The sequence below is a fragment of the Actinomadura fibrosa genome, from assembly GCF_900659615.1.
In the GTDB taxonomy this organism is placed as follows: domain Bacteria; phylum Actinomycetota; class Actinomycetes; order Streptosporangiales; family Streptosporangiaceae; genus Spirillospora; species Spirillospora fibrosa.
In genome coordinates this window covers 54,750-97,991 of the sequence record NZ_CAACUY010000014.1, presented here as the reverse complement: position 1 = coordinate 97,991, position 43,242 = coordinate 54,750, and the positions used below count along the sequence as shown (strand labels likewise).

Below are 43,242 nucleotides of genomic sequence, written 5' to 3'. Positions count from 1 at the left end.
CCGCTCGTCCTGCCCGCCCCCGCGCTGGACGAGCTCGCGCCGCTGCTCGCCGACGGGAAGGTGGACCTCGCGGTCACGGCACCCGGCGGCCCGGCGCAGGTCGCCGACGCCCTCGCCGCCGCGGCCGGGCTGCCCGTCGACGTCCGGGCACTTGAGGTCGCCGTCCCCGCCGAGACGGCGCCCGCCGAGTTCTTCCGCGCGCTCGACCGCGCCCGCGCCGGCCGCGAGGACGTCCCGGTCTACGTCGAGGTCCCCCGCGACGAGCGCCGTCCCGCGGTCATCGCCGCGCTCGCGTCCGCTGGGCACCGCGCGAAGTTCCGCACCGGCGGCGTGACCGCCGACCTCTACCCGTCCCCGGGCGAGCTGGCCGCCGCGGTCAAGGCCGCGGTGGACGCCGGCGTGCCGTTCAAGGCCACCGCCGGGCTCCACCACCCCGTCCGCGCGACCGACCCGGAAACGGGCGTCGACCAGCACGGATTCCTCAACCTGCTGCTCGCCACCGACGCCGCGCTCGACGGCCGTCCGGCCGCGGACCTGGCCGCGCTCCTCGCCGACCGCGACGCCCCGGCCGTCGCCGCCCGCGTCGCCGCCCTCCCCGCCTCCCGCGTCGCCGCCGCCCGCGCCCGCTTCCAGTCGTTCGGGACGTGCAGCATCACCGACCCCCTGACCGAGCTCGCGGACCTCGGGCTGCTCCCGACCGCGATCACCGAGGACATCCGATGACCCGCATCTCCATCCCCGCCGACTCCCCGTACGGGCTCACCAACCTCCCCTACGCCGTCTTCTCCACCCCCGGCACCGCGCCCCGCGTCGGCGTCCGCGTGGCCGACACGGTGGTGGACCTCGCGGTAGCGCTCGACGACGACGTTTTCGCCCAGCCGACCCTCAACGCCTTCATGGCGCAGGGACACGAACGCTGGGTGGAGGTCCGCGAGCAGATCCTGGACCTCGTCTCCGACGACGTCCCCGACACCGCCGTCCACCCCATCGGCGCGGTCACCATGCACCTGCCGATCGAGGTCGCCGACTACGTCGACTTCTACGCCTCCGAGCACCACGCGTCCAACCTCGGCCGCCTTTTCCGCCCCGACGCCGAACCCCTGATGCCGAACTGGAAGCACCTCCCGGTCGGCTACCACGGCCGCGCCGGAACGGTCGTCCCGTCCGGCACGGACATCGTCCGCCCCAGCGGCCAGCGCAAAGCCCCGGACGAAACATCACCGTCCTACGGCCCGTGCCGCCGTCTGGACATCGAGGCAGAGGTCGGCTTCATCGTCGGCTCCGGTTCCCCCTTGGGCACCCCCGTCAGCGTGGACGAGTTCGACCAGCGCGTCTTCGGCGTCGTCCTGCTCAACGACTGGTCGGCACGGGACATCCAAGCCTGGGAGTACGTCCCGCTCGGCCCGTTCCTGGGCAAGAGCTTCGCGACGTCCATCTCCCCTTGGGTCGTGCCCCTCCTCGCCCTGGAAGCCGCCCGCGTCCCGACACCGCCCCAGGACCCCGAGCCGCTCCCCTACCTCCGCGAGAAGAACCCATGGGGACTCGACCTCGACCTCGTCGTCGAGTGGAACGGCCAGGTGGTCTCCCGTCCGCCCTACAGGGAGATGTACTGGTCACCCGCGCAGATGCTCGCGCACATGACGGTGAACGGAGCCTCGTCCCGCACCGGCGACCTCTTCGCCTCCGGAACGGTCTCCGGCCCGCTGAAGCAGGAGCGTGGCGCCTTCATCGAACTGAGCTGGGGCGGCAAGGAGCCCATCGAGGTGAACGGCGAAAAACGCACCTTCCTAGAGGACGGCGACGAGGTCGCCATCTCCGCTACCGCCCCGGGCCCACGAGGCACCCGCATAGCCCTAGGCGAAGTCCGCGGACGCGTCCTCCCCGCCAACCCCTGAGCACGGCCTTACCGGTACCTGCGGAGGTCGGCGTACCAGGCGACGATCGTGGCGGTGACGACCACGGCTCCGGCGCCTGCGAAGACGGGACGTGGATCACCGTCCAGTGCGCCGGTGAGGGCGCCGGCCACCACTACTCCGAGCGGGTCGACCGCGAGGAAGAGCAGTCTCACCGTGCCGGTGATCCGGCCCAGCAGTTCGCGGGGCACCAGGTGCTGCCGCTGGGTTCGGTTGACCACGCTGGCGACGCCTCCGGAGGCCACGGCGATGCTGACGGCGGTCGGGGAGAGGTGGAGGGTGTCGCGGGCGTAGTAGACGATGAGCCGTTCCACGCTCAGGCAGAGGTTGACCACCATTTGCAGCGCCGTCATGACCACGAGCAGACGGACGGACAGCAGGAAGCGAAGCCCGTCCACGAAGTCGTGGAGCATTCCCCGTAGGCGTGGCCCGGAGACAAGCGGGCGCGGTCGCGGCGAGCGTTGCCGGACGGCGACCAGGCTTGCCAGCGAGACGACGAAGGTCAGCGCGTTGATCAGCAGTGCGAGGGGGAGATCGCCGGACGCCGCGAGCACGCCGACGGCGGCGGGGCCGAGGATCAGTGACATCTGCCTGGCGAGTTCGATGGCGGCGTTCGCGCGGATGAGTCCGGGCTCGGGGAACAGGTCCTTGACCACGACCATCAGAGCCGTCTCGAAGAACACCTGGCAGGCGCCGCCCGCGACGCTGAGGACGAGGATCGCTCCGACGCTCGCGGTTCCGGTCGCCGCCAAGGCGAACAGGGCGCCGGACAGGGCGGCTCTCAGCGCGTCCGCCAGCATGAGGACCCGCCACGGGTCGCACCGGTCGACCAGTACTCCGGCGGGGAGGCCCACGCACAGGAGTCCGAGGGTCTTGGAGGCGGCCGAGAGGGCGACGAGCAGCGGGTCGCGGGTGAGTTCGAGGACCAGCAGCGGGACGGCCGGCAGCGCCATCCCGTCACCGAGAAGCGAGGTCGCCTGGCCTCCGAGGAACACCCGGGCGCGCCATGGGCGCGGCTGCTTCATGCGTCGAGTTCAGCTCATCGGGGGCGGGAGGTGAACCGCGGGCGTGAAGGCGGAGACGCCCGGCCGAGGGAGCTTCGGCCGGGCGTCTCCTGGGGGGAGGGGTCAGGTCACTTGATGTTGAGGGGGCGGTACGGCTTGTACTGGCTGCCCGAGGACAGGCCGTAGGTGCGGGTGCGGTGGTCGGTGCCGTAGCCGCCGCGCTGCTCGTAGGCCCAGTACGAGGTGTGCTTGCTGTTGGCCCACTTCTCGAAGATCACCACGTGCCGGGTGGTGTTGCTCCCGATCGCGTCGATGATCAGGTCGCCCTTCTGGAGCTGGGACAGCTTGATGCGCTTGCTGTACTTCGACGAGGCCAGGCCGACCGTGTTGGGGCCGGGCTTCGGGAGCCGCAGCGCCATGGACGCGTAGCCCGAGCAGTCGGTGCGGTAGCCGCCGTGGGTCTTGTTCTGGCTGTAGGGGACCCGCTTGCTCGTGTGCGGGTGCCACGTCTTGGCGTTCGCGATCACCTGGGCGCGGGTCACCTTCGGGACGGCGGCGGCGGTGACGGCCTGGTCGGCGGACTGGAGCTGGGCGCCCTGCGCGGCGGCCGGGTGCGAGGACGGGCTGGAGACGCCGTAGAGGCCGAACGCGGTGCCGCCGGCGAGGGCCAGCGAGCTGACGCCGATGAGAATGGCTCGGGGGGAAGCCATGGGTAATCCTCCATGAATGGTCGTGGAATTGTGCCGCCTCAAACGGCGGTTGGAGTCGCTGTCGATCGACTCGGCAGACTTTAGGCAGCGCCGCGGCGGGTTCGCCTCGGATCCGTCCGAGGTTGGGACATGGGGACCGCGGGACAGCTCTGACCTGCTGGGACGCCACCTGGAGCGGGACGGCGCCGGGACAATGGGACGCAATTTCGGGGCACTATGGGGTTCACGGCTCGTGCGCATGCGCCAACGCAGTGTGATGGTTTCTGGATTCGGCCATGGCGAGAGTGGATCTGGGCATAATGGGCGGCCGACCGGGGCCTTGAGCGACGTCGGCGGACCGGTGCCGAACCGACGGTGTGACCTGCGGGAGTAACCGGAATGAGCCGAAGCCGACCAGCGACTCCACTGCGCGACGACCTGCCCGAGCCCGTGCGCCTGCTGCTCACGGAGCTGCGCGGGTTGAAGGAGGAGTCGGGCTACGACCTCCGTGCTCTGGAGCGCAAGACCCACGCGAGCCGGTCGTCGTGGGGGCGGTGGCTCAGCGGCGAGACGTGGATCCCGATGGACGCGGTGGGGGCGCTGGCGGCGCTGTGCGGTGCGGACCGGCGGCGGCTGGAGGTCCTGTGGGAGGTCGCCGATCAGGCCAGGCGGTCGCCCGCGTCCTCAGAGACGACGGACGCGCCGGTCACCGTGCCCGAACGGCCGGACACGGCAACCGATGACCACGTGCAGGCGGTCCCGGTGGCGGGCGACGGCGGTGATCCCGCGCAGGGGGACGGCAAGGACACGGTCGGCTTCCGGACGGGACGGCGGCAACGGCTGCTGTTCGCCGGTGCGATCGTCGGGTGCGCGCTCACGGCCGGGGCGGCGGGCATGGCGCTCGGGGCGACGTTGAAGTCCGGGCCGGACGGGTCCCCGGCTTCCGGCAAGCCGACCGGCGCGGCGCCCGCGCTCGCCGGTGGGTCGGCTCCCGCGCCGGTGATCCGGCGGGACGTCATCGCGCGTGCCCGGACGTGGCATCCGCACGCGGCGGGACGGGTGCCGTACGACCAGGCGGCCAGCTTCCAGGGGTACCGGACGGACGGGTCGGGCTACGCGTCCATGGCGCTGGGGCTGCCGAAGCCGGGGCCGAACTCGGCGGCGCTCGTGGCGTCCTACTGCCGCCGCGTCCCGGCGTCGTCGCTGGGGCCGGGCGATCTCGTCATCAACGCGACCGGGGACGCGAACCGGCGGGAAGTGATGATCTTCGAGCGGTGGACGGACGCGTCCCACACCGCCTACTGGGCGTACCAGCAGCGGCGGGGCTATGGGACGGACCATCTGATCCGCCGGGACGTCCCGCGCGAGGGCGGTCCCTTCCAGGCCTGCCGGCCGAAGAACCTGCATGAGGATCCGGTCGGCTGAGGCTCCGGTCGGCTGAGGCTCCGCTCAGGTGTGCCTCGGGACGAGCCTGAAGGCGATGAAGGCGGGGAACTCCTCCAGCTTGGCGTGGTCGTCCGGGTAGTGGTCGGCCATCTCCGGGGCGGGGCGGGGTTCGAGGAGGGTCTCGATGAGGAGGCCCGCTTCCCGGAACTCGTCGCAGATGGCGGTGAGGGGCCGGCGCCAGGCGCGGATGGGCCAGTCCGACTTGGGGCTGAGGGACTCCTCGACGGGTTCGGACGTGAAGTAAGAGCCGCCTAGGCGGAGCCACGCGGTGGTGGGGTGTTCCGTGGAGAGCACGAGGGTGCCGTCCGGTGTGAGGATGCGGCGGAACTCGCGGAGGAGGGCCACCCGGTCGTCGATGTAGTGGATGGCGAGCGCGAGGACGACGAGGTCCACGGAGTCGGACGGGACCCAGGTGAGGGGCGTCGAGAGGTCGTGCAGGCGGATGTCGGCCCGGCCTCCGGTGCGGGCGCGGGCCATCTCGACGAAGGTGGGGGACGCGTCGCAGCCGCTGACGTGGGCGCCGCGGTCCAGGAGTTCGCGCGCGTAGAGACCGGGGCCGCAGGCGGCGTCGAACACCGCCTTGCCCGCGACGTCGCCGGCGAGGCCGAGGACGGCGGGGCGGTCGTAGAGGGCGTTGTGGGCGCTGGTCTCGGCGTGGGCGGCGTACTCGTGGGCGAAGCGCTCGTACATGCCACCGATCGTGCCAGACAAGATCATCTCGATGGACGGCCGGACTCGGTCAGGCCGACGCGCGCGGCGGGCCGGGCGGAGACGAAGTCGTCGCGGGCGGCGGTCGCCGGGTTTCCGTTGACGCGTTCCCGGCGTCCCCGGTAGTTCGTGATGTCGTTCGGAGGCGGTCCGTCTGATCTTCTCAGGGGGCGAGGCCGATCCTGGCCATGGAGGCGGTCGGTTCAGCGCCCCTGGCCGGGGCGTGCATGAATCCGCCCTGGTGGAGCTGGGTGTGTCGTTCCACCAGGGCGGTCAAGGGGACGGGCGTATGCCGTGCTTCAGGCGGCCGGGTCGGGGGCCTCGCGTTGCGCGCGGCGCTGGGCGTCGCGGGACTGCTCGGCGACGCGGCTGAGCTCCGCGACGCGCTCCTCGTCGCGGGTCAGGTTCGTCCCGGTGGCCGGGTCGAAGATGTGGATGCGGGAGGTGTCGATCCACAGGTCCGCGTCGTGGCCCGCCGTGATGAGGCTCCCGGCGTCCAGCGCGACGACGGCCTGGGTGCGGAGCTGGTCGCTGTCCAGCTCGCGCGACAGGTCGCGCAGCTGCGCGGCGACGTCGGGCGGGGCCTCGTACGGGACGTAGGCGTACAGCTCGTTGCCGAGCCATTCGGTCACGTCCACCCGGGCCTGGACGATGCTGCCCCGCAGCCGCTTCTCCTCCCCGACGAGCAGGGCGTCCTCGAAGTGCTCGGGACGGATGCCGACGAGCACGACCTCGCGTTCGCCGATCGCGGCGGCCTTGCGGGGGTCGCGCAGCTCGAAGCGGCCGAGCGGGGTGTGGAGGGAGGCGCCGTCCGCGCTCCGGTCCACGGACGCGGGCAGGAAGTTCATCGACGGCGAGCCGATGAACCCGGCGACGAACAGGTTGACGGGCTCCTCGTACAGCTCGCGCGGGCTGCCGACCTGCTGGAGGACGCCCCTGCGCAGCACCGCGACGCGGTCGCCGAGCGTCATCGCCTCCGTCTGGTCGTGCGTGACGTAGACGGTGGTGACGCCGAGCCGCCGCTGGAGCCGGGAGATCTCGGTGCGCATCTGCCCGCGCAGCTTCGCGTCCAGGTTGGACAGCGGCTCGTCGAACAGGAACGCGTCGGCCTGCCGGACGATCGCGCGGCCCATCGCGACGCGCTGCCGCTGCCCGCCGGACAGGTGCGCGGGCTTGCGCTCAAGGTGCTCGGTGAGCTCCAGCAGCTCGGCGGTCTCGGTGACGCGGCGCTGGACCTCGTCGCCGGGCACCTTGGCGAGCCGCAGCGGGAACGCGATGTTCTCGAAGACGGTGAGGTGCGGGTAGAGCGCGTAGTTCTGGAAGACCATCGACAGGTTCCGCGCCCGCGGCGCGATCTTGTTGACGACCCGCTCGCCGATGCGCATCTCGCCGGACGTGATGTCCTCCAGCCCGACGATCATCCGCAGCAGCGTGGACTTCCCGCATCCGGACGGGCCGACCAGGATCATGAACTCGCCGTCCCGCACGTCCAGGGACACCTCGTTCACGGCCGGGAAGCCGTCGCCGTACAGCTTGACGATGTTCTTCATGGAGATGGCGGCCATGGTTGCCTCCGAGCCTCGGCTCAGCCCTTGACGGCGCCGGACGTCAGCCCGGCGACGATGCGGCGCTGGAACAGCAGGACGATGACGACGACGGGGACGGTCACGACGACCGCCGCCGCGCAGATGGCGGTGGTGGGCTGCTCGAACTGCGACTCCCCGGTGAAGAACGCCAGCGCCGCCGGGACGGGGCGGGCGTTGTCGGTGGAGGTCAGCGAGATGCCGAAGACGAAGTCGTTCCAGCAGAAGAAGAAGGTGAGGATCGCGGCGGTGAACACGCCCGGCGCCGCCAGCGGGACGATCACCTTGCGGAACGCCTGCCAGGTGGTGGCGCCGTCGACCTGCGCCGCCTGCTCCATCTCCCACGGGATCTCGCGGAAGAACGCCGACAGCGTCCAGATGGCGAGCGGCAGCGCGAACGAGATGTAGGGGATGATCAGGCCGGGCCAGGTGTCGTAGAGGCCGATGTCCCGCCACAGGTTGAACAGCGGGCCGACCAGCGACACGACGGGGAACATCGCGATCGCGAGCGCGAACGACAGGATCGCCTTCTTGCCGGGGAACTCCAGCCTGGCGATCGCGTACGCGACGAGCGTCGCGAACACGACGCCGACGAACGTCGCGATCAGCGAGATGCCGATCGAGTTGACGAGCGCCGCGGTGAACAGGTCGGTCCTGAAGACCGTCCGGTAGTTCTCGAAGGTCCAGGCGTGGGGCAGGAAGCCCTTCTGGTTGCCGATCTCGCCGGGCCGCTTGAAGGACAGCATCACGATCCACAGGATCGGGAAGACCGTCCAGACGAGGATGAGCGCGGACGCGGCGATCCACAGCCACTTGGAACGGGTCGACTCCATCACCGGTCACCTCGCACCTGGGACAGGTCCACCCGGAAGCCCCGGATGAACACGGCCGCGATCAGCACCACCGACAGGAACAGCAGGACCCCGACGGCGTCCCCGAGCCCGATCGCCGTCCGGGTGATCGTCTGCCGGTAGGTGAGGAACGAGAACGTCTCGGTCTTCTCCTGGCCGGCGGTCATGACGAAGACGTTGTCGAAGATCCGCCAGGCGTCGAGCGTGCGGAACAGCACCGCGACGAGGATCGCGGCCTTCATGTTGGGGATCGTCACCCGGAGCAGCCGCTGCCACGCCGTGGCGCCGTCCACCGTCGCGGCCTCGCCGAGGTCGCGCGGCACCTGCGCCAGCCCGGCGAGCAGCAGCAGCGAGATGAACGGCGTCGTCTTCCAGATCTCCGACAGGCAGATCACGAACAGCGAGGACCAGCGGCCGGAGAACCAGGCGTAGTCGCCGAGCCCGAACCAGCCGTTCACGAACCCCGACTGGAGGTCGAAGGCGTACTTCCACGCGAACGCCGAGATCACGGTGACGATCCCGTACGGCAGCAGGATCGCGGTCCGGACGGTCCGCCGCGCGAACAGCGCGCGGTGCATCACCATCGCCAGCCCGAACCCGATGACCAGCTCGACGGCCACGGTGACGAACGTGACGACGAACGTGGTGAGCACGTCCTGCCAGAACAGCGGGTCCGACAGCGCCGTCCCGTAGTTGGCGAGGCCGACGAACCGGCGGTCGTCCGGGGCGGTGAGCCGGTAGCTGAACAGCGACAGGTACAGCGCGTTGACCAGCGGGTACGCGGTCACGAGCAGCATCACGATCACGGCGGGGGCGGACAGGAGCAGCCCGAGGCGGCGTTCGGCGCGGCTCCGGTCGGAGATCTCGACGCGTCCGGCGCGCGGCCGTCCGGCCGCCGGGGCGGTGTCCACTGCGGTCATCGTCCGTCCCCTCTCAGAGCAGGGCCTGGTCGCGCAGGACCTGGCGGATGAACGAGTCGGACCGGCGCGGCGTCGTCGCCGGGTTCACCGACGCGGGGGGATGCCACCGGCTCTGCACGGCGCCGGAGACGTCGGTGTAGTAGGGCGTGATCGGGCGGGGCGCCGCCGTGGTGATCGAGTCGCGGATCAGCCCGGCCATCGGGAACTCCCGCTTGACCTGCGGGTCGTCGTAGACCGCGGCGCGGGCCGCCGGGTTGCCCGAGTCGAGCATGTACTTCTTCTGGTTCGCGGTGGAGGTGATGCACTTGACCGCGTCCACCGCGAGGGTGTCGCGGTGCTTGCCGTACGCGCCGATGCCGATCTCTATGCCGCCGAACGGCGGCTTGCTCTGCTGCCCCGCGGTGACCTGCGGGTAGCGGGCCCAGCCCAGGTCGGACGGGATGCTCTTCGAGATCACCCCGTCCTTGGCGTCGCCGTTCTCGGCCCGCCAGATGTAGCCCCAGTTGACCATGAAGCCGCCGCGCGGGCCGTTCAGCAGGGACCGCGCCTGCTCCTCGATGTCGGTGGACAGCGTCGGGCTCGCCGCCCGCGACCGGGCCAGCCGCTGGATGATCGTCGCGGCCTGGCGGCCGGCGGGCGAGTCGATGTCGATCGTCGCGTCGTCGCCCTTCTGGGCGTTCGTGATGATCTGCCCGCCGGCGGACGCGATGAGGGCGTTGATCCACACCATGTAGCCCTCGTACTTGTTCCCCTGCACGCCCACGGTCGTGTTGGTGCGCAGGGCCGCGTCGATGAGCTTGTCCCAGGTGAAGCCGGGCGCCTCCGGGTTGACGCCGGCCTTCCGCGCGACGGACTTGCGGTACCAGAGCAGCTGGGTGTTGGCCCAGAACGGCGCCGCGTAGAGCTTCCCGTCCCAGGTGGAGCTCTGGACGGCGGGCGGGAACACGCCGTCGGTGAACTGCGCCGCCTCGCTCGCCGGGAACGGGCGCAGGAACCCGGCGTTCGCGGCCTCCGCGACGAACACCGGGTCCAGGCTCATCAGGTCGAGCCCGGAGTCCTTCGCCGCGAGCCGCCGGACGAGCTGCTCGCGCTGCTGCGTGGCGTCGAGCGGCAGCACCGAGGTGTCGATCTTGTACCGTCCGCCGGCGGCCCGCGTGCAGTCGGCGGCCAGCGTCGCCTGGCCGCCGTTGTCGGGGTTGACATACCAGCGCAGCGACGGCGTCCCGCCGCCGCCTCCGCAGGCGGCGAGCCCGCCCGCCAGGAGCGCCAGCGCGACGGCGCTCCTGAGCGTCCGGGATGGGCCGGTTCGCTGTTTCCGGGGCGATGCCGGCGGATGGTCACCCGTCCGGCGCGTGCTGAATGGATCGGTCCATTCGGTTCGTCTGGAATCCGTCCTGCTCCCAGCCGTTCCGACTCGCTCGACCATCGGGCCTCCCGAAGCCTCCCACCACGCGCGGGCGCTTCGCCGGGCCGCAAGCCATGGCGGGACCGGTTTCCATCTGAACACCGGACATCAGGCCTGTCGAGATCCCATTCCCGCCCGGTGAGGAGAACCCAGCCCACGGGTAACACGAAGCACACCCGGCACATAAAGGCATAAATCCGGAATGGACGTCACCGGGGGACTTCTGCGAAAGGGACGGAGACACGAAGGGAAGGAGGGGAGGAGGGACGAAGGCGCCAAAGAAAGAAGGCGCGGAAGGCTCGCGGACCCCGACCGACCCGCGAGCCCCCCGCGCCTTCGCCTGTGGAAGCGGCCTGGCGCAGTACCGGCTCAGTAACCGCCGGCTCAGTAGCCGCCGCTGCCCGAGCCGTAGCCGCCCGAACCGGACCCGGAGCCGGACCCGGAGCCGCCGCCGCTACCGCCGGTGGCCGCGGCCTTCTTGCCCTCCGGGGTGGTGGCCCACCAGACGCCGCCGACGCCCTGGCCGTTGGTGTCGCCGGGCTTCAGGTCCTTCTCGTAGTAGTACATCGGCCAGCCGTTGATGGTGAGCTGGCACTTGCCGTCGTCCTTGCGCTCGATGAAGTTCACGAGCTTGCGGTCGACGCCCTCCAGCTTCAGCTTCTTCCAGCCGTTGAAGACGGCCGGCGGCCACGCCTTCTTGCACGCCTTGAAGCAGGTGGAGTTCGGCGGCTTGTTCGTGTCCTTGTCGTAGCGGTAGAGCGTGCGGCCCTTGCCGTCCGTGAGGATCAGGCCGAGCTTCGGGTCCTGCTTGGCCTTGACGACCGTCCAGCCCGCCCACCGGTTGTTCGCGGCCGGCGCCTTCTTCGGCGCGGCGGCCAGCGCCTTCTTGCCGGTCGGCGCGGCGGCGTACCAGGTGCCGCCGACACCCTGGCCCTTCACGTCGCCCGGGCTCTGGTCCTTGGCGTACCGGTACAGCGGCCACCCGCCGAGCGTGACCTGCCACTTGCCGTCGGGACGCTTGACCTTGCCGACCAGCGACTGCTCGACGCCCTTGACCTCGGTGTCCTCCGTGCCGGCCCACACCGGCGGCCACGCCTTCGCGCACGCGTTCGTGCAGGTGGACGCGGGCGGGCGCGCGGTGTCGTTGTCGAAGCGGTAGAGCGTCTTGCCCTCGCCGTCCGTGACGACCTTGCCGAGCTTGGTGACGCTCGCGACCTCCAGCGTGGTCGGCTCCGCGGCGGGCTCCGACGGCGACGCCGAGGCGGAGGGCTCCGTCTTCGCTCCGGCCGCCGCGTTCTGCTGCTTGCCCGCGGTCTCCTGCCCGCACGCGGTGAGCACCAGTCCGGTCGCGGTCAGGGCGGCCGCGGCGGGGATCGCCCAACGTGGGAATTCCATGTCGTGTCCTCCATGTCGGTCTGGGCCCCGGCTCCGGTCCAGGTCCCACTCGTCCGATCGAGGTGAAGCGGCCGCACCGCTTGCCCGGATCGAGGAGCAGTACGGTGATGGACGCGGGCCGGGTTCAACCCTCTCCGCGCCCGGAATGGAACCGCCGGGCCGCGAAGCGGGTCAGATCCGCAGGCAGAGCAACCGACCGGTCGCGAGGTAGATGTGGCCACCCCCGAACCCCCCGCCGCCGCGGGCGTCTCCGTCGACCTGCGCAAGGAGCCGCCGGCGCCGGCCGGATCGTTCCCCGGCGCCGGGCCGGCGCCCACCGCGGCCGACCGGCTCCCGGACCGGTCCGCCGGGCCCGCGTGGATCGTGATCCCGGCGCGCGTCATCGCGCTGGTCGTCCTGATCCCGTTCCGGCTCCTCCACGACCTGGTCCTGCTGGTGGGACGGGGCCTCGCCTTCCTCGGACGGCCGGTCGCCGCCGTGATCAGGGCGATCGCCTCCGGTATCGGCCGCCTGCTCGACGTCGTCCTCATCCGGCCGGTGCGGTGGCTGCTGGTCACCGTGGTCCTCGGCGCAGTGCGGTTCCTCGGCCGCGTGACCGGACGGGCGGCCCGCTGGCTCTACCGCACCGTGCTCGCCCCGATCGGACGGCTGGTCGCCGCCCTGGCGCGCGGCGCCGGTGCGGTGCTCGGTGTCGTGATCAGCGTGGTCGTGCTGATCCCGCTCCGCTTCCTCGGGCGCGGTCTGGCGTGGCTCGGGCGCGGTCTGGCCTGGGCCGGGCGCGTCGTCGGCCGTGGGCTCGCGCTCCTGGTCGCGGGCATCGGAGCGGGGCTCGGCTGGCTGCTCGCCACACTCGTCGTGCTGCCCGCCGTGCTGCTGTGGCGGTACGTCCTGCGTCCGCCGCTCCGTGGGCTCGCCTGGCTCGCCCGAGGCATCGGACGCGGGCTGGCCTGGGCCGGACACGTCCTGTTCGTGCTGCCGGGCCGCGCCGTGTGGCGGTACGTCCTCAGGCCGATCGGCCTCGGTGTCGCCGGGACGTGGCGCCTCGCCGCCCGCGTTCTCCGCTGGCTCTGGCGAACCCTCGTCGTCATCCCCGCTCGCTGGGTGTGGCAGGTGTGGCGCGCGCTGGTCGTCGCCCCGGCTCGGTGGGTCAGGGTGCACGTCGTGCGTCCCATCGCGGGGTTCGTCCGGGAGACGTGGCGCGTGACCGTCCGCGACCCCCTCCGGTCGGCGCGGCGGACGATGCGCGAGACGAGCCGGGACGTCCGCCTCACGCTCCGCCGGACCTTCCGGGGCCGCTGATCGGCAGGGCCGCCGGCAGGGCTGGAATACTGGGCGCGCGATGTATCGACTCCTGTTCTCACTGGTCATCACCCGCGCGCCCGCGGAGTCCGTGCACCACCTGACGCTGCGGGCGCTCCGCGCGGTCCAGGCGGTGCCGGGCGCCGTGCCGCTGCTCCGCCGCCTCCTCGCGCCGCGCGATCCCGCGCTGTCCGTCCGCGCGCTCGGGCTGGACTTCCCGAGCCCGCTCGGCCTCGCCGCGGGCTTCGACAAGGACGCCGTGGCCTACGACGCGCTCGGCGCGTTCGGCTTCGGGCACGTCGAGATCGGCACCGTGACGGGACGGCCGCAGCCGGGCAACCCCCGGCCGCGGCTGTTCCGGCTGGTCGCGGACCGCGCGGTCGTCAACCGGATGGGGTTCAACAACCAGGGCTCCGAGGCCGCGGCCGAGCGGCTGCGGAACCGGCGGCGCGGGACGGTCGTCGGCGTCAACATCGGCAAGACCAAGGCCGTCCCGGAGGGCGAGGCCGCCGCCGACTACGTCGCGAGCACCGAGCGGCTCGCCCCGCACGCCGACTACCTCGTCGTGAACGTCAGCAGCCCGAACACGCCGGGACTGCGGAACCTCCAGGCCGTGGAGCACCTGCGCCCGCTGCTCGCGGCGGTCCGCGAGGCCGCCGACCGGTCCGCGCCGCGCCGCGTCCCGCTGCTCGTCAAGATCGCTCCGGATCTCGCCGACACCGACGTCGACGCGGTCGCCGACCTCGCGCTCGACCTCGGCCTGGACGGCATCATCGCCACCAACACCACCATCGGCCGGGACGGCCTGCGCAGCGCGCCCGAGCTCACCGGCGAGACCGGCGGGCTCTCCGGCGCCCCGCTGAAGGAGCGGTCCATCGAGGTGCTGCGCCGCCTGCGCGCCCGCACCGGGGACCGCCTCGTCCTCGTCTCGGTCGGCGGTGTCGAGACGGCCGACGACGTCTGGGAGCGGATCCGCGCCGGCGCCACGCTCGTGCAGGGCTACACGGGGATGATCTACGGTGGCCCGCTGTGGGCGCACCGCGTCCAGCGCGACCTGTCCCGCCGCCTGCGCGGCAGCGCCTTCCCCACCGTCGCCGCCGCCCGCGGCGCGTGATCAGGGCAGCTCGAAGAAGCCGTCGGCCACCAGTTCCGGCAGGACGGCCGCCGCGTGCGCGCGTGCCTGCGCCGGGTCCGTGCCGGTGAGCTGCGCGATGGCGTCGAGGAGGGGTGCCAGCGGCAGCGTGCCGTCGCACACTCCGGCGAGGGCGGCCTCGATCGTCCCGACCCCGGCGGCGCGGCGCAGCCGCTCGGTCTGGCGCAGGACGATCCGCTCGGGGTCCTCGGCGCCCGGCGGGCCGATCTGCTCCTGGACGACCCCGGCCGCGGTGCGCAGCATCGCGGCGCCCAGCGCGCCCGCGTCCGGCTCCGCGCCGGCCCCCTTCATCCCCAGTTCTCCACAGGCTGTGGAAAACTCCCGGGCGGCCGCGAGGCCGTCCAGGACGGCCGCGGCGTAGGCGCCGACGGGTTGCTCGACGGCGTGCCGGATCTCCTCGACCCGGATCGCCGGACGCTCCGCGCCGCCCCGCCTGAGCGTGATCCAGCCGAAGCCGACGCCCGTGACGCCGTGCCGCTCGAAGTGGTCGAGCCACGCCCCGTACCGCGTCCGGTACTCCGGCGTTCCGGCCTCGCACGAGTCCCGCAGCCAGAGCTCGGCGTACTCCGCCGGGTCCTGGACGTCGCGCTGGACGACCCACGCGTCGCATCCCGACTCTTCCGCCCAGGCGCCGACGCGCTCGTCCCACGGGACGCCGTCGACGTGCAGCCAGTTGGCCAGGAGCTGGCAGTATCCGCCGTCGTCGAGCAGTCCCCGCGCCTCGGCGACCAGCCTCCGGCAGAAGTCGTCCCCCGGCATCCCGGACTCGCGGTAGGTGAAGCGGCGGTCGCCGGACGGCGCCACGACGAACGGCGGGTTCGACACGATCAGGTCGAAGCGGCGGTCCCGGACCGGCTCCAGGAACGACCCCTCCAGCAGCTCCGCGCCCTCGACCCCGGACAGCGCGAAGCTCATCGCGGCGAGGTCGAGCGCCCGCGGGTTGACGTCCGTGGCGGTGACGGTCCGCGCCCCGCCGCGGCGCGCGAGGTGCACCGCCTGCACCCCGCATCCCGTCCCGAGATCGAGAGCGTTGTCCACAGCCCTGTGGACAACCAGGCGGGCCAGGTTCCCCGAGGCGCCGCCCGCCCCGACGACATGATCGGGCGCCACGACGTCGCCTGATCCCGGCCGCACCTTGAGGTCGGAGACGACGTACCCGGCGTGCCCGCCACCGTCCGCGGCGCCCGGCGGCTCGGGGACGACGGACTCCAGCGGCTCGACATGCAGCCGGGCCCGTACCTCGCCGCCGGACCTCTCGACCAGGCCGGCGGCGACGAGGTCGTCCACGAAGCCCGGGGCCTCGGACGCCGCTTCGAGGGGCGCCGCGTCCACGGGCACCTGGAGCCAGAACAGCCTGGTCAGGACCTCCAGGGGTGATCCACCGGCGATGGCGCGCAGGCCGGGGACGATCTCGTCCCGCGCCAGCGCACCGCCCGCGACCGGGCCGAGCAGCGCGCGCACGCCTCCGACGGTGTATCCGGCCCCTTCGAGAGCGGCGCGGACGCGGTCCATACGGGCACGGTCAAGGGGGAGACGAAGATCGGGCATCCGCCCATCCTGCCCGTTCCGCGAGCCGCTGACCGCCCACGGCGAACGGCGAGTTCCCGGCCGATTACCCATTGACACTACCGGTTAAGTAGGAAAAGGTCGGAGGGGCAGGCACCCGACCGATCGAACGGAACCCATCATGAGCGTGACGGACGAGCTCCTCGCCAACGCCGAGCGGTACGCCGAGTCCTTCAGCAAGGGCGACCTTCCCCTGCCGCCCGCCAAGGGCGTCGCCGTGGTCGCGTGCATGGACGCCCGCCTCAACCCCTACGGCGTCCTCGGCCTGGAGGAGGGCGACGCGCACGTCATCCGCAACGCCGGCGGAGTGATCACCGCGGACGAGCGCCGCAGCCTCGCCATCAGCCAGCGGCTGCTCGGCACCCGCGAGATCATCCTGATCCACCACACCGACTGCGGCATGCTCACGTTCACCGACGACGCCTTCAAGGCCGACATCCAGCGCGAGACGGGCCTGAAGCCCGACTGGTCCGCCGAGGCGTTCACCGACCTCGACGAGGACGTCCGGCAGTCGATCGGCCGCGTCAAGGCCGACCCGTTCATCCCGCACACCGACCAGGTGCGCGGCTTCGTCTACGACGTCACGACGGGCCGCCTGCGCGAGGTGAAGCCCTGACCCACCCGCCGGCAGCGTCGGCGGGCGCGGCGGGTCAGAAGAAGCGCCGGGGTCAGGAGAAGTATGCCTCGAAACCCTTGGCCAGGGACTCGGCGATGCGCTGGCGGAACGACGCGCTCGACAGGTTGGCGGCCTCGGCGGAGTTGCGCATGTTGCCGCACTCGATGAAGACCTTCGGCACCGTGGACAGGTTCAGGCCGCCGAGGTCGCTGCGCCGGTCGAGCCCGTTCTGGCCGATGTAGGTCGAGTAGGGGACGCCGGTGCCCGAGTGGTAGGCGTCACGGATCGCCTTGCCCAGCCTGAGGGACGCCGGCACCGCCTTGGCGTTGTGGCCCGGCACCGCGATCGGCTCGATGATGTGGAAGCCGTGCCCGGACGCGGCGGCGCCGTCCGCGTGCACGGACAGCGCGGCGTCGGCGTTCAGCCGGTTCCCGATCGCGGCCCGCTCGGTGATGCACGGCCCGACACCGGTGTCGTTCTTCCGGGTGAGCGTGACCTTCGCGCCCTCGGCCCTGAGCAGCCTGCTCAGCCGGTTCGAGACGTCCCAGGTGAAGGCATGCTCGTTGTAGCCGGCGTTCGTGCTCGTGCCGGTCGTGTCGCACTCCTTCGTGCCGTTCCCGATCGGCACCTGCTTGTTGATCTCGGACGGATGCGCGGCGTTCCCCCCGTTGTGCCCGGGGTCGATCACGATGACCTTGCCGCGCAGCGGCGCGCCGGCCGCGGACTCCGGTGCCGCCGGCTCGCCCCGCGTGCCCTCGGTCCCCGCCGTGCCGGCCCCCGTACCGCCCGCGGTGGGCGGGGCGTCGGACCGCCCCGCGCCGTCGGCGGACGAGCCGCCGCAGGCGGAGAGCACGCCGAGGCACAGTGCGAGACCGGCGGCCGCCGGACCGCCTCGATGGATGCGCACAGGCCCGTCCTCCGTGATGGCTTCGTTACCGACCCTGACAGTCTGCACGTCGACCGCGGTACGTCAAACGAAGTCCGGGAAAGTGGACGGGCTCGGCATCGGTCCCCGAAGCGGCCCCTCGCGGCGGGTCAGCGGAGCGGGTCCTCCTTGCCGAGCAGCGCGGCGAGGGCGCGCGCCTCCTCCGCGTCGAGGCCCAGCACCACGCGGGGCCGCCCCCACGGGTGGTCGATCGAGTGGGCCACGTAGCTGGCGACGGACTCCGACACCTGCTCGGCCAGGCCGCGCGCGTGCCGCCACTCCGACCACGCGCGCTCCAATTCGTTCGCCGCGCGCTGCGCGCACGACACCAGTTCCGGATCACGCACGAGCTGAACCCCCCTGGGTGGACATGTCCCTTCCCCGCGTCCGTCCGGCGGCGCCCGGCCCGGACGGCCTCCCCCCGAGACCGCCCAGGCCGGGTTTCCCCCGGCCCGCCGAACAGTGAGTCCATTAACCCCCCGGCGGCGGCCAGGGGCCCGGCGAATGCGGCAGGCTTGGCCAGCCTCTTACCAGGGGCGCACCAGTTCGAGGAACGATCGACCCCGCGCGCACCTCGGGGACGTCTGCGCGCGGCCGGCCGTCGCCCGGAACGTGATTGGGGAGCCGTGGAGGGGCGGGGGGTCGGGGAGCGCCGCAGGTGCGGGGCGTGGCGGCGACCGTCGCGGGACGGCCGCTACAGGACGGGGGCGGGGCCCGTCGTCGACCGCACGACCAGGTGCGGGACCACGAGGTTCTGCCGGGCGACCCGCGCCGGATCGCCGATCCGCGCCGTCAGCAGCTCGGCCGCCACGCGTCCCATGTCCCGGCGGGGCTGGTCCACGCTCGTCAGCGAGATGTGCCGGATCGCGGCGAGGTGCGTGTTGTCGTACCCGACGATCGACAGCTGGGCCGGCACCGGCATCTCCAGCTCGTCCGCGGCCGACAGCGCGCCGGTCGCCACGAGGTCGTTCGGCGCGAAGATCGCGGTGGGCCGGGGGTCGCGGCGCAGCAGCGCCCGGGTGGCCCGGTAGCCGCCCTCCTCGGTGAAGTCGCCGGGCTCGACGACGATCTCGTCGGTCAGGTCGTGCCTCCGCATCGCCTTCTCGTATCCGGCGCGCCGGTAGCGCGCGGTGGTCGAGCGCGCCCCCTCGATGTGCGCGATGCGCCGGTGCCCCAGCTCGACGAGGTGGTCGACGGCGAGGCTCGCGCCGAGCTCGTCGTCGTCGACGACGATGTCCACTCCGACGACGTCCCGCTCCCCGACCACGACCACCGGGACGCTGGCCGCCGCCTCCTTGAGGGACTCCGGGACGACGCTGAGCAGGACGAGGCCGTCCACCCGCATCTCCAGGAACGCCTCGACCGCCTCCGCCTCGAAGAGCGGGTCCCAGCGGCCGCTGCCCACGAGCATCCGGAGCCCGGCACCGTGCAGGCTCTCCTGGAGGCCGTCCAGGAACTCGGCGAAGAACGGGTTGTGCAGGTCGGCGACGATCGCGCCGATGAGCCGGGTGCGTCCCTCCACCAGGCTGCGCGCCACGGCGTTGGGCCGGTAGCCGAGCTCGCGCGCCGCCTGGAGGACGGCCTGCCGCCTGCGTTCGCTCACATGCGGCGAGCCCCGCATGACCAGGGAGACCAGCGACTTGGACACGCCGGCGCGCTCCGCGACGTTGCGGATCGTCGGTTTCGGCGCGGGGACGCTCCTCCCCTCGTCACCGCGCCCGGGGGAAGAGGGGCCGTTGCGCGGCGGGGGCACCGCGCCCTCTCCCGGCACCGGCCTGTTGTGCGGGGGGCTTCCTTCACCAGCTGACATGGCACTCCGTCCAGGGGGGCCTGCGGGACCTGCCGTGACGGCGCTCCGGGGATCCGTTGCGGGGAGTCGTCGCGCCTTCCTCCGCTCGGGAGGAGATGCCATGATGCCTCGCCTTCACCCCATATCGTCGCAACAGTGAGTAACGGGCGTCCGCCAATGGCAGTTCAGGGCAGTGGTGTTCTGGATCACAGGCGCGCCGGGGCATGAACACCGCCGCGCGGAGGCGGAATCCCCACCCCCCGCCCGGCCGGCGGGACGGGGCGCCGTCACCCTGCGGAGCAGGGACGCCGGGCGATCATGGCGGGGACGGCGGCCCGGCGAAACCGCCGGAGGCCCTCCGCGGACGGCGCCTGCGGCCGTCCGGCCTCGGATACGCTGCCCAGGTGGGAGATCGTGCGGTGGCCGGCGGGAAGGCGCGGAGCCGGCAGGGCGGCGGGCGAGGACGCCGCAGGCTCAGCGTCGACGAGCGGCGGGACGAACTGATCGAGGCGGCGCTGCAGCTGTTCAGCACCCGGCCGCCCGAGGACATCTCGATCGACGACGTCGCGGCCGCGGCGGGCGCCTCGCGGGCGCTGGTCTACCACTACTTCGGCGGCAAGTACGAGCTGTACATCGCGGCGCTCGGCAGCGCCGCGAAGCAACTGTCCGTGCTGCTCGAACCGCCCACCGAGGGGTCGCCGCTCGACCGCCTGCGCGTCTCGCTGGAGCGGTACTTCGACTTCGTGGAGAGCCACGCCGCGGGCTTCACGGCGCTGCTCCGCGGGGGCCCGGCGGACCGGTCGGGCGAGGTCGGCGAGATCGTCGACGGGATCCGCCAGCTGCTGCTCGGCCGCATCCTGCACGCCCTGGACGTGGACGCGCCGCCGCCCATCCTCCGCATCACGCTGCGTTCATGGATGGCGTCGGTGGAGACCGCCGGGCTGGACTGGCTGGAGAACCGCGACGTGACCCGCCCGGAGCTGGAGAGCCTGCTGGTCGACCAGCTCGTGGTGCTGCTGCACGTGGCCGGACGCCACGACCCGGGCACGGGCGCCCTCTTCGACCGGCTGGCTCAGGAAGAGCTGGAACCGAAGTCCTGAGGAACGTCCATCTGTCCTCTTGTGGTCGCTTCCGTCGCACGCGTCCCAAACCGGACACACTCCGACATCCCGCGCCTGCGGTCCGCGATCATGCGCTGTACGCGGGCCGAGCGGGCACGGTTCGGTAGGAAACAGTGGCCGGATGGCATGCGAACGTCCCGCCCGTGGTTCGCGGGCGGGACGTCCGTGTTCACGGCATCCGGCCTTGGACCGCGGTTCTCGGAGTACCGCGGCCCTGACCTTGTCGTTCAGGAGGCCTCTGGACCATCCTCGCGTGCAGTCGACGCGCGAGGTCGCCCAGCGGCCTCCTGACCCCCCACTGCTCCGCCGGGCGCGCCCGGCGGTTCCGGCGGGAGCCCCGCCGGCCGGAGACCTACTCCGATCGCTGCTGCGGGATTCCCGCCAGCAGCGCCCGCACTTCCGCCTCGCGGTAGCGCCGGTGCCCGCCGAGCGTGCGGATGGACGTGAGCTTTCCGGCCTTCGCCCACCGCGTGACGGTCTTGGGGTCGACGCGGAACATCGTCGCCACCTCCGCCGGCGTCAGCAGGGGCTCGGCCTCTGGCGTACGTGCTGACATGTTTGCGGCCTCTCCTCCATGGACCGATGACAGCGATCCTGCGATTGATCCTCGCGCGGTTCACTGATGTCCCCTATGGCCCGAAAGAGCCACTATGACATCACAACGTGTAACCTTGCCACCACTCAGCGCAACAAGCAAGTTCCTGGCGGTAGTTGCGTGCAAACATCCCCGCGGGCGCGGGGAGCTGCGCGTCTCGGGTGGCCAACGGGTCACGCTGCGTGATTCTAGCGACACGTATAGTCGTATCGCGCGCGGATTCGGGAAATTTGTTTTAGTTCGCCGATTCCAGCGCCCGTACGGGGCGCCACCGCGCGAGGAGACGCTTGTACATCGCGACGGCCAGCTCGACCTCACCGCGCTCCATCGCGGCGAGCGCCACGGCCGTCTCGGCCACCGACTCGTCGGCGCGGAGGCTGACGTCGTCCAGGAGGTGCACGAGACCGCCGTAGTCGAGCTCGACCAGCGCGCGCGGGTGGAACTCGCCGAGCCAGCGGCCGACCGTCTCCAGCGCCCCGGCCGACAGCGGGACGGTCCCGCCCCGTCCGCCGAGGTCGCCGCGCACCACGGGCAGGGCGGCGGCGATCCTGCGCCGCGCCTCCCCCATCGAGGTGACGTAGATGAGGGTACGCGCCCGAGCGGCCGTCGCAGGGCCATGACCTGCGTGTTCGTTGAGCGCGTCGTCCGTCTTGCGGTAGCCCGTGCCGGGCGCGCCGAGCATCAGGCACCGCTCCGTACGGGCGAACGGCACGAACCAGGCCAGGGGGACGTGCCAGGTGCTGGTCAGGATCGAGGGGCGCAGCGGCCGGCCGAGCAGCTTCCACTGCTCGAACTCGCGTATCGCCCGCTCCGCGACGACCGGGGGGACGAACGCGGCCGCGACGCTCGCCGACTGCTCCGTCCGGAAGCGCTCGAACGCCAGCCAGGAGCGCAGCCGCGTCTCCCACGGGCACACGAAGATCATGTCGCCGGACCGCCGCACGTAGGCGTCCCTGCTCTCCCGGTCGGGCACCACTTCGGGGGGCCGGGCGACGAGCCGGTGCGCGGCGCCGCGGTGCTCCGCCCCGAGCGCCTGGATCCGCCGGGGGCGCCTCCTGGAGTCGGCGTAGGCCGTCCACAGGGTCCGCGCCGGTTCCGGGAAGGCGGTCACCGGTTCATATACCCGTAAGTACGCGGCGTACGGAAACACAACCGCATCGTGGCACGGGACCGTCCGCGCCGACGGCGCGTCCGGGCCACCGAGACGGCCGTGTTACCTCGCCGCGGGAGGCGGTCACCGCACCGGCGAATACGCCCGGGGACAGGCCTCACCGAGCGTGCCGCCCTTAGTCTGATCTCAAGACGGAGAGGAGGGCACTACCGTGCCTAATGTCTTCGGGGCGCCCCACAAGGGCACCGAACCCCGACACGAGCAGGTCGTCTTCTGCCAGGACGAGGCGAGCGGCCTGCGCGCGATCATCGCGATCTACTCCACCGCGCTCGGCCCCGCGCTGGGCGGCACCCGGTTCTACCCGTACGAATCGGAGGAGGAGGCACTCGCGGACGTGCTGAACCTGTCCCGCGGCATGGCGTACAAGAACGCCCTCGCGGGACTGGACCTCGGCGGAGGCAAGGCCGTCATCATCGGCGATCCCGCCATCGACAAGTCGGAGGCGCTGCTCCGGGCCTACGGGCGCTTCGTGCAGACGCTGAACGGCCGCTACTACACCGCGTGCGACGTCGGCACCTACAGCGAGGACATGGACGTCGTCGCGCGCGAGTCCCGCTTCGTCACCGGGCGGACGGTCGAGCACGGCGGGGCGGGCGACTCGTCGATCCTCACCGCCTTCGGCGTGTTCCAGGGGATGCGCGCCGCCGCCAAGAGCGTGTGGGGCGCGCCCACGCTGCGTGGACGGCGCGTCGGTGTGGAGGGTGTCGGCAAGGTGGGGCACCGGCTCGTCGAGCACCTGCGTGAGGACGGCGCCGACGTCGTGGTGTGCGACGTCGCCGAGTCCGCCGTCGAGCGGGTGCGGGCGCTGCACCCGGAGGTCGAGGTCGTCGCGGACAGGGACGCACTGATCCGCGACGAGATCGACGTGTACGCGCCGTGCGCGCTCGGCGGGTCGCTCGACGACGACACCGTGCCCGTCCTGAAGGCCCGGGTCGTGTGCGGCGCCGCCAACAACCAGCTCGCCCACACCGGCATCGAGAAGAGCCTCGCCGACCGGGGCGTCCTCTACGCCCCCGACTACGTGGTCAACTCCGGCGGCGTCATCCAGGTCGCGGACGAGATCGACGGGTTCGACTTCGAGCGGGCCAAGGCCCGCGCGGCGGGCATCTTCGAGACCACCCAGAAGATCTTCGAGCTGGCCGCCGACGAGGGCGTCCCGCCGGCGGTCGCCGCCGACCGGCTCGCCGAGCGGCGCATGTCCGAGATCGGTCGGCTGCGCGGGATCCTGGTCTGAACGGACCGTCCCGGAGATCGCCCCGGGTGCGGAGCGGGCTTCCCCACAGGTGCCCTCCAAGCCTGATTGGACCGTCCTAGAAGCCGCCGTGGAGCGCCTTACATCGTTCCACGGCGGCCTCCGCGCCGCTCTGAACAGGCCGGACGGAGGCGTCCCGCTTCCGTGGCGTTCCACGTCCGCAGGCGGCCGACCAGCGGATACACTGTCTTCTGCGCAACAAGGACGCCGCCACGCACCGTCGATGTACCGAGCCGGGCGCAAAACGGGTACGGTTGTATCCGTGACTGACGCATGGCTCATCAGGCACCGGTTCGTGTGGTACACGCGCGCGTTGATGGGCCCACGAAAGCCCTGACCATCGAGGGGGTCGAGCCAATGGGTCGCGGCCGAGCCAAGGCCAAGCAGGTGAAGGTTGCCCGCCAGCTCAAGTACAACAGCGGCAACACGGATCTCGACCGCCTGAAGAGCGAACTGGGAGTCAACGACTCCGGCGACGACTACGACGAACTCGCCGAGAAGTACGCTGACTACGCCGAGGACTACGGCACGGAGGAGCGCAAGGACGGCACCTCCGGTTGACCGGCTGAAACATCCCGCCACTGCCCGGGCGACCGGGCAGTGGCGTTTGTTTGCGCGCGCCGGTCGTTCAGTGCGCGCCGCCCGGATCCGCGCGCGTCGTTCGGTGTGCGCCGGTCAGGGTGAGGCCAGCGCCTGCTTCACGCCGGGTTCCGCCTTGCCGAGCAGCGCCGGGTCGGGCCGTAGCGCCAGGTTGCCCATGGCCTTCATCATGGCGAGCGGCTCCCTGGCGTAGCCGTTGAGGGTCGCCTGGGTGCGTCCACCGCCCATGCTGTCGTCGCCTACACCCCATGCCTCGATGCCCGCGGCCCGGCAGAGCGCCACGGCCCTGGGCAGGTGGAAGTCCTGCGTGACGACGGTGAGACGCGTCACGCCGAAGATGCGCTTGGCGCGGGCGCAGGAGTCCCAGGTGTCCAGGCCCGCGAAGTCACGCACCACCTTGCGTTCCGGGACTCCCTTGCCCGCCAGGTAGGCCCGCATCACGGTCGGCTCGTCGTAGCCCTTGACCCGGTTGTCGCCGGAGACCAGCAGGACCTTCACCTTGCCGCGGCGGTACAGCTCCGCGGCCAGGTCGAGCCTGCGCGCCAGCAGCGGCGAGGGCTGGTCGCGCCAGATCCCCGCGCCGAGGACCAGCGCGACCGGCGTTTCGGGGACGTTCGCCACGGATGCCCGGCAATGGGCGGTGTCCGCGTACACCCAGGCCGTCGGCGCCAGCACGGCGTAGGCCCCGAGGCCGCCGAGAACGCTCAGGGGCCCCGCCCAGCGTCTCACTCGTCCCAGGAGACTCACGAGGCCCGAAAGGGGCTCAGCGGGCTTCTGGGGCCGTTCGCGGTCCTTTCCGCGCTTCCAGCGAGTGATCACACCTGTCCGACGTCCCGGCAACCGCCGGAGTTCGCGGACCGGCCGCGGGCATCTGTCAGCCGAGGACGGCGCTGCCCGTGCCCGCGGTGATCTCGCCGAGGTGCCAGGCCGGGACGCCGCGGTCGGCGAGCAGCCGGAGCGCCGCGTCGGCGGTGTCGGGAGCGACGATCGCGGCCATGCCGACGCCCAGGTTGAACGTCTTGTCCATCTCGGCCTGCGGGACGTCGCCGTGCCGTTGCAGGACGCGGAAGAGCGCCGGGACCTCCCACGAGGAGCGGTCCAGCACGGCGTCCGCGGTCGGCGGCAGGGAGCGGGCGAGGTTCGCCGCGAGACCGCCTCCGGTGATGTGGGCGAACGCTCGGACACCCCCGGCTCGCGTCAGGGCCAGGCAGTCCTGGGCGTAGATGCGCGTGGGGGTGAGCAGTTCCTCGCCGAGCGGACGGTCGAGCTCTCCCGGCTCGGACTCAAGCTCCAGCTCCGTCGTGGCGAGGATGTGCCGGACGAGGGAGTACCCGTTCGAGTGGATGCCCGACGAGGCCATGGCGATGACGGCGTCGCCCGCGCGGACCCGGTCCGGGCCGAGCAGCTCGTCCGCCTCGACGACACCCGTCCCGGCGCCGGCGATGTCGAACTCGTCCGCCTCCAGGAGCCCCGGATGCTCGGCCGTCTCGCCGCCGACGAGGGCGCAGCCGGCGAGCGCGCACGCGTCGGCGATACCGCCGACGATGTCGGCGATCCGCTCGGGGACGACCTTGCCGCAGGCGATGTAGTCCGTCATGAACAGCGGTTCGGCCCCGCACACGGCGAGGTCGTCGATGACCATGCCCACCAGGTCGTGCCCGACGGTGTCGTAGATCCCGAGACGGCGCGCCAGGTCGACCTTGGTGCCGACCCCGTCCGTGGACGTGGCGAGCAGGGGACGCTTGTAGCGCAGGAAGGCCGAGGCGTCGAAGAGACCCGCGAACCCGCTCGCGTCGTCCACGACCTCAGGACGACGCGAGCGGGCCACCCGGGACTTCATCAGCTCGACGGCGCGCTCGCCCGCCGCGATGTCGACCCCGGCGGCCTCGTACGACGTCACCGGTCGGCCCGTAGGACGGGTCATCGACCGGCCTCAAGGAGGTGCTTGCCGCGGGCGTCCTGCTCCACCTCGATGGGGTAGACGCCGTCGAAGCACGCCCGGCACAGCCTGTCCTTGGCGATGCGCGTGGCGGAGATGAGCTCGTCCAGGGAGACGTAGCCGAGGGAGTCGGCGCCGATGGAGTCGCGGATCTCCTCCACCGACAGGTTGCCGGCGATGAGCTCGGCCCGGGTGGCGAAGTCGATGCCGTAGAAGCACGGCCACGCCACGGGCGGGCTGGAAATCCGCACGTGGACCTCGCTGGCGCCCGCGTCCCGCAGCATCGACACGATCGCGCGCTGGGTGTTGCCCCGCACGATCGAGTCGTCCACCACGATGAGGCGCTTGCCCTCGATGGCCTCGCGCAGCGGGTTGAGCTTGAGGCGGATGCCGAGCTGGCGGATGGTCTGGGACGGCTGGATGAACGTCCGGCCCACGTAGGAGTTCTTCACCAGCCCCTGGCCGTACGGGATCCCGGACGCCTCGGCGTAGCCGATCGCCGCCGGGGTGCCCGACTCCGGCGTCGGGATGACGAGGTCGGCCTCCACGGGATGCTCGGCGGCCAGCCGGCGCCCCACCTCGACGCGGGTCGCCTGGACGCTGCGCCCGGCGATGGTCGTGTCGGGTCTCGCCAGGTACACGTACTCGAACAGGCAGCCCTTCGGGCGCGCCTCGGCGAACCGCTCGGAGCGGACGCCGTCGCCGTCGATGGCGATCAGCTCGCCCGGCTCGATCTCGCGGACGAAGCGCGCGCCCACGATGTCGAGCCCGGCGGTCTCGGACGCGACCACCCAGCCGCGGTCCTCCAGCGCGCCCAGGACGAGCGGGCGGATGCCCTCCGGGTCGCGGGCGGCGTAGAGCGTCCCCTCGTCCATGAACACGAGGGAGTACGCGCCGCGCGTCGCCGGGAGGATGTCGCGCGCCGCCGCGAGGGGGCCGCCCTCGCGGGTGGCCAGGAGGGCGGTCAGGACCTCGGTGTCGCTGGTGGCGTTGAGGACTCCGGCGTCCAGGCGGGCCGCCAGCTCCGGGGTGTTGATGAGGTTGCCGTTGTGGACGAGCGCCAGCCCGCCCGCGTCGGTCGGCCTGAACGTGGGCTGGGCGTTCTCCCACGTGGGCGACCCGGTCGTGGAGTAGCGGCAGTGGCCCACGGCGATGTGGCCGCGCAGCGTGTTAAGCACCGACTCGTCGAAGACCTGGGCGACGAGGCCCATGTCCTTGAAGACGACGATGCGGGAGCCGTCGCTGACCGCGATGCCGGCCGACTCCTGCCCGCGGTGCTGGAGGGCGTACAGGCCGTAGTAGGTGAGCTTGCTCACCTCGGCCCGCGACGCCTGGTCCGCGGGGACCCAGACGCCGAACACCCCGCAGGCGTCCTGCGGGGAGCGGTCGGAGGGATCGATGTCGTGGCTCAGACGTCCGTCGCGAAGAGGCACGTCGGCCAGTCTAGGTGCCCCGTTCACCTGCTCCGATCGGCGGATGTCCTTAAGCGACCTTTACCCCCCGCGCCCACGGGCCCGGCGGCGGGCACGGAAATGTGGTGGGCGACAGGGGAGGGACCCATGACGATGCCCGGCTACCGGACCTACGCGCCTCCGGCACCGCCCAGGCGGAGCGGTGCTGCGAGGGCGTCCCTGGTACTCGGGATCATCGGTCTGGTGGGGCTCTCCGTGTGCCTGCTGGGGATGGTCCCCGCGTTCGCCGGTCTCGTCGTGGGCCTGGTGTCGGTGACCCGGGACCGCTCCGAGCGCGGTCTAGCGGCGGCGGGGATGGTCTGCTCGGCGGTCGCCCTCTTCGCCGGTTCCCTGGCCCTCGTGTGGCTTCTCGGCAAGGCCGCCCACTGCGGAGACGAGGACCGGTACCCGAGCGCCACCGCCCGCAAGGGCTGCGTCGAGCGCGAGTTCCCGTTCGCCCAGGCGACCACCACCCCGTGACCGGGGCCGCCTAACCCGCTTCCTCGTCCCTGGACGGGGCCGCTTCCGAGGTCGCCAGTTCCCGGACGGCTTCGGGGTCGAGCGCGGAGGCGTACACCCGGACGTCGTCCATCAGGCCACCGAAACCGGGCTTGGTGGGTTCGCTGCCCAGGTACAGGGGTCCCGCGGTGGTGATGACTGCGTGCTCCAAGGGGACGGCCACATCCAGCTTGCCGTTGACGTACAGGAACATGCCGTCGCCGTTCACGACGAAGGCCACGTGGGCCCATTCACCGAGCTTCAGCCGGGCCCGGCTGTCGGCGTAGTCCGGCCCCTTGATGGTGAAGAGCTGCACGCGCAGGCGCATGGCGTCCGGGTACAGCCACAGGCCGAGCCCCCGCGCGTCGTGCTCGGCGACCGGCTTGTAGGCGAGGCTCCGCCATTCGCCGGTCGGTTCCTCGGTGACCTGGACGGAGAAGGCCAGGCTGAACCCGAAGACCTCGCTGAGGACGAGGCCGGGTGTGGCGGGGATCACGGCACGGGCGCCCGCGGAGAGCGCGAGGGCCTCGCCGGCGCGGCCCGGGACGATCTCCGCCGTCTCGTTCAGTTCGGCCGCCGGCCCGCCTCCGGTCGCGTCGGAGACCCGCCGTCCCTCGACGGTCTCCACGTCGAACGTCCAGTGTGCGATGAGCATGGCACCTCCATGCCAGCCCCCCGAACATGCCAGCCCCCGAACCGTCGGTGCCCACCACGCTCGCAGCGCCCGGCGGCACTGGCAAGACCTGGATCGGACGGGTGCCGGGCAGCCGTACCGGGAGTGCGCCATGAACACAGGTCAGCAGCGGACGAAAGTGTGATCTCCGCCTCAGTTCGGCGACGCCACCCGGGCTCAGGCCCCCTGGGGGCTCAGTCCAGCGGCAGGGGGAGGTGGTCGGACAGGTCGGCGCGCGCGCCGCTCGCTCGGATCCGTCCGTCGGCCACCGCGTCCGCCCAGGCCAGCCGTCCCGTGGCCAGGGCGATCCAGGCATCGGCGTCCATCTCCACCACATTCGGCGGTGTTCCCCGGGTATGGTGCGGGCCGTCGATGCACTGAACGGCGGCGTGTGGGGGGACGCGGACCTCGACCGACCGGCCCGGCGCGAGCTCCGCGAGCCGGTCGAGCAGGAACCGCACCGCCCCCTTCACGATCGGCCGGGACGGCTCGGCGGTCCCGGCCTCAACCGAGGCCAGGACGGTGTCGAGGGCCGCGCGGCGCAGTGCCGCCGGCTCGTCCGGCCCGGTGTACGGCGGCAGGCCGAGCGCGGCGCGCCGCTCGTTCAGGACGGCCGGCGAGAGCGGTGTTCGTGGCATCGCGACCGACGCTACCGGTCGCGGGCCCGGGGCCGATCCGGCGGCTACGGCACCACGGCTCCCCGCAGCCGGTAAAAATGGACCCCGGTACGAGGCACCGGGGCGAAAGGCACAAGGACCGGAAGGCACGGGGACCGGAAGGAACGGGGACGGCCGGGGACGCGGTCCCCGGAGGACACGGAGGTTCGTCAGATGCCCGAGGCGCTGCCCCTGCAGCCCGGTGACCCGCGAAGGCTCGGCGCGTACGAGATCACGGGTCGGCTGGGCGTCGGCGAGCAGGGGGCCGTCTTCCTCGGCACGGGCCCCGCCGCGCGACTCGTCGCGGTGAAGCTGCTGCACGTGCGGCTGAGCGGCGAACCGGTGGCACGGTCCCGGTTCGCCGGCGCGTTCGCCTCCGCTCGCAAGGTCTCCGGTTTCTGCACGGCGGCGATCCTGGACGCGGACGTCGAGGGCGACCGCCCCTACGTGGTGAGCGAATGGGTGGACGGGCCGTCCCTCCAGCAGCTCGTGGACGAGGAGGGCAAGCGCGGCGCCGGAGTCGTGGAGCGCCTGGCGGTCGGTACGGCGGTCGCGCTCGCGGCCGTGCACCGCGCCGGTGCCCTGCACCACGACCTGAAGCCCGGGAACATCCTCCTCGGCAGGCGGGGGCCGAGGATGAGCGACTTCGGCATCGCGCACGCCCTGGAGGCCGTCAGCGCCGCTCCGGCGGGGCACATCACGGAGGATCCCGCCTACAAGGCCCCGGAGCAGCTCAGCGGCAAGGGCATCGGACCCGCCGTCGACGTCTTCGCCTGGGCGGCCACGATGCTGTTCGCCGCGTCGGGCAAGCCTCCGTTCGGTGACGACTCGCCGTCCGAGGTCATGCAGCGGATCGTCTACGACGAGCCCGACCTGTCGTCCGTCCCCGATTCGCTGGGCGAACTGCTGGCGCACGCTTTCTCCAAGGACCCGGCCGACCGTCCGACGGCGAAGGAACTGCTGGAACGGCTGCTTGACGAGAAGTCCCCTCTAGCGGATCGCATGCCCACTTCGATGGTGGAGGAGGGACGCGCCCTGGCCTCGGGCTCCGGTCCCCTACCGCAGCCCCAGGCTCCGGAACCGGCGGCACCCGAGCCGGTGGTTCCGGGGTCCACGCCGCCGCGTTCTCCCATGGGCGCAGCGCCGTTCCAGATCATCTCGCCTCCGCTGTCCGTACCGCCGCCCCAGCAGGGAGCCTCCCCCACGCGGCCGTCCGGCCCGCCTGCCGTGGCGCCACCTCCGGTGAGCCCACCGGCGGAGCCGGAGACGCCCGCGCTCGACCCGGCGGCCTTCGAGAAGACGGCCTGGTTCAACGCGATCCCCGAGTCCGACCCCGCGTCCGAGACCAGGTCGGACCTCAGAGCCGACGACAGGTACGGCACGCGGTACGACGCGGTGGCGGAGGCCAGGTACGACGCGGGGGCCGAGCCGACCGCGACCTTCAACGCGTTCAGCCCGGCGTCCGGCTCGACCACCGCTTTCGACGCGATCGATCCAGCGGAGCCCAGCGACCGCACGGACACGACGCTCATCCCCGGGATGAAGCCCGCCCATGATGGCGGGAGCGGCGGCGGACGCCACGGGGGGCCGGCGCTGGCGTCCCGCATCCGGATCCGCCGTCCGAGCAACCACGTTCTCGGTGTGGCGCTCTCGCTGACCATCGGGGTCGCGGTCGGCATCGCCATCATCGCGCTGGTGCTGTGGCCGCAGCTCAAGGACGACCCGGGCCCGCCCGCCGACCAGACGAACGCGTCCGACAACCGTCCGGTGACGACGATCCCGTCGGCGTTCGCGGGGACCTGGAAGGGCACGGTCGTCAACACCAACCGCAACGCCTCCTTCCCCGTCGAGGTCACGTTCCAGACGGGCGGCACCACCGCGCGCGCCGTGTATCCCCGGGAGAAGTGCACCGGCACCCTCACGCTCAGCAAGGGCACGGAGAGCTCGCTCAACATGGCGCTGTCGATCCCCAAGCCGTGCACCGCCGGGACCGTGCGGATCACCCGCCAGCCGGACGGGACGCTCCAGTACGCGTGGAGCAAGCCCGGCACGCAGCTCGGTTACGCCGGGAAGCTGAGCCGCGGCTGACCGCCGCCCGGCGCCCCTCGCCGCCGGGCCGCGGCTCCGCGCCGCCGGGCCGCGTTCACAGCCGAGCGAGAAGCCCGATATACCGCTTATTTCCGGACGGATCCGCTAGGGTTCCCTCGGTCGAACGCCCTCGATCCCCGCAGGGTCCCGCTCACCGCGGCGCCCCACCCGAAGGGCTCGGCCAAGGACTTCGACTGAAGGAGACGTCTTGCGGGCTGTCCACCGAAGGCTCTTGCTCATCGGCGCGGTCGCCGCCTCCGTGGGCGCCGCGGCGACGATCCCGGTGCTCGCCGCCGACCCGTCCCCGTCCCTCGTGCGGGTGACCGCCGCCGAGGGCACGCCCCTCCCCGGCCGCTACATCGTCACGCTGAAGCCCGGCGCGTCCACCGACGCCGCCGCCAGGAACGTCAGCGCCTCCGGCGTCCAGCGCTTCGACGGCGTCCTCAACGGCTTCGCCGCCCGGCTGAACGGCGACCAGCTCACCCGGCTGCGCCGCGACCACCGCGTCGCCGCGATCGAGCAGGACCAGGTCGTGAAGATCGCGTCCAAGACCCAGCGCGCCCCGCTGCCCTGGGGCCTGGACCGCATCGACCAGCGCAAGCGCCCGCTGTCGAAGACCTACACCTACACCGCGACCGGCACCGGCGTGACCGCCTACATCATCGACACGGGCCTGGCCGTCGGCCACAAGGAGTTCGGCGGGCGCGCCGCCGTCGCCTGGAAGGCCTCCGGGTTCGCCGACGGCAACGACTGCAACGGCCACGGGACGCACGTCGCGGGCATCATCGGCGCCAAGACCTACGGCGTCGCGAAGAACGTCAAGCTGCGCGCGCTCCGCGTCCTCGGCTGCGACGGCTCCGGCTCGATGTCCGACCTGGTCGCCGCCGCCCAGTGGCTGCGCACCCACGCCGCCAAGCCGGCCGTCGCGAACATGTCCGTCGGCGGGCCGAAGTCCGCCGCGCTGAACACGGCGGTCACCAACCTGTCCAAGTCGGGCGTGTTCGTGTCCGTCGCCGCGGGCAACGACAACATCGACGCCTGCAAGGGCTCCCCCGCGAGCGCCGGCTGGGTCATGACGGTGGGCGCGACCACCAGCTACGACAACCGCGCCACCTTCTCCAACTGGGGCAAGTGCGTGGACATCAACGCCCCCGGCTACGGCATCACCTCCACCTGGCTGAACGGCGGCCACGAGTCCCTCAGCGGGACGTCCATGGCGACCCCGTACGTGAGCGGCGTCGCGGCGCTCTACCTGACCGGCCACAAGAAGGCGACCTTCCCCCAGGTGCAGAAGTGGCTGAACGACAACTCCACCAAGAACACCCTCGGACGCCTGCGCGGCCAGGCCAACCGCCTGCTCTACAAGGGCAAGCTGTGAATCCCGTCACGTAGGATGGCCCGGCTCCCAGCAGGGAGCCGGGCTTCTCCGGCTTCGAGCCGTCCCATGCGCCGCAGGGGTCTAACCTTGGCGAGGCAGAAGACGGTTCCGCACCGTTTGATGGCGTCCGGCCCGTCCTTCCGTACCAAGGGTGGACCGACCGGACCGGCCGAATCCCGTGGCGCGAGCCCCGGGAACCGGGGACCCACCGCCGGGACGAGCGATCGTCCCGGTCCGGGGTGAGTTCACCGGCCGCAAGGCAGGTGATAGGGCACACTCCAGCCCGAACCCGTCAGCTAACCCGGTAGGCCAACGAGGAGAGGAGAGACGTGGAGACCCCCACCTCCACCCTTCGGCGCGGCGGACGACGCGCCGCCGTGGCTCTCGTGGCCATCGCCACCGCCGTGCCCCTGGCGGGCGCGCCCGTGCCTTCCGAGGCGTCCGTGCCGGCCGCCGCGGCGGCGCTCGCCGCCGACCCCGGCGACAGCGGCAGGTTCGCCAGGCTGAACAAGCAGATCGCTCAGCTCGACAAGGCCTACGGCGGCGACCTGGCCAAGCTGAAGGACGCCCAGTACGCGGTCCAGCAGGCCCTGGCGAAGTCCAGGGACCTCCAGAGCGACCTCACCGAGGCCCGGGGCCTCGTCGCCCAGATGGCCGCCACGCAGTACATGACGGGCGGCCAGGACCCGGCCATCTCCGTCGTGGCCAGCGACGACCCGTCCGAGCTCCTCGGCAACGTCACGCTCGTCAGCCACCTCGCGCAGAACAAGGCCGCGAAGGTCGAGCAGATCCAGTCGCTCGTCTCCCAGCAGGACCAGGCCCGCAAGCAGGCCCAGCAGAAGATCGCGGAGCTCCAGAAGGAGATCAAGGACCTGCTCGCGCAGAAGACCCGGATCAGGAACCTCGTCAAGAAGTACAAGCCCGAGTCGCCGAGCGTCGGCATGGGCGGCGTCACGCCCCGCATGCTGAAGGTCAAGAACACCATCGACCTGGAGATGGGACCGTTCCCGACGATCGGCTGCGTCCGCACCACCGGCGACCCGCAGGACCACGGCACCGGCCACGCCTGCGACTTCATGGTGACGACCGGCGGCGTCATGGCCACCGGCAGCGCCCAGAGCCTCGGCGACCGCACGGCCGCCTACGCCATCTCCCACGCGAGCGCGCTGGGCATCAAGTACATCATCTGGCGGCAGCGCATCTACGACCTGCGCAGCCCCGGCTGGCGGGCCATGGAGAACCGCGGCGGCGTCACCGCGAACCACTACGACCACGTCCACATCTCGGTCTTCTAGGAGCTCCGCCTTCTAGGACTCCTGGATGGGACGCGGCGTCGGGCCAGGCTCGTCGCGGCGTCGGGTCAGGGTCGTCGCGGCCTCAGGCCCGTCCGACGCGCGAAGGGCGCCCCCGAGGGGGCGCCCTTCGCGTCGTCCTCTGACCGTGCCCTGCCCGTCAGTCGGCGTAGGTGGGAAGCATGCGCTCGTGGGCCTCACGGAGCTCCGCCAGAGGGATGCTGAACAGCTCCTGCGGCTCGCCCTCCGCGCCGCGTCCGCTCACGCTGAGCGCGTCGCCGCCCGCGACACCGATCTGGGTGACCGGGACCCCGGCCGCCTCGCACAGCGCCGCCAGCCGGGCCTCCGCCCCCGGACGGACCGCCACCATCGCGCGGGCCACCGACTCGCTGAACAGCGACACGAACGGGTCGCCCGGCAGGGTGATCCGGGCGCCGAGGCCGCCGCGCAGGCACGCCTCCACCAGGGTCTGCGACAGGCCGCCGTCCGACAGGTCGTGGACGGCGGTCACCAGTCCCTCGCGGATCGCGTTGACCATGACGCCCGCCAGCGCGACCTCCGCGGGGAGGTCCACCAGCGGCGGGAGCCCGCCCAGGTGCCCGTAGACGACGTGCGCCCACTCCGAGCCGCCGAACTCCTCGCGCGTCTCGCCGAGCAGCGCGATCGCCGCGCCGTCCGACGTCAGCGACATCGTCACGCGGCGGCGCACGTCGTCGTGGACGCCGAGGACGCCGATGACCGGGGTCGGGTTGATCGGCGTGGTGCCGGTCTGGTTGTAGAAGCTGACGTTGCCGCCCGTCACCGGGACGCCCAGGTACTGGCAGGCGTCCGCGAGGCCCTCCACCGCGCGCGCGAACTGCCACATGACGCCCGGGTCCTCGGGGGAGCCGAAGTTGAGGCAGTTCGTGACGGCCAGCGGACGCGCACCGGTGGCGGCGACGTTGCGATACGCCTCCGACAGGGCGAGCTGGGCGCCCGAGTACGGGTCCAGCCGGGCGTACCGGCCGTTGCCGTCCAGGGACAGGGCGATGCCCAGGCCCGACTCGTCGTCGATCCGCACCACGCCCGCGTTGTCGGGCATGGCCAGCACCGTGTTGCCGAGGACGTACCGGTCGTACTGCGAGGTGACCCACGTCTTGCTGGCGAGGTTCGGGGACCCCGCGAGCCACAGCACCGTGCGGCGCAGCTCGTCGCCGTTGGACGGACGTGTGAGACGGCCCGGCGTGTCGGCCTGGAGCGCGCCCAGGTCGAGCGGGGGCTCGTAGGGGCGCTGGTACACCGGCCCCTCGTCGGCGGCGGTGCCCGGCGGGATGTCGACGATCGTCTCGCCGCGCCAGGTCATAACCAGCCGTCCCGTGTCGGTGACCGAACCGATCACCGTCGCCGGGATCTCCCAGCGGCCGCAGATCTCCATGAAGCGGTCGACCTTGCCGGGCTCGACCACCGCCATCATGCGCTCCTGCGACTCGCTCATGAGGATCTCCTCAGGGCGGAGCGTCTCGTCGCGCAGCGGGACGGCGTCCAGCTCGACGTGCATGCCGCCGGTGCCGGCCGCGGCCAGCTCCGTCGTCGCGCAGGACACGCCGGCGGCGCCGAGGTCCTGGATGCCGACCACGAGGTCCTCGCGGAACAGCTCCAGGCAGCACTCGATCAGCAGCTTCTCCATGAACGGGTCGCCGACCTGGACGCTCGGGCGCTTCTGCTCCGACTCGTCGTCGAACGTCGCCGAGGCCAGCACGGACGCGCCGCCGATGCCGTCCGGGCCCGTCCGGGCGCCGAACAGGATCACCCGGTTGCCCGGCCCGGGGGCCACGGCGCGCTTGATCTCGTCGTGCTTCATCACGCCGACGCACAGCGCGTTGACCAGCGGATTCTGCGCGTAGCACTCGTCGAACACCGTCTCGCCGCCGATGTTCGGCAGGCCGAGGGAGTTGCCGTAGCCGCCGACCCCGGCGACCACGCCGGGCAGCACGCGCTGGGTGTCGGGGGCGTCCGCCGGGCCGAACCGGAGCGAGTCCATCACCGCGATGGGACGGGCCCCCATCGACATGATGTCGCGGACGATCCCGCCCACGCCGGTCGCAGCCCCCTGGTACGGCTCCACGTAGGACGGGTGGTTGTGCGACTCCACCTTGAAGGTGACCGCCCAGCCCTGGCCGATGTCCACCACACCGGCGTTCTCGCCCATGCCGACGAGCAGCGCGTCCGTCTTCGGGGCCTTCTCGCCGAACTGGCGCAGGTGCACCTTGGAGCTCTTGTAGGAGCAGTGCTCGCTCCACATGACCGAGTAGATCGCCAGCTCCGCCGACGTGGGACGCCGCCCGAGGATCTCGCGTACCCGCTGGTACTCCTCGTCGTTCATGCCCAGCTCGACGTACGGCTGCGAGCGCTCGGGCGACGCGGCGGCGATGGCCACCGTGTCCGTGCCATGGCCGATCGACGGCTGCGGGCCGGTGCCCATGCCGATCCGCCTGCCCCTGCTCAGCGCCGGCTGGGGGCCGGTCCCCTCCACGCCCGGCAGCGGCCCGGTTCCGGGACCGCCGACCACGGGCTGCGGCCCCGTCCCCGGCCCGTCGACGACGGGGATCGGACCGGAGCCCTGGCCGCCGATCGCGGGCTGCGGGCCGCTCTCGGGCAGATTGCGCAGGCCAAGGGGCGGCAGAGGCCCGGTGGACGGCCCCTGAGGCGTCACGATGGGCTGCGGCCCGGTAGGCGTCACGGTGGGCTGCGGCCCGGTGGGCGTGGCCGTGGGCTGCGACTCGGTGGGGGGCACCGTGGGCTGGGGTCCGGTGGGGGTCGCGGTGGGCAGCGGTCCGGTGACCGGCCCGCCGAGCGGGTGCTCCGCGTCGATCGTCGACTGCGGCCCGGTGCCCTGTCCCTCCGCCGTAGCAGCCGGATGCGGACCGCTGCCCAGGGCGGGCTGCGGGCCCGTGTTCGAGCCGACAGGCGGCTGCGGGCCGGTACCGAAGTCAACGGCGGGCTGCGGACCCGTCCCGAACCCGACCACCGGCTGAGGTGCCGTACCCGAATTCACGGCAGGCTGAGGCCCGGTACCAGAACCCACGCTCGGCTGAGGCCCGGTGCCCACCGCGGGCTGCGGACCGGTGCCGGAACCCAGCGGCGGCTGCGCTCCCATCCCGAACGGACCAGAGCTCCGCTGGACGGGCCCCGAACCGTCCGGCTGCTGGAAAGGACCAGAGCCGTTGAGGTCGGGCGTGGTGCGGGTGGGGTCGGCCGTAGGCGAGGACGGTCCGATCGCGCCCTCCTCCGCCAGCGCCCGAGCGAACTCGGACGACAGCTCCGGGGACACAGGGCCGCCATTGGCCGGCGGGGCCTGCCCGGTGGCGGGAGGAACCTGTCCACTGACCGGAGGGCTGGCGGGCGGGACCGCGGGCTCCTCCTCTTCGAGCATCGCCTCGAAGGCCTGGGTCACCGAAGGATCGACCGGCTGGAGCTCCGGGTCGTCGGCGTCGGACTTCAGCTCGCCGAGCCACTCCAGCGACGGCTCGTCCGAGGTGTCCTGGGGGCCGTCCGTCCGTCCGGATGCGTTGGGCCGTTGCTCGCTCATGCGTTGACCAGTCTCTTGACGATCGAGGTGAAGAAGCCGAGCCCGTCGGTGGACGGGCCCGTCAGCGACTCCGCGGCATGCTCGGGGTGGGGCATCAACCCCACCACGTTGCCCGCCTCGTTGCAGATCCCGGCGATGTCGTCGAGAGAGCCGTTGGGGTTGAGGTCGAGGTAGCGGGCCACGATGCGGCCGGAGTCGGCCAGTTCGATAAGGGTCTCCCTGTCGGCGGTGTAGCGGCCGTCCCGGTTCTTCACCGGGATGACGAGCTCCTGGCCCTCGCGGTACTCGCTCGTCCACGCCGTGTCGGCGTTCTCGACGCGCAGCCGCTGGTCACGGCACACGAAGTGCAGCCCCGCGTTGGGCAGCAGCGCCCCGGGGAGCAGGTGCGTCTCGCACAGCACCTGGAACCCGTTGCAGATGCCGAGGACCGGGAGGCCCGCCTCGGCGGCGGCGACCAGTTCGGTCATCAGCGGCGCGAACCGGGCGATGGCACCGGCCCGCAGGTAGTCCCCGTACGAGAACCCGCCGGGCAGCACGACGGCGTCGACTCCCTGGAGGTCGTGGTCGGCGTGCCAGAGCGCGACCGGCTCGGCGCCGGCCAGCCGCACGGCGCGTGCGGCGTCTCTGTCGTCCAGGGAACCTGGGAAGGTGATGACCCCAACCCGGGCAGCGTCCATCTGTTCTGTTCCTCCGAAATGAGGGCGGCCGGGACGGGCGGGTACGTCTCCGCCGATCACCCCGCTGCGCGTCGCATATCCCCCCGCGCGCGTACCAATCTACCCGGCGCTGTGCATGAGCCGGCGTTCGAGGCGCCGGACGAGGGCCTCGTCTCGCCAGGTCAGGCGCTTCCGCAGGTGGACGACGGTGCCGCGGTCGGGCGAGGAGTCGATGTTCAGGTCGTCCACCAGCGCCCGCATGATCTTAATCCCGCGCCCGGACTCGCTCAAAACCCCCCGGTCCTGCGGGGCCGGGCGGGGACCGCGTCCCCAGTCCATGACCTTGAGGTCGCACACGTCGTCGTCCACCGAACCGGCCACCTCGTAGTCACCGGACGCGCGGGCGTGCTGGATGGCGTTCGTGCACGCCTCGGAGACGGCGACGAGGATATCGGCAACGCAGTCCTCGGAAACGCCCAGCCCCCGGAGCGCGTCCCCCACCACTCGGCGAATCACCGGGATGCTCAGCGCCTCTCGCGGCAGCGCGAGCGAGAATCTCATATCCACCCGGACACCTCGTGTCCATGCCCCGGGCTTCCTGGTCGGACCCCCGGTCCCGGAGCGTGCTCGACGACTCGACGGAGCTAAGACTTCCCCGGCGTTATCTTCCGTAATCGCTATACTGTCGGGTCTTTCCGTGAAATCTCGGCGACGGCGTGAAAGGGCGGGAGTCTCTTGGAACGCACCAACAACGTTCCGCGACGAATCGTCACCGAACGGCATTCCACGCCATTCCCGACTTGAGATCAGAGAACGCGGACCTCGTAGTTCTCGATGACCGGGTTGGCCAGCAGCGTCTCAGCGATCTTGCCGACCCGCTCCAGCGCCGCGTCGTCCGCGGGCCCCTCCAGCTCGACCTCGAACCGCTTGCCCTGCCGCACGGCGACGACGCCCTCGAACCCCATCTGCGGCAGCTTCCGGGCGATCGCCTGGCCCTGCGGGTCGAGGATCTCCGGCTTGAGCATGACGTCGACGACGACGCGCGCCACGACCGCCCCCTCACTGGTCTGCGGTTTCCTTACGATCCTGAAGCGTACGGCACCATTGCCTGACAGACCCCATCCGCACCCCCGGAGCCGCCCGATGAACATCGAGGACCTGACCCCCTCGGAGCGTCGCCTCTGGGAGGCCTTCCCCAGCGGCGAATCCGTCGACCTGTCCTCCGGCGACCCCGCGTTCGACGACCCCGGACAGAGCGCCCGCTGGGGCCACGACCGCCTCGTCCGGGCCGAGGTCCTCGTCGCCCTCCTGGTCGGCGCCGTCGACTCCGAACCCGGCCAGGTCGCCGCCGTCCGGCTCGCCGGGGCCCGCATCACCGGCTCCCTGAACCTCGGCCACGCCGAGGTCCACGTCCCCCTCGCGCTCACCGGCTGCTCCTTCGACGAGGCCCCCCACCTCTACTGGGCCAGCATGAACAGCGTCCACCTGATGCGCTGCCGGCTCCCCGGCCTCGTCGCGTCCGGCACCCGCGTCGACGGCCACCTGTGGCTGGAGGGCAGCCGCATCTCCGGCGGCCTCTGGCTGGACGGCGCCAACATCACCGGCATCCTCAACATGTCCGGCGTCCAGCTCGCGAACCCCGGCGGCGACGCCCTCCTCGCCGACCGCCTGACCGTCGAGGCGAACGTCTACTGCGACCAGGGCTTCGCGGCCAACGGCGAGGTCCGCCTCCCCGGCGCCCGCGTCGGCGGCCAGCTCATCTTCCGCGAGGCGCGCCTGTACAACCCGTCCGGCGCCGCCCTCTACGCGAGCCGCCTGGACGTCGCCGCCAACGTCTTCTGCGACGGCGGCTTCAACGCCGAGGGCGAGGTCCGGCTCCGCGGCGCCCGCGTCGGCGGCTACCTCTCCTTCGTCGGCGCCCGCCTCAGCGCCCCCGACCGCACCGCCCTCAACGCCGACGACCTCGCCGTCGAGACCGACGTCTACTGCTCCGACGGCTTCACCGCCAACGGCGCCGTCAGCTTCGCCGGCGCCCGCGTCACCGGCCAGCTCAGCCTCCGCGGCGCCCACCTGAACCACGAGAAGGGCACCGCCCTCAGCCTCCAGCGCCTCCAGGCCGAGGAGGTCCTGCTCCGCCCGGCGGAGGTCATCAAGGGCATCGCGGACCTCTCGTACGCCCGCATCAACCTCCTCCGCGACGACCGGGAGACCTGGCCCGCCCGCCTCCAGCTCGACGGCCTCCAGTACGAGACCCTCGAACCGCCCCTCACCGCCCGCGAACGGCTCGCCTGGCTCCGCCGCGACAGCGACGGCTACGCCCCCCAGCCCTACGAGCGCCTCGCCCAGACCTACCGCGCCCTCGGCCTCGACGCCGACGGCCGTTCCGTCCTCCTGGCCAAGGCCCGCGACCGCCGCCAGACCCAGGGCATCCCCCGCAAGGTCGTCGGCTGGTTCCAGGACGTCCTCGTCGGCTACGGCTACCGCCCCTTCCGCGCGGCGAGCTGGCTCATCGGCCTCCTCGCCTTCGGGACGATCGTCTTCTCCATCCACAAGCCCGACGTCCTGGACGACGGCCACCACCCCCACTTCAACGCGTTCTTCTACACCCTCGACCTCCTCCTCCCCATCGGCAGCCTCGGCCAGGAGGTGGAGTTCGCCCCCAAGGGCGTCTACCAGTGGATCGCCAACCTCATCGTCGCCGGCGGCCTCATCCTCGGCCTGACCGTCGCCGCCGGAGCGACCCGGGCACTCTCGCGCGAATAGTCCATTATCTGCCTCCATTCGTCAAAGAAAGTCGATGCGCCAGTCAACGCCGCCCTCCTACGCTGTTGCCCCTGTGCTCCCCAGCGCCGAGAGGGACGGCCATGGTGCTCAAAATCAACGCGCGCGCCGTTACGGCCGAACTCCGCGTGATCTCAACCGCGATGTCCGAAGTGACCCGCCTGATGGGCCCCCAGATCTGGCAGGGCGGCTCCGCGGCCTCGTTCACCACCGACCTCCAGGGCCACGGCCGCGCACTCAACCGCATGATTTTGGACGTCGAGCGCACCGTCGCCTATTTCAACCAGACCCCGTCCACCTATGACGTCCCGGAAATCCCCCGCGCCACCCCCGCCGCGGGCCGTCCCGGCATAGCGTCCGTCTCCCCGAACGGCCTCGAACGCCTCGAAACGGCCCTCACCCGCGCCGCCGACCGCCTCCCCAGCTCCGGCAAGATGATCCGCGGCCTCCTGGACCTCGCCTACCCCGACATCCCGAGCACGACCGCCTGCGACCGGACCGCCTACTGGTGCCACACCGAGGCCACCCGCATGCGCAACCGCATCATGTACGCCCTCGCCGAGAACCAGGCCAACCCCACCCTCCTCGTCCGCAGCCCCCTCACCCAGGTCCCCGACCTGGAACGCTTCGGCCGCAAGCAAATGACAGAACTGGGCCGCCTCCAAGCCACCGCCCTCAACAACACCCTGAAAAGCCCCTCGTCCTTCACCCCCCAGTTCCTCACCGAGATGGGCCGCACCCTGGCCGCCAACACCAAGGACGACGGCTACCTCACCACCTTCTTCGGCAACGTCACCCCCGGCTCCATAGGCAAGCTCGCCTACCGCCTCCACCAGCAACACGGCGGCAACGCCCTCACCCCCGAAGACAAGAAGCTCCTAGGCGAAGTAGGCACAGCCCTAGCAACCCTCTCCCGCAAGAAAACCGGCACCGCCGCCACCACCAACGCCCTAGGCCCCATCGGCGACGACATGCCAGGCCAGGCCCTCCTCGTCAAACTCAGCTCCCCCAAGGTCAAGTGGAGCAGCGCCGTCCTCACCGACATGGCCAAAGCCGCCCTCCGCTGGCGCCAGCAATACCCGTCCTACGCCATCACCGAGAAGATGCTCGTCGACAAAAGCTCGGTCACCATCACGGTGAACCAGCCGGATCACCCCTGGTGGTGGGACTGGGGTCTCGAACCGCCGGAGAACGTTCAGGACCTGAAAACCTTCTCGACCTACGATCCCGCTCTGAGCGTCCTCGGCCGCATCTCCCAGCAGAAAGACCTCACGGCGGCGCGAACCCTGGCGTCCACGGAACTCGAAGGCGCGTTCACCATCAAGGACGCCGAGAAGGCGAAGCCACTGACCTGGCTGACACGGGGCAACGGCGGCACCTACGCATCGCTCCTCATAGCCCCCGACTGGCCGGACGGCGGCACGGCGGCCGGCCGAGTCATCCAACTCGCCACCACCCCAGAGAAGGGTCACGAGGAACAAGCCGCCGCCAACGCCGCCGAGATCATGAAGACCGTCGCCTGGTGGAACGACAAGGGCCGAGAAGCAGTCAACAAGCTCCTCACCAAGGACAGCCCACCAGACTGGCTGCCCTGGTTCGACGTCATCCCCAGGACGGACCAGGCCCCGGAGGGCACTCAACACAGCAAGCACTATGCCCTCGAACTAGGCTCCGGCCTACGCACCGGCCTCCTGGACATGACCCGCACGTACCTCCCAGCGGTGGCGATAGCCGGTCTCAATGATGGCGGCAGCAAGGGAGCGCCGGACATCGACCATGCGACAGGCGCGACGTACATCGACATCGGCGGCAGGGACATGCAGCTGTTCCTGCGCTCCCTGGCCATGGACGACAAGGCCTGGACCCAGCTCGGGCTCGCCGCCCAGGCGTACCGACAGCAGATCCTCGCCTGGGGAATCAAGCATGACCAGCTCGATGACGCCATCACCAGGGCCGGACGCCTTGAAGGCAACCTCATCTCAGCCTACGGGCAAGAACGCACCTTGCACGAAGAGCTCACCCTCGCACAGTTCGAAGAGGCCAAGAAACAATTCACCATGCTGCGCGATGTGGGGTCGACCATCCTCGGCAGCACACCGGTCGGCGCGGTCCCCGGCGCTACCGATGTCTACAACAAGGGAACAGACCTGGAACTCGACAAGATCAAGTACAGCGACTTCCAGAAGCGCATGGATGAGATCGACGGGAAGTATGCGAACTACGCCGACCAACTCTACGTCGATCTGGCACTGGCCATCCAA

At 71.7% G+C, this 43,242-nt stretch carries 38 protein-coding genes and 1 riboswitch (1 of these 39 cut by a window edge); of the genes, 15 read left to right on the top strand and 23 right to left on the bottom strand.

What is annotated here, in order from left to right; genetic code table 11:
• Both E1300_RS49890 and fahA read left to right on the top strand, forming a co-directional pair.
• Positions 1–723 (top strand): hypothetical protein (locus E1300_RS49890; protein WP_165502737.1); only part of this gene is annotated, 723 nt, incomplete at its 5' end.
• A complete protein-coding gene (fahA, locus tag E1300_RS08445; protein ID WP_131756307.1) occupies positions 720–1,895 on the top strand; it encodes a fumarylacetoacetase in 1,176 nt (391 codons plus the stop codon). The genes E1300_RS49890 and fahA, both read left to right, overlap by 4 nt.
• Positions 1,896–1,903: 8 nt before the next feature.
• Here the strand turns inward: fahA and E1300_RS08440 are convergent, their stop codons facing one another.
• Positions 1,904–2,938 carry an MFS transporter gene (locus tag E1300_RS08440; RefSeq protein WP_131756306.1) on the bottom strand — a complete coding sequence of 345 codons (1,035 nt, stop codon included), beginning with the start codon at positions 2,936–2,938 and terminating at the stop codon, positions 1,904–1,906.
• A gap of 107 nt (positions 2,939–3,045) precedes the next feature.
• Entirely contained in the window at positions 3,046–3,627 is a 582-nt protein-coding gene (locus E1300_RS08435) for an NlpC/P60 family protein (protein ID WP_131756305.1), read from the bottom strand.
• A gap of 378 nt (positions 3,628–4,005) precedes the next feature.
• On the opposite strand from E1300_RS08435, the gene E1300_RS08430 reads away from it, so the two are divergent.
• Positions 4,006–5,031 (top strand): helix-turn-helix domain-containing protein, encoded by a 1,026-nt coding sequence (locus E1300_RS08430; protein WP_131756304.1) that lies wholly within the window; start codon positions 4,006–4,008, stop codon positions 5,029–5,031.
• Positions 5,032–5,055: 24 nt separating this feature from the next.
• On the opposite strand, the gene E1300_RS08425 is transcribed toward E1300_RS08430, so the two are convergent.
• The 6 genes from E1300_RS08425 to E1300_RS08400 all read right to left on the bottom strand — a co-directional run bounded on the left by E1300_RS08425 (position 5,056) and on the right by E1300_RS08400 (position 11,914).
• On the bottom strand, positions 5,056–5,742 hold the full coding sequence (locus E1300_RS08425; RefSeq protein WP_242619016.1) for a class I SAM-dependent methyltransferase: 687 nt from the start codon (positions 5,740–5,742) through the stop codon (positions 5,056–5,058).
• A gap of 317 nt (positions 5,743–6,059) precedes the next feature.
• Positions 6,060–7,325, bottom strand: coding sequence for an ABC transporter ATP-binding protein (locus E1300_RS08420; protein WP_131756302.1), 1,266 nt, complete (start codon positions 7,323–7,325; stop codon positions 6,060–6,062).
• Positions 7,326–7,345: 20 nt separating this feature from the next.
• A complete protein-coding gene (locus tag E1300_RS08415) occupies positions 7,346–8,176 on the bottom strand; it encodes a carbohydrate ABC transporter permease (RefSeq protein WP_131756301.1) in 831 nt (276 codons plus the stop codon).
• A complete protein-coding gene (locus E1300_RS08410; RefSeq protein ID WP_131756300.1) occupies positions 8,176–9,114 on the bottom strand; it encodes a carbohydrate ABC transporter permease in 939 nt (312 codons plus the stop codon). The genes E1300_RS08415 and E1300_RS08410 overlap by 1 nt, the downstream gene beginning before the upstream one ends.
• A gap of 13 nt (positions 9,115–9,127) precedes the next feature.
• On the bottom strand, positions 9,128–10,540 hold the full coding sequence (locus E1300_RS08405; RefSeq protein ID WP_131756299.1) for an extracellular solute-binding protein: 1,413 nt from the start codon (positions 10,538–10,540) through the stop codon (positions 9,128–9,130).
• 363 nt (positions 10,541–10,903) lie between these two features.
• Complete coding sequence (locus tag E1300_RS08400; protein ID WP_131756298.1) at positions 10,904–11,914, bottom strand: hypothetical protein; 1,011 nt, start codon at positions 11,912–11,914, stop codon at positions 10,904–10,906.
• Between the two features lie 213 nt (positions 11,915–12,127).
• On the opposite strand from E1300_RS08400, the gene E1300_RS08395 reads away from it, so the two are divergent.
• Both E1300_RS08395 and E1300_RS08390 read left to right on the top strand, forming a co-directional pair.
• Positions 12,128–13,213 (top strand): hypothetical protein, encoded by a 1,086-nt coding sequence (locus tag E1300_RS08395; protein ID WP_131756297.1) that lies wholly within the window; start codon positions 12,128–12,130, stop codon positions 13,211–13,213.
• A gap of 40 nt (positions 13,214–13,253) precedes the next feature.
• Positions 13,254–14,327, top strand: coding sequence for a quinone-dependent dihydroorotate dehydrogenase (locus tag E1300_RS08390; protein ID WP_131756296.1), 1,074 nt, complete (start codon positions 13,254–13,256; stop codon positions 14,325–14,327).
• On the opposite strand, the gene E1300_RS08385 is transcribed toward E1300_RS08390, so the two are convergent.
• Positions 14,328–15,914, bottom strand: coding sequence for a DUF7059 domain-containing protein (locus E1300_RS08385; protein ID WP_131756295.1), 1,587 nt, complete (start codon positions 15,912–15,914; stop codon positions 14,328–14,330).
• 139 nt (positions 15,915–16,053) lie between these two features.
• On the opposite strand from E1300_RS08385, the gene E1300_RS08380 reads away from it, so the two are divergent.
• The gene (locus E1300_RS08380; protein ID WP_131756294.1) at positions 16,054–16,548 is read left to right on the top strand and encodes a beta-class carbonic anhydrase; all 495 of its coding nucleotides are present in this window, start codon (positions 16,054–16,056) and stop codon (positions 16,546–16,548) included.
• 52 nt (positions 16,549–16,600) lie between these two features.
• On the opposite strand, the gene E1300_RS08375 is transcribed toward E1300_RS08380, so the two are convergent.
• From E1300_RS08375 to E1300_RS08365, 3 genes are all read right to left on the bottom strand, one after another.
• Positions 16,601–17,455, bottom strand: a complete 855-nt coding sequence (locus E1300_RS08375) for an N-acetylmuramoyl-L-alanine amidase (RefSeq protein ID WP_306440643.1) — start codon at positions 17,453–17,455, stop codon at positions 16,601–16,603.
• Positions 17,456–17,583: 128 nt separating this feature from the next.
• On the bottom strand, positions 17,584–17,820 hold the full coding sequence (locus tag E1300_RS08370) for a hypothetical protein (RefSeq protein WP_131756293.1): 237 nt from the start codon (positions 17,818–17,820) through the stop codon (positions 17,584–17,586).
• 347 nt (positions 17,821–18,167) lie between these two features.
• Positions 18,168–19,283 (bottom strand): LacI family DNA-binding transcriptional regulator, encoded by a 1,116-nt coding sequence (locus E1300_RS08365; RefSeq protein ID WP_370784544.1) that lies wholly within the window; start codon positions 19,281–19,283, stop codon positions 18,168–18,170.
• A 383-nt stretch (positions 19,284–19,666) separates the two neighbouring features.
• Between E1300_RS08365 and E1300_RS08360 the strand changes: the two genes are divergently transcribed.
• On the top strand, positions 19,667–20,362 hold the full coding sequence (locus tag E1300_RS08360; protein ID WP_131756292.1) for a TetR/AcrR family transcriptional regulator: 696 nt from the start codon (positions 19,667–19,669) through the stop codon (positions 20,360–20,362).
• Between the two features lie 373 nt (positions 20,363–20,735).
• Here the strand turns inward: E1300_RS08360 and bldC are convergent, their stop codons facing one another.
• Positions 20,736–20,939, bottom strand: coding sequence for a developmental transcriptional regulator BldC (gene bldC, locus E1300_RS08355; protein WP_012850682.1), 204 nt, complete (start codon positions 20,937–20,939; stop codon positions 20,736–20,738).
• A 274-nt stretch (positions 20,940–21,213) separates the two neighbouring features.
• Positions 21,214–22,128: a DUF8083 family protein gene (locus E1300_RS08350; protein ID WP_131756291.1), complete on the bottom strand. Its 915-nt coding sequence runs from the start codon at positions 22,126–22,128 to the stop codon at positions 21,214–21,216.
• A gap of 172 nt (positions 22,129–22,300) precedes the next feature.
• Between E1300_RS08350 and E1300_RS08345 the strand changes: the two genes are divergently transcribed.
• Positions 22,301–23,383, top strand: coding sequence for a Leu/Phe/Val dehydrogenase (locus E1300_RS08345; protein ID WP_131756290.1), 1,083 nt, complete (start codon positions 22,301–22,303; stop codon positions 23,381–23,383).
• A 375-nt stretch (positions 23,384–23,758) separates the two neighbouring features.
• Positions 23,759–23,962, top strand: coding sequence for a DUF3073 domain-containing protein (locus tag E1300_RS08340; RefSeq protein ID WP_131756317.1), 204 nt, complete (start codon positions 23,759–23,761; stop codon positions 23,960–23,962).
• 114 nt (positions 23,963–24,076) lie between these two features.
• Here E1300_RS08340 and E1300_RS08335 read toward each other — a convergent pair whose 3' ends face one another.
• The 3 genes from E1300_RS08335 to purF form a co-directional block, all read right to left on the bottom strand.
• Positions 24,077–24,730 (bottom strand): SanA/YdcF family protein, encoded by a 654-nt coding sequence (locus E1300_RS08335; RefSeq protein WP_131756289.1) that lies wholly within the window; start codon positions 24,728–24,730, stop codon positions 24,077–24,079.
• A gap of 145 nt (positions 24,731–24,875) precedes the next feature.
• Positions 24,876–25,925, bottom strand: a complete 1,050-nt coding sequence (gene purM / locus E1300_RS08330) for a phosphoribosylformylglycinamidine cyclo-ligase (protein ID WP_131756288.1) — start codon at positions 25,923–25,925, stop codon at positions 24,876–24,878.
• Positions 25,922–27,373: an amidophosphoribosyltransferase gene (gene purF, locus E1300_RS08325; RefSeq protein ID WP_131756287.1), complete on the bottom strand. Its 1,452-nt coding sequence runs from the start codon at positions 27,371–27,373 to the stop codon at positions 25,922–25,924. Before purF ends, purM begins: the two co-directional genes overlap by 4 nt.
• A 222-nt stretch (positions 27,374–27,595) precedes the next feature.
• Here purF and E1300_RS08320 point away from each other — a divergent pair, with 222 nt between their 5' ends.
• On the top strand, positions 27,596–27,871 hold the full coding sequence (locus tag E1300_RS08320; RefSeq protein WP_242619013.1) for a hypothetical protein: 276 nt from the start codon (positions 27,596–27,598) through the stop codon (positions 27,869–27,871).
• Between the two features lie 10 nt (positions 27,872–27,881).
• Here E1300_RS08320 and E1300_RS08315 read toward each other — a convergent pair whose 3' ends face one another.
• Positions 27,882–28,544: a LamG domain-containing protein gene (locus tag E1300_RS08315; RefSeq protein ID WP_165502736.1), complete on the bottom strand. Its 663-nt coding sequence runs from the start codon at positions 28,542–28,544 to the stop codon at positions 27,882–27,884.
• A 212-nt stretch (positions 28,545–28,756) separates the two neighbouring features.
• Entirely contained in the window at positions 28,757–29,200 is a 444-nt protein-coding gene (locus E1300_RS08310) for a sterol carrier family protein (RefSeq protein ID WP_131756284.1), read from the bottom strand.
• A 192-nt stretch (positions 29,201–29,392) separates the two neighbouring features.
• Between E1300_RS08310 and E1300_RS08305 the strand changes: the two genes are divergently transcribed.
• The 3 genes from E1300_RS08305 (at position 29,393) to E1300_RS08295 (ending at position 33,979) form a co-directional block, all read left to right on the top strand.
• Positions 29,393–31,306 (top strand): serine/threonine protein kinase, encoded by a 1,914-nt coding sequence (locus E1300_RS08305; protein ID WP_131756283.1) that lies wholly within the window; start codon positions 29,393–29,395, stop codon positions 31,304–31,306.
• Between the two features lie 208 nt (positions 31,307–31,514).
• Positions 31,515–32,684, top strand: a complete 1,170-nt coding sequence (locus tag E1300_RS08300; protein ID WP_131756282.1) for a S8 family peptidase — start codon at positions 31,515–31,517, stop codon at positions 32,682–32,684.
• A 157-nt stretch (positions 32,685–32,841) separates the two neighbouring features.
• Positions 32,842–33,011: riboswitch (cyclic di-AMP (ydaO/yuaA leader) on the top strand.
• A 2-nt stretch (positions 33,012–33,013) separates the two neighbouring features.
• Positions 33,014–33,979: a coiled-coil domain-containing protein gene (locus tag E1300_RS08295; RefSeq protein ID WP_131756281.1), complete on the top strand. Its 966-nt coding sequence runs from the start codon at positions 33,014–33,016 to the stop codon at positions 33,977–33,979.
• Positions 33,980–34,136: 157 nt separating this feature from the next.
• Here the strand turns inward: E1300_RS08295 and purL are convergent, their stop codons facing one another.
• The 4 genes from purL to purS all read right to left on the bottom strand — a co-directional run bounded on the left by purL (position 34,137) and on the right by purS (position 39,249).
• Positions 34,137–36,437: a phosphoribosylformylglycinamidine synthase subunit PurL gene (gene purL / locus E1300_RS08290; RefSeq protein ID WP_131756316.1), complete on the bottom strand. Its 2,301-nt coding sequence runs from the start codon at positions 36,435–36,437 to the stop codon at positions 34,137–34,139.
• A gap of 1,103 nt (positions 36,438–37,540) precedes the next feature.
• Positions 37,541–38,221 carry a phosphoribosylformylglycinamidine synthase subunit PurQ gene (gene purQ / locus E1300_RS08285; protein ID WP_131756280.1) on the bottom strand — a complete coding sequence of 227 codons (681 nt, stop codon included), beginning with the start codon at positions 38,219–38,221 and terminating at the stop codon, positions 37,541–37,543.
• Positions 38,222–38,320: 99 nt separating this feature from the next.
• On the bottom strand, positions 38,321–38,761 hold the full coding sequence (locus E1300_RS08280; protein ID WP_165502735.1) for an ATP-binding protein: 441 nt from the start codon (positions 38,759–38,761) through the stop codon (positions 38,321–38,323).
• 245 nt (positions 38,762–39,006) lie between these two features.
• Positions 39,007–39,249 carry a phosphoribosylformylglycinamidine synthase subunit PurS gene (gene purS, locus E1300_RS08275; protein ID WP_207399557.1) on the bottom strand — a complete coding sequence of 81 codons (243 nt, stop codon included), beginning with the start codon at positions 39,247–39,249 and terminating at the stop codon, positions 39,007–39,009.
• Positions 39,250–39,343: 94 nt separating this feature from the next.
• Here purS and E1300_RS08270 point away from each other — a divergent pair, with 94 nt between their 5' ends.
• On the top strand, positions 39,344–40,963 hold the full coding sequence (locus E1300_RS08270; protein ID WP_131756277.1) for a hypothetical protein: 1,620 nt from the start codon (positions 39,344–39,346) through the stop codon (positions 40,961–40,963).
• A 101-nt stretch (positions 40,964–41,064) separates the two neighbouring features.
• A protein-coding gene (locus tag E1300_RS08265) for a hypothetical protein (RefSeq protein WP_131756276.1) crosses the window boundary here: on the top strand, positions 41,065–43,242 show its 5' portion. Its footprint extends 210 nt past the window's final position; the window shows 2,178 of its 2,388 coding nt (coding positions 1–2,178); the start codon lies at positions 41,065–41,067; its stop codon lies off the right edge, out of view.

Coding starts and splice junctions, on each gene's coding strand:
- E1300_RS08305 (WP_131756283.1), top strand. CDS start 29,393: ATGCCCGAGGCGCTGCCCCTGCAGCCCGGTGACCCGCGAAGGCTCGGC.
- fahA (WP_131756307.1), top strand. CDS start 720: ATGACCCGCATCTCCATCCCCGCCGACTCCCCGTACGGGCTCACCAAC.
- E1300_RS08400 (WP_131756298.1), bottom strand. CDS start 11,914: ATGGAATTCCCACGTTGGGCGATCCCCGCCGCGGCCGCCCTGACCGCG.
- E1300_RS08280 (WP_165502735.1), bottom strand. CDS start 38,761: ATGAGATTCTCGCTCGCGCTGCCGCGAGAGGCGCTGAGCATCCCGGTG.
- E1300_RS08405 (WP_131756299.1), bottom strand. CDS start 10,540: ATGGTCGAGCGAGTCGGAACGGCTGGGAGCAGGACGGATTCCAGACGA.
- E1300_RS08410 (WP_131756300.1), bottom strand. CDS start 9,114: ATGACCGCAGTGGACACCGCCCCGGCGGCCGGACGGCCGCGCGCCGGA.
- E1300_RS08315 (WP_165502736.1), bottom strand. CDS start 28,544: ATGCTCATCGCACACTGGACGTTCGACGTGGAGACCGTCGAGGGACGG.
- purM (WP_131756288.1), bottom strand. CDS start 25,925: ATGACCCGTCCTACGGGCCGACCGGTGACGTCGTACGAGGCCGCCGGG.
- E1300_RS08340 (WP_131756317.1), top strand. CDS start 23,759: ATGGGTCGCGGCCGAGCCAAGGCCAAGCAGGTGAAGGTTGCCCGCCAG.
- E1300_RS08430 (WP_131756304.1), top strand. CDS start 4,006: ATGAGCCGAAGCCGACCAGCGACTCCACTGCGCGACGACCTGCCCGAG.
- E1300_RS08310 (WP_131756284.1), bottom strand. CDS start 29,200: ATGCCACGAACACCGCTCTCGCCGGCCGTCCTGAACGAGCGGCGCGCC.
- purQ (WP_131756280.1), bottom strand. CDS start 38,221: ATGGACGCTGCCCGGGTTGGGGTCATCACCTTCCCAGGTTCCCTGGAC.
- E1300_RS08365 (WP_370784544.1), bottom strand. CDS start 19,283: ATGTCAGCTGGTGAAGGAAGCCCCCCGCACAACAGGCCGGTGCCGGGA.
- E1300_RS08380 (WP_131756294.1), top strand. CDS start 16,054: ATGAGCGTGACGGACGAGCTCCTCGCCAACGCCGAGCGGTACGCCGAG.
- E1300_RS08425 (WP_242619016.1), bottom strand. CDS start 5,742: ATGTACGAGCGCTTCGCCCACGAGTACGCCGCCCACGCCGAGACCAGC.
- E1300_RS08415 (WP_131756301.1), bottom strand. CDS start 8,176: ATGGAGTCGACCCGTTCCAAGTGGCTGTGGATCGCCGCGTCCGCGCTC.
- E1300_RS08435 (WP_131756305.1), bottom strand. CDS start 3,627: ATGGCTTCCCCCCGAGCCATTCTCATCGGCGTCAGCTCGCTGGCCCTC.
- bldC (WP_012850682.1), bottom strand. CDS start 20,939: ATGTCAGCACGTACGCCAGAGGCCGAGCCCCTGCTGACGCCGGCGGAG.
- E1300_RS08385 (WP_131756295.1), bottom strand. CDS start 15,914: ATGCCCGATCTTCGTCTCCCCCTTGACCGTGCCCGTATGGACCGCGTC.
- E1300_RS08270 (WP_131756277.1), top strand. CDS start 39,344: ATGAACATCGAGGACCTGACCCCCTCGGAGCGTCGCCTCTGGGAGGCC.
- E1300_RS08440 (WP_131756306.1), bottom strand. CDS start 2,938: ATGAAGCAGCCGCGCCCATGGCGCGCCCGGGTGTTCCTCGGAGGCCAG.
- E1300_RS08390 (WP_131756296.1), top strand. CDS start 13,254: ATGTATCGACTCCTGTTCTCACTGGTCATCACCCGCGCGCCCGCGGAG.
- purL (WP_131756316.1), bottom strand. CDS start 36,437: ATGGGCACCGGCCCGCAGCCGTCGATCGGCCATGGCACGGACACGGTG.
- E1300_RS08420 (WP_131756302.1), bottom strand. CDS start 7,325: ATGGCCGCCATCTCCATGAAGAACATCGTCAAGCTGTACGGCGACGGC.